The 55,968-nt window shown below is 70.0% G+C and carries 54 protein-coding genes and 2 pseudogenes (2 of these 56 only partly in view); 45 read left to right on the forward strand and 11 right to left on the reverse strand.

Annotated features, from left to right (window positions below; genetic code table 11):
* Together allB and ACFYWS_RS15175 are read left to right on the forward strand one after the other, a co-directional pair.
* On the forward strand, positions 1-378 hold the end of the coding sequence (gene allB, locus ACFYWS_RS15170) for an allantoinase AllB (RefSeq protein ID WP_389275205.1). It extends 975 nt beyond the left edge of the window; the window shows 378 of its 1,353 coding nt (coding positions 976-1,353); its start codon lies beyond the left edge, outside the window; the stop codon is at positions 376-378.
* A 195-nt stretch (positions 379-573) separates the two neighbouring features.
* Positions 574-1,002: a ribonuclease domain-containing protein gene (locus ACFYWS_RS15175; protein ID WP_389275208.1), complete on the forward strand. Its 429-nt coding sequence runs from the start codon at positions 574-576 to the stop codon at positions 1,000-1,002.
* A 15-nt stretch (positions 1,003-1,017) separates the two neighbouring features.
* Here ACFYWS_RS15175 and ACFYWS_RS15180 read toward each other — a convergent pair whose 3' ends face one another.
* Positions 1,018-1,239: a hypothetical protein gene (locus ACFYWS_RS15180; RefSeq protein ID WP_389275211.1), complete on the reverse strand. Its 222-nt coding sequence runs from the start codon at positions 1,237-1,239 to the stop codon at positions 1,018-1,020.
* 179 nt (positions 1,240-1,418) lie between these two features.
* Between ACFYWS_RS15180 and ACFYWS_RS15185 the strand changes: the two genes are divergently transcribed.
* The 7 genes and pseudogenes from ACFYWS_RS15185 to ACFYWS_RS15215 all read left to right on the forward strand — a co-directional run bounded on the left by ACFYWS_RS15185 (position 1,419) and on the right by ACFYWS_RS15215 (position 8,476).
* A complete protein-coding gene (locus ACFYWS_RS15185; protein ID WP_389275213.1) occupies positions 1,419-2,690 on the forward strand; it encodes a histidine kinase in 1,272 nt (423 codons plus the stop codon).
* Positions 2,691-2,763: 73 nt separating this feature from the next.
* Entirely contained in the window at positions 2,764-3,432 is a 669-nt protein-coding gene (locus tag ACFYWS_RS15190) for a response regulator (protein ID WP_389275216.1), read from the forward strand.
* 63 nt (positions 3,433-3,495) lie between these two features.
* Positions 3,496-4,033, forward strand: a pseudogene (locus tag ACFYWS_RS15195) (ROK family protein).
* A 73-nt stretch (positions 4,034-4,106) separates the two neighbouring features.
* Positions 4,107-5,297, forward strand: coding sequence for a cytochrome P450 (locus ACFYWS_RS15200; RefSeq protein WP_389275219.1), 1,191 nt, complete (start codon positions 4,107-4,109; stop codon positions 5,295-5,297).
* A 67-nt stretch (positions 5,298-5,364) separates the two neighbouring features.
* A pseudogene (locus ACFYWS_RS15205) lies at positions 5,365-6,000 on the forward strand (OPT/YSL family transporter); the annotation flags it as partial.
* A 63-nt stretch (positions 6,001-6,063) separates the two neighbouring features.
* On the forward strand, positions 6,064-7,131 hold the full coding sequence (locus ACFYWS_RS15210; protein ID WP_389275222.1) for a hypothetical protein: 1,068 nt from the start codon (positions 6,064-6,066) through the stop codon (positions 7,129-7,131).
* Between the two features lie 79 nt (positions 7,132-7,210).
* Positions 7,211-8,476: an alpha/beta fold hydrolase gene (locus ACFYWS_RS15215; protein ID WP_389275225.1), complete on the forward strand. Its 1,266-nt coding sequence runs from the start codon at positions 7,211-7,213 to the stop codon at positions 8,474-8,476.
* A 17-nt stretch (positions 8,477-8,493) separates the two neighbouring features.
* Here ACFYWS_RS15215 and ACFYWS_RS15220 read toward each other — a convergent pair whose 3' ends face one another.
* Positions 8,494-9,498, reverse strand: coding sequence for a Gfo/Idh/MocA family oxidoreductase (locus ACFYWS_RS15220; protein ID WP_389275228.1), 1,005 nt, complete (start codon positions 9,496-9,498; stop codon positions 8,494-8,496).
* Positions 9,499-9,693: 195 nt separating this feature from the next.
* Between ACFYWS_RS15220 and ACFYWS_RS15225 the strand changes: the two genes are divergently transcribed.
* The 9 genes from ACFYWS_RS15225 to ACFYWS_RS15265 all read left to right on the forward strand — a co-directional run bounded on the left by ACFYWS_RS15225 (position 9,694) and on the right by ACFYWS_RS15265 (position 18,768).
* On the forward strand, positions 9,694-10,458 hold the full coding sequence (locus ACFYWS_RS15225; RefSeq protein WP_389275230.1) for a GntR family transcriptional regulator: 765 nt from the start codon (positions 9,694-9,696) through the stop codon (positions 10,456-10,458).
* A gap of 105 nt (positions 10,459-10,563) precedes the next feature.
* Complete coding sequence (locus ACFYWS_RS15230) at positions 10,564-11,574, forward strand: sugar ABC transporter substrate-binding protein (protein WP_389275233.1); 1,011 nt, start codon at positions 10,564-10,566, stop codon at positions 11,572-11,574.
* A gap of 137 nt (positions 11,575-11,711) precedes the next feature.
* Positions 11,712-12,716: a sugar ABC transporter substrate-binding protein gene (locus tag ACFYWS_RS15235; protein ID WP_389275236.1), complete on the forward strand. Its 1,005-nt coding sequence runs from the start codon at positions 11,712-11,714 to the stop codon at positions 12,714-12,716.
* Entirely contained in the window at positions 12,713-13,762 is a 1,050-nt protein-coding gene (locus tag ACFYWS_RS15240) for an ABC transporter permease (protein ID WP_389275239.1), read from the forward strand. The genes ACFYWS_RS15235 and ACFYWS_RS15240 overlap by 4 nt, the downstream gene beginning before the upstream one ends.
* Complete coding sequence (locus ACFYWS_RS15245; RefSeq protein ID WP_389275242.1) at positions 13,759-14,619, forward strand: ATP-binding cassette domain-containing protein; 861 nt, start codon at positions 13,759-13,761, stop codon at positions 14,617-14,619. Before ACFYWS_RS15240 ends, ACFYWS_RS15245 begins: the two co-directional genes overlap by 4 nt.
* Positions 14,620-14,872: 253 nt before the next feature.
* The gene (locus tag ACFYWS_RS15250; RefSeq protein ID WP_389275245.1) at positions 14,873-16,036 is read left to right on the forward strand and encodes an ROK family glucokinase; all 1,164 of its coding nucleotides are present in this window, start codon (positions 14,873-14,875) and stop codon (positions 16,034-16,036) included.
* A 39-nt stretch (positions 16,037-16,075) separates the two neighbouring features.
* Entirely contained in the window at positions 16,076-16,657 is a 582-nt protein-coding gene (locus ACFYWS_RS15255; protein WP_389275248.1) for a sugar kinase, read from the forward strand.
* A gap of 133 nt (positions 16,658-16,790) precedes the next feature.
* Complete coding sequence (gene pcaC, locus ACFYWS_RS15260; RefSeq protein ID WP_389275251.1) at positions 16,791-18,089, forward strand: 4-carboxymuconolactone decarboxylase; 1,299 nt, start codon at positions 16,791-16,793, stop codon at positions 18,087-18,089.
* Between the two features lie 43 nt (positions 18,090-18,132).
* The gene (locus ACFYWS_RS15265; protein WP_389275254.1) at positions 18,133-18,768 is read left to right on the forward strand and encodes an MBL fold metallo-hydrolase; all 636 of its coding nucleotides are present in this window, start codon (positions 18,133-18,135) and stop codon (positions 18,766-18,768) included.
* Positions 18,769-18,775: 7 nt separating this feature from the next.
* On the opposite strand, the gene ACFYWS_RS15270 is transcribed toward ACFYWS_RS15265, so the two are convergent.
* Complete coding sequence (locus ACFYWS_RS15270; protein ID WP_389275257.1) at positions 18,776-19,351, reverse strand: isochorismatase family protein; 576 nt, start codon at positions 19,349-19,351, stop codon at positions 18,776-18,778.
* A 97-nt stretch (positions 19,352-19,448) separates the two neighbouring features.
* Between ACFYWS_RS15270 and ACFYWS_RS15275 the strand changes: the two genes are divergently transcribed.
* Positions 19,449-20,228, forward strand: a complete 780-nt coding sequence (locus tag ACFYWS_RS15275) for an exodeoxyribonuclease III (RefSeq protein WP_389275259.1) — start codon at positions 19,449-19,451, stop codon at positions 20,226-20,228.
* 54 nt (positions 20,229-20,282) lie between these two features.
* Positions 20,283-20,954: a class I SAM-dependent methyltransferase gene (locus ACFYWS_RS15280; protein WP_389275262.1), complete on the forward strand. Its 672-nt coding sequence runs from the start codon at positions 20,283-20,285 to the stop codon at positions 20,952-20,954.
* On the opposite strand, the gene ACFYWS_RS15285 is transcribed toward ACFYWS_RS15280, so the two are convergent.
* Positions 20,944-22,758 carry an SGNH/GDSL hydrolase family protein gene (locus ACFYWS_RS15285; RefSeq protein ID WP_389275264.1) on the reverse strand — a complete coding sequence of 605 codons (1,815 nt, stop codon included), beginning with the start codon at positions 22,756-22,758 and terminating at the stop codon, positions 20,944-20,946. The genes ACFYWS_RS15280 and ACFYWS_RS15285 overlap by 11 nt on opposite strands.
* Before the next feature lie 144 nt (positions 22,759-22,902).
* On the opposite strand from ACFYWS_RS15285, the gene ACFYWS_RS15290 reads away from it, so the two are divergent.
* The 5 genes from ACFYWS_RS15290 to ACFYWS_RS15310 all read left to right on the forward strand — a co-directional run bounded on the left by ACFYWS_RS15290 (position 22,903) and on the right by ACFYWS_RS15310 (position 26,684).
* Positions 22,903-23,352, forward strand: a complete 450-nt coding sequence (locus tag ACFYWS_RS15290; RefSeq protein ID WP_326021675.1) for a DUF6278 family protein — start codon at positions 22,903-22,905, stop codon at positions 23,350-23,352.
* A gap of 134 nt (positions 23,353-23,486) precedes the next feature.
* Positions 23,487-24,230 (forward strand): amino acid ABC transporter ATP-binding protein, encoded by a 744-nt coding sequence (locus ACFYWS_RS15295; RefSeq protein WP_389275267.1) that lies wholly within the window; start codon positions 23,487-23,489, stop codon positions 24,228-24,230.
* A gap of 20 nt (positions 24,231-24,250) precedes the next feature.
* Positions 24,251-25,162, forward strand: coding sequence for a glutamate ABC transporter substrate-binding protein (locus tag ACFYWS_RS15300; RefSeq protein WP_389275270.1), 912 nt, complete (start codon positions 24,251-24,253; stop codon positions 25,160-25,162).
* A gap of 11 nt (positions 25,163-25,173) precedes the next feature.
* The gene (locus ACFYWS_RS15305) at positions 25,174-25,818 is read left to right on the forward strand and encodes an amino acid ABC transporter permease (protein WP_389275273.1); all 645 of its coding nucleotides are present in this window, start codon (positions 25,174-25,176) and stop codon (positions 25,816-25,818) included.
* The gene (locus tag ACFYWS_RS15310) at positions 25,815-26,684 is read left to right on the forward strand and encodes an amino acid ABC transporter permease (protein WP_389275276.1); all 870 of its coding nucleotides are present in this window, start codon (positions 25,815-25,817) and stop codon (positions 26,682-26,684) included. Before ACFYWS_RS15305 ends, ACFYWS_RS15310 begins: the two co-directional genes overlap by 4 nt.
* A gap of 194 nt (positions 26,685-26,878) precedes the next feature.
* Here ACFYWS_RS15310 and ACFYWS_RS15315 read toward each other — a convergent pair whose 3' ends face one another.
* Entirely contained in the window at positions 26,879-27,646 is a 768-nt protein-coding gene (locus ACFYWS_RS15315) for a hypothetical protein (RefSeq protein ID WP_389275279.1), read from the reverse strand.
* 103 nt (positions 27,647-27,749) lie between these two features.
* Between ACFYWS_RS15315 and ggt the strand changes: the two genes are divergently transcribed.
* Positions 27,750-29,561: a gamma-glutamyltransferase gene (gene ggt / locus ACFYWS_RS15320; protein WP_389275282.1), complete on the forward strand. Its 1,812-nt coding sequence runs from the start codon at positions 27,750-27,752 to the stop codon at positions 29,559-29,561.
* A 472-nt stretch (positions 29,562-30,033) separates the two neighbouring features.
* Here the strand turns inward: ggt and map are convergent, their stop codons facing one another.
* Positions 30,034-30,801, reverse strand: coding sequence for a type I methionyl aminopeptidase (map, locus tag ACFYWS_RS15325; protein ID WP_389275285.1), 768 nt, complete (start codon positions 30,799-30,801; stop codon positions 30,034-30,036).
* A gap of 63 nt (positions 30,802-30,864) precedes the next feature.
* Between map and ACFYWS_RS15330 the strand changes: the two genes are divergently transcribed.
* From ACFYWS_RS15330 to hydA, 5 genes are all read left to right on the forward strand, one after another.
* The gene (locus ACFYWS_RS15330; RefSeq protein ID WP_389275288.1) at positions 30,865-31,116 is read left to right on the forward strand and encodes a helix-turn-helix domain-containing protein; all 252 of its coding nucleotides are present in this window, start codon (positions 30,865-30,867) and stop codon (positions 31,114-31,116) included.
* A gap of 190 nt (positions 31,117-31,306) precedes the next feature.
* Positions 31,307-32,590: an aspartate aminotransferase family protein gene (locus tag ACFYWS_RS15335; RefSeq protein WP_389275291.1), complete on the forward strand. Its 1,284-nt coding sequence runs from the start codon at positions 31,307-31,309 to the stop codon at positions 32,588-32,590.
* Between the two features lie 83 nt (positions 32,591-32,673).
* Positions 32,674-34,218 (forward strand): PucR family transcriptional regulator, encoded by a 1,545-nt coding sequence (locus tag ACFYWS_RS15340; RefSeq protein WP_389275294.1) that lies wholly within the window; start codon positions 32,674-32,676, stop codon positions 34,216-34,218.
* Between the two features lie 109 nt (positions 34,219-34,327).
* Positions 34,328-35,170 (forward strand): nitrilase-related carbon-nitrogen hydrolase, encoded by an 843-nt coding sequence (locus ACFYWS_RS15345; RefSeq protein WP_389275297.1) that lies wholly within the window; start codon positions 34,328-34,330, stop codon positions 35,168-35,170.
* Positions 35,171-35,194: 24 nt separating this feature from the next.
* Complete coding sequence (gene hydA, locus ACFYWS_RS15350) at positions 35,195-36,601, forward strand: dihydropyrimidinase (protein WP_389275300.1); 1,407 nt, start codon at positions 35,195-35,197, stop codon at positions 36,599-36,601.
* A 19-nt stretch (positions 36,602-36,620) separates the two neighbouring features.
* Here hydA and ACFYWS_RS15355 read toward each other — a convergent pair whose 3' ends face one another.
* Entirely contained in the window at positions 36,621-37,685 is a 1,065-nt protein-coding gene (locus ACFYWS_RS15355) for a sensor histidine kinase (protein ID WP_389275304.1), read from the reverse strand.
* Positions 37,678-38,373, reverse strand: coding sequence for a response regulator transcription factor (locus ACFYWS_RS15360; protein WP_389275308.1), 696 nt, complete (start codon positions 38,371-38,373; stop codon positions 37,678-37,680). The genes ACFYWS_RS15355 and ACFYWS_RS15360 overlap by 8 nt, the downstream gene beginning before the upstream one ends.
* Before the next feature lie 87 nt (positions 38,374-38,460).
* Here ACFYWS_RS15360 and ACFYWS_RS15365 point away from each other — a divergent pair, with 87 nt between their 5' ends.
* The 5 genes from ACFYWS_RS15365 (at position 38,461) to vanX (ending at position 42,875) form a co-directional block, all read left to right on the forward strand.
* A complete protein-coding gene (locus ACFYWS_RS15365) occupies positions 38,461-39,621 on the forward strand; it encodes a lipid II:glycine glycyltransferase FemX (RefSeq protein WP_389275311.1) in 1,161 nt (386 codons plus the stop codon).
* Entirely contained in the window at positions 39,618-40,073 is a 456-nt protein-coding gene (locus ACFYWS_RS15370; RefSeq protein ID WP_389275315.1) for a GNAT family N-acetyltransferase, read from the forward strand. The genes ACFYWS_RS15365 and ACFYWS_RS15370 overlap by 4 nt, the downstream gene beginning before the upstream one ends.
* 153 nt (positions 40,074-40,226) lie before the next feature.
* A complete protein-coding gene (locus ACFYWS_RS15375) occupies positions 40,227-41,219 on the forward strand; it encodes a D-isomer specific 2-hydroxyacid dehydrogenase family protein (protein ID WP_389275318.1) in 993 nt (330 codons plus the stop codon).
* The gene (gene vanA-Sc / locus ACFYWS_RS15380) at positions 41,212-42,252 is read left to right on the forward strand and encodes a D-alanine--(R)-lactate ligase VanA-Sc (protein WP_389275321.1); all 1,041 of its coding nucleotides are present in this window, start codon (positions 41,212-41,214) and stop codon (positions 42,250-42,252) included. The genes ACFYWS_RS15375 and vanA-Sc overlap by 8 nt, the downstream gene beginning before the upstream one ends.
* Positions 42,253-42,266: 14 nt before the next feature.
* Positions 42,267-42,875, forward strand: coding sequence for a D-Ala-D-Ala dipeptidase VanX (gene vanX, locus ACFYWS_RS15385; RefSeq protein ID WP_389275710.1), 609 nt, complete (start codon positions 42,267-42,269; stop codon positions 42,873-42,875).
* Between the two features lie 10 nt (positions 42,876-42,885).
* Here vanX and ACFYWS_RS15390 read toward each other — a convergent pair whose 3' ends face one another.
* On the reverse strand, positions 42,886-44,109 hold the full coding sequence (locus ACFYWS_RS15390) for an MFS transporter (protein ID WP_389275324.1): 1,224 nt from the start codon (positions 44,107-44,109) through the stop codon (positions 42,886-42,888).
* 263 nt (positions 44,110-44,372) lie between these two features.
* Here ACFYWS_RS15390 and ACFYWS_RS15395 point away from each other — a divergent pair, with 263 nt between their 5' ends.
* The 5 genes from ACFYWS_RS15395 (at position 44,373) to ACFYWS_RS15415 (ending at position 50,528) form a co-directional block, all read left to right on the forward strand.
* The gene (locus ACFYWS_RS15395) at positions 44,373-45,260 is read left to right on the forward strand and encodes an oxygenase MpaB family protein (protein WP_389275327.1); all 888 of its coding nucleotides are present in this window, start codon (positions 44,373-44,375) and stop codon (positions 45,258-45,260) included.
* Between the two features lie 114 nt (positions 45,261-45,374).
* The gene (locus ACFYWS_RS15400; RefSeq protein ID WP_389275330.1) at positions 45,375-46,397 is read left to right on the forward strand and encodes a TIGR03842 family LLM class F420-dependent oxidoreductase; all 1,023 of its coding nucleotides are present in this window, start codon (positions 45,375-45,377) and stop codon (positions 46,395-46,397) included.
* A 92-nt stretch (positions 46,398-46,489) separates the two neighbouring features.
* Entirely contained in the window at positions 46,490-48,001 is a 1,512-nt protein-coding gene (locus ACFYWS_RS15405) for an NCS1 family nucleobase:cation symporter-1 (protein WP_389275333.1), read from the forward strand.
* Between the two features lie 254 nt (positions 48,002-48,255).
* Positions 48,256-49,746: an NCS1 family nucleobase:cation symporter-1 gene (locus ACFYWS_RS15410; protein ID WP_389275336.1), complete on the forward strand. Its 1,491-nt coding sequence runs from the start codon at positions 48,256-48,258 to the stop codon at positions 49,744-49,746.
* Positions 49,747-49,802: 56 nt separating this feature from the next.
* Positions 49,803-50,528, forward strand: a complete 726-nt coding sequence (locus tag ACFYWS_RS15415; RefSeq protein ID WP_389275339.1) for an aspartate/glutamate racemase family protein — start codon at positions 49,803-49,805, stop codon at positions 50,526-50,528.
* Position 50,529: 1 nt separating this feature from the next.
* On the opposite strand, the gene ACFYWS_RS15420 is transcribed toward ACFYWS_RS15415, so the two are convergent.
* Positions 50,530-51,189, reverse strand: a complete 660-nt coding sequence (locus tag ACFYWS_RS15420; protein WP_389275342.1) for a hypothetical protein — start codon at positions 51,187-51,189, stop codon at positions 50,530-50,532.
* Positions 51,190-51,395: 206 nt separating this feature from the next.
* Between ACFYWS_RS15420 and ACFYWS_RS15425 the strand changes: the two genes are divergently transcribed.
* A complete protein-coding gene (locus ACFYWS_RS15425) occupies positions 51,396-51,797 on the forward strand; it encodes a cold-shock protein (RefSeq protein WP_389275345.1) in 402 nt (133 codons plus the stop codon).
* Here ACFYWS_RS15425 and ACFYWS_RS15430 read toward each other — a convergent pair whose 3' ends face one another.
* Complete coding sequence (locus ACFYWS_RS15430; protein WP_389275348.1) at positions 51,798-52,439, reverse strand: TetR/AcrR family transcriptional regulator; 642 nt, start codon at positions 52,437-52,439, stop codon at positions 51,798-51,800. It abuts the gene before it with no gap.
* A 55-nt stretch (positions 52,440-52,494) separates the two neighbouring features.
* Between ACFYWS_RS15430 and ACFYWS_RS15435 the strand changes: the two genes are divergently transcribed.
* From ACFYWS_RS15435 to ACFYWS_RS15445, 3 genes are all read left to right on the forward strand, one after another.
* On the forward strand, positions 52,495-53,967 hold the full coding sequence (locus ACFYWS_RS15435) for an MFS transporter (RefSeq protein WP_389275351.1): 1,473 nt from the start codon (positions 52,495-52,497) through the stop codon (positions 53,965-53,967).
* A gap of 1 nt (position 53,968) precedes the next feature.
* Positions 53,969-55,462 (forward strand): sulfatase-like hydrolase/transferase, encoded by a 1,494-nt coding sequence (locus ACFYWS_RS15440; protein WP_389275354.1) that lies wholly within the window; start codon positions 53,969-53,971, stop codon positions 55,460-55,462.
* Between the two features lie 305 nt (positions 55,463-55,767).
* Positions 55,768-55,968, forward strand: partial view of an ABC transporter substrate-binding protein gene (locus ACFYWS_RS15445; RefSeq protein ID WP_389275357.1) — the start only. 1,305 nt of this gene lie beyond the right edge of the window; only the first 201 of its 1,506 coding nucleotides appear in the window; its start codon is at positions 55,768-55,770; the stop codon falls past the right edge of the window.

Consider the following 55,968-nt stretch of genomic DNA (forward strand, 5'->3'; position numbering starts at 1 on the left):
GACGACTTCGCGACCGCCTGGGGCGGCATCTCCGGCCTCCAGCTGAGCCTCTCCGCCATCTGGACGGCGGCCCGCGACCGGGGCTACTCCCTTGAGGACGTGGTCCGTTGGATGTCCGAGCGTACGTCGAAGCTCGTGGGCCTCGACGGCCGCAAGGGCGCCATCGCGGCCGGCCACGACGCCGACTTCGCCGTCCTCGCCCCCGAGGACACCTTCAACGTCGACCCGGCCGCCCTCCAGCACCGCAACCGCGTCACCGCGTACGCGGGCAAGACGCTGCACGGTGTCGTGAAGTCGACCTGGCTGCGCGGCGAACGCATCGTCTCCGACGGCGAGTTCACCGCCCCGCAGGGCCGGCTGCTCGAACGCGACAAGTAGCCCGTACTCTGCTCGGCTTGCGGGGCACACCGGCCTGACAGCACCGGTGTGCCCCGCATTCCCCTTCACGGAGTTACGCGACCGCCGACACCGGCTCGTCCGCGGGCCCCCGGCATGTGACACGAGTGAACCAACGGAAAACATCCGCGAGTTGGTGTTGACATGCCCACCTCTACGCGCGTCACACTGTGGGGCATGAAGACTCCCCCACGCTTCTTCAGTGCCGTCGCCGTCGCAGCCGCTCTCCTCCTGGGCGGCGTGGGCGGCTCCACCGCGATCGCCGCCCCGGCCGCGCAGGCCCCGGCCGCCGTCGCCCCCCACACCGTCTCGGCCGCCGACGTCGGCGACATCTGCGCCTCCGCGCTGCCCGCCGAGGCGCACGACACCCTGGACCTCATCGAGCAGGGCGGACCGTACCCGTACGAGCAGGACGGCACGGTCTTCCAGAACCGGGAGGGCATCCTCCCCGGCCAGTCGTCCGGCTACTACCACGAGTACACGGTGATCACGCCGGGCTCTGACGACCGCGGCGCCCGCCGCATCGTCACCGGAGACTCCGACAAGGAGGACTACTACACGGCGGACCACTACGCGTCCTTCGACCTGGTCGACCACACCTGCTGACCCACCCACCCAGCCTCAGCTCTTGCGCTGAGCCTCGACGGCCGCGAACACGGCGAACGCGCACACGATCAGCGCGATGCTGCCGTACACCTCGTGGCCGTCGAGGAAGCCGATGTGCCCGATCAGCCCCCAACCGCCGGGCAGGCCGGTGAACTCGTTCAGGATGCCGATCGCCCCCTGGAGCAGCGCGATTCCGCCGACGACCTCGATGACCCGCAACCACTGATTCTTGTTCATGCACAGGACTCTCGCCTCGCGGACCCCCCACCCACATCGGCCGCGGGGCGAGCCCCGTACGACTCCGGTAGCGGAGCGCGGGGGCCGTCCGCGACCAAAGTCGACGGGGGTACGACTTTGGTCGCGGAAGCGGCGCTCGGGTCGGTGCGGGGCGCCCACGGTGCGTAGATTTGTCGACCATGGAAGCAGCGCGGCAGACCGGGATCCCGCAGGCGTCGGACACGCCCGCCGAGCGATGGCGCCGACGGCTGACGCCCTCGGCCGTCGCCGACGAGCTCGACCTGGACCCCGAGGGACGGCCGGGCCGCAGGCGGCGCACCGCCCGTGACTGGATCGTCGACTTCAGCTGCTTCGGGATCGCCGCCTTCCTCGGCCTGGTCTTCGCCGAGCAGGTCTGGGACGACCCGAACACGCCGTCCTTCCTCGCCCTGGTCGACCAGGTGCTCGGCGCCGCCGCCTGCGCCGGGATCTGGCTGCGCAGGCGCTGGCCGCTGGGCCTCGCCCTGGCGATGAGCCCGGTCGGCTTCCTGTCCAACACCGCGGGCGGCGCGTCGATGATCGCGGTGTTCACGCTCGCCGTGCACCGCCCGTTCCGCTACGTCGGCTGGGTGGCGGGCATCTCCATCGCGCTCATCCCGCTGTTCTTCTGGCTGCGGCCCGACCCCGAGTCCTCGTACCTGCTGTCGGTCTCGTTCACCGTCATCATCACCATCACGGTCGTCGGCTGGGGCATGTTCGTCCGCTCCCGGCGCCAGCTCCTGATGTCCCTGCGAGACCGGGCGCGCCGCGCCGAGACCGAGGCCGTGCTCCGCGCCGAGCGGGCGCAGCGGCTCGCCCGCGAGGACATCGCGCGCGAGATGCACGACGTGCTCGCCCACCGCCTCACGCTGCTCAGCGTGCACGCGGGCGCACTGGAGTTCCGCCCCGACGCACCCCAGGACGAGATCGCCCGCGCCGCGGGCGTCATCCGGGAGAGCGCCCACGAGGCGCTACAGGACCTGCGCGAGATCATCGGCGTGCTGCGCGCGGCGGACCACGGAGAGGAGTCCGGGCGGCCGCAGCCCACCCTCGCCGCGCTCGGCACCTTGGTCGCCGAGTCCCGCGATGCCGGCATGAAGGTCGACCTCGACAACCGGGTCCCCGACGCAGGGTCCGTGCCCGCCTCCACCGGCCGCACCGCCTACCGCATCGCCCAGGAAGGCCTGACCAACGCCCGTAAGCACGCCCCTGGCGCCGAGGTCGCGGTCACGGTCGAGGGCGGCGCGGGGGACGGCCTCACGGTCACCGTGCGCAACCCGCCGCCGCCCGGCGAGGTGCCGCACGTCCCCGGCTCCGGGCAGGGCCTGATCGGCCTCACCGAACGCGCCACGCTCGCGGGCGGCAGGCTCGCCCACGGGGCCGAACCGGACGGCGGTTTCGCGGTGCGGGCGTGGCTTCCGTGGCCGCAGTGAGGGCCGCAGTGAGGATCGCAGGGAAGCGGCCGGTGCGGACACAGCGGTGATCGCGCCTCGCTACGGTGGCCCCATGACCGCGATCCGCCTGCTCATCGTCGACGACGACCCCCTCGTGCGCGCCGGGCTCACCTTCATGTTCGGCGCCGCCGAGGACATCGAGATCGTCGGCGAGGCCGCCGACGGCAGCGAGGTGGACGCGCAGGTGGCCCGACTGCACCCGGACGTCGTCCTCATGGACCTGCGCATGCCGACCCTGGACGGCCTGTCCGCCACGGAGGCGCTGCGGGCCCGCGAGGGCGCTCCCGAGGTGATCGTCCTGACCACGTTCCACGCGGACGAGCAGGTACTGCGGGCGCTGCGCGCGGGAGCCGCGGGGTTCGTCCTCAAGGACACCCCGCCGGGCGAGATCGTCGACTCGGTACGCCGGGTGGCGGCCGGCGCCCCGGTCCTCTCGCCGACCGTGACCCGGCAGCTCATCACCAAGGTCTCGGGCGACGACCCCGCCCTGGACCGGCGGGCACGCGCGCGTACGCGCATGGCCGAACTCGCCGAGCGCGAGCGGGAGGTGGCCGTGCAGGTGGGTCGCGGCAGGTCGAACGCGGAGATCGCCGCGACGCTCTACATGAGCGTCCCCACGGTCAAGACCCACGTCTCCCGCATCATGGCCCGGCTCGGCCTCAACAACCGCGTACAGATCGCACTGCTCGCCCACGACGCCGGTCTGCTCGACGACGCCTGAGGAGTGTCAACGCCTCGGGGTAGGTTCAACCGTTCGACGATGCGAGCGGTCGAAGGAGCGGGGATGGCGGCACCACGCCGACGGACGGTGCGCGATCTGCGGCGCGGCAACCGCGCCGTCGTCCTGAGCAAGCTGTACTTCGACGGGCCGCTCAGCAGGCAGGAGTTGGGGCCGCTGACGGCGCTCAGCTCGGGCTCCATCAGCAACGTGATGGCGGAACTCGTCGCCGACGGTCTCCTGGAGGAAGCCGGCTCGGTCGACTCCGACGGCGGCCGCCCGCGCACTCCTCGAAGACCCCGCCACGGCGGACCTGTTGGACGAGACGGCCGAGTACCTGGGCGCGGGCATCGCGAACCTGGTCAACCTGTTCAACCCGGAACGGATCGTCGTCGGCGGCTGGGCGGGCCTCCTGCTCGGCCCGCGCCTGCTCGCCCCGGTACGCCGCGCGGTCGCTTCGTACGCCCTGCGCCACCCCTTCGCCCAAACCACGGTGGAACTGGGCCACTTGGGCCCGGACGCGGTCACGATGGGCGCGGCGACGCTGCCGCTCGCGAGATTCCTGGAGACGGGCGGGGCAAAGCCAAGCCCCTGCGGCGATTGAGCCCCGGGAACCCACGGGAAGTGGCGAGAGTTGAACACGATGGAAGCCAGTACCGGGTGACGGGAGGCACGGCATGACCGAGAACGGTGAGATCGTCGACCTGGGAGAACTCGCCGGGGGCGCACCCCAGTTCCACGCCGACCCCTACCCGGTCTACGAACACCTCCGCACCCAGGGCCCGGTCCACCACGTCCGCACACCGGGCCCCGGCCCCACCGAGGACCTCTACCTGATCGTCGGCCACGAGGCCGCCCGCGCCGCGTTCACCGACCCCCGCCTGGTCAAGACCCCACCGTGGGGCCACGAGGGCGACATGATGGGCCTGCACCTCCTCTTCGCGGACCCGCCGGAGCACGGCCGCCTGCGCTCCCTGGTCACAAGGGAGTTCACCCCGCGCCGCGTCGCGGCACTCGCCCCGCGCATCCAGAAGCTCACGGACGAGCTGCTCGACGACATGGTGCCGCGTGGCGACGCCGACCTGATCGGCTCCCTCGCCTTCCCGCTGCCCTTCGCGGTGATCTGCGAACTGCTCGGCGTCCCCGACATCGACCGCGAGCGGTTCCGCCGCATGTCGACGCAGGTGGTGGCGCCGACCAGTGAGGAGGAGTCGTACGCGTCGCACGTCGAACTGGTCGGGTTCCTGGACGAGTTGATAGCGGCCAAGCGCGGCGCGGCCCCCGCCGACGACCTGCTGAGCGCGCTGATCCGGACCACGGCGGAGGACGGCGACCGCCTCTCGCCCAGCGAACTGCGCGGCATGGCCTTCCTCCTGCTCGTCGCCGGCCACGAGACCACCGTCAACCTCATCGGCAACGGCGTCCGTGCCCTGCTCCAGCACCCGGACCAACTCGCCGCCCTGCGCGCCGACATGAGCCTCCTGGACGGCGCGGTGGAGGAGATGCTGCGCTACGACGGCCCGGTCGAGACGGCCACGCACCGCTTCGCGGCGGAACCGGTGGACATCGACGGCACGGTGATCCCGGCAGGCGCGCCGGTGCTCATCGGCATCGCCACGGCGAGCCACGACCCGCACCGCTTCCCGGAGCCCGACCGCTTCGACATCCGCCGCGACGCCCGCGGCCATGTCGCCTTCGGCCACGGCATCCACTTCTGCCTGGGCGCTCCGCTGGCTCGCCTGGAAGGTCGTATCGCGATCCGTAGCCTCCTGGAGCGCTGCCCGGATCTGACCCTCGCCGAGGATCCGGACGGGTGGATGCCCGGGATGCTCATCCGGGGGACGCGGAGGCTGGCGGTCCGCTGGTGAACGCCTCGGGGCTCCGCCCCGGACCCCGCGCCTCAAACGCCGGCGGGGCTTGAACGCGCTTGATCCCGCGATGCAGTCCGGCTGGTTCCCCTCCTTCGCCGTCACCCTGATCTTCCTGGTCTTCGGGCTGCTCATCGGCATCCCGTCCATCCCGCTCGCCCTCCTCGTCGGCTACGTGTCCGCCACCGGGCCCGCCTTCGCGGACATGGGCTACGACCTCAAGGCCGGCTGGCTGCTGCGCCGCGACCACGAGCCCTGGGACCCGTTCGAGCGCGAGGGCCGCCGTGAGCAGTTCCGTGCCGCGCTCATCGGCTTCGCCGCCGCTCTCGTCGTCGTGGCCGTGCTCTGGCAGTCGTACTTCAAGCAGGGCCTGATCCCGCCCGTCGCCAAGGTCTACGCGGACACCCTGAAGAACGGCCTCGGCGAGCCCGGCGTGCTGCGCACCCTGCTGATCTGGGCGATCCCCGGCGCCCTCATCCAGCTCATCGGCGGCACCAAGCGGCAGATGGGCGTGATGCTCGCGACCGGACTGCTGATCCTCACCCCGCACGCCTGCTGGCTGGTCCTCGCCGCCCTCGCGGTCCGCGTCGGCTACCGCAAGTGCCGCGGACCGCGCGCCGACGAGGAACTGAACCTGATCGGTGCAGGGCTCATCGCGGGCAGTTCCCTGGGCGACTCCGCCCAGATCATCAAGGCGAGCTGACCGCAGGCCTCCGCAGAAAAGCCACCTCTCTCACCCGCACCACCGCAAGGAGAAGGATCCACCATGGAGATGTTCAGCCGGCTCGAACCCCGCGCCGAGTACCTGAGCTTCGAACTCGCCCTCGCCGCCCGCAAGTTGGTAGAGCAGGTGATGCTCGTGAAGCCCGGCGAGCACGTCGTGCTGACCGGTGACACCAGCAGCGACCGCCGCGTCGTCGAAGCGACCGCGCAGGCCGTCGCCGCCGCGGGCGCGCACCCCGTCGTCGTCTGGTCCGAGACGATGCCCAGCGCCTCCATGGAGCCGCCGCGCCCCGTCGCCGGCGCCATCGCGGACGCCGACGTATGGATCGAGTTCGCCGTCTCCTACGTCATGCACTCCGACGCCTTCCGCCGCGCCATGGCCCATGGCTGCCGCTACACCAACCTCACCGCCATGGACGTGCACATGCTCGTCGCGACGGTCGGCCGCCCCGACTTCGACGGCGTCATCAAGCTCGGCAAGGCCCTGGTCCGCCTCCTGGAGCAGGCCGACGAGGTACGCATCACCTCCGCCAACGGCACCGACATCACGGGCCGCAACGGCGACCGTCCGATCAATCTGCGCGGCAAGCCCGCGGAGAAGCCCGGCGAGACCGTCATGCTCTCCGGCCAGATCTCCTGGAACCCGCTGGAGGAGACCCAGGACGGCGTCCTCGTCTTCGACGGCGCGCTGTGGCCGCCGGACCAGCTGGGCCTGCTGCGCAACCCGGTGCGCTGCGTCGTCGAGAAGGGCGTCGTCACGAAGATCGACGGCGAGGGCCAGGACGCGGAGATCTTCCGCCGCTGGATGGAGTCCTGGGACGACCCGAACATGTTCCGTGTCGCCCACTGGTCGCTCGGCTTCAACCCGGGCGTGCCCGCGCCGACGGGCCGCATCGTCGAGGACGAGCGGGTCTTCGGCTGCGTGGAGCTGGGGATCGGCACGAAGGGGGCGTGGATCGGCGGCGAGCCGTGGATCTCCGCGGCCCACACCGACGGCTCGATCCTCGGCCCGTCGATCTACCTCGACGGCGAGTGCATCGAGCGCGACGGCGTGTACGTGCACCCCGAACTGGTGGAGATCTGCCGCGAGTTGGGTGTGGCTGGGTACTGATCAGTTCCGCGGGGCGGTCGCCGACCGCCCCGCGGAACCGTCATCGCCCTCACCGGAGCCCCAGGAGTCGATTCCCACCATGACCACCTACCGCCACAGCGGCCTCGTCTGCACCGACCACACCCTCGACGTCCCTCTCGACCACACCGGGCCGGACGGCGTCCGCCTCTCCGTCTTCGCCCGCGAGGTCGTCGCGGAGGGCATGGAGGGGCGCGAACTGCCGCGTCTGCTCTGGCTCCAGGGTGGCCCCGGCGGCCGGGCCGAGCGCCCCAACGCGTCCGGCGCCTGGCTGCGCCGCGCTCTGGAGGAGTACCGCGTGGTCCTCCTCGACCAGCGCGGCACCGGCCGCTCCACCCCCGCCGACCGCACCACGCTCGCCGGGCACCCGGACCCGGCCGAGTACCTCACCCACTTCCGCGCCGACTCCATCGTGCGCGACGCGGAACTGCTCCGCCGCCAACTCCAGGGCGACCGCCCCTGGACGGTGCTCGGCCAGAGCTTCGGCGGCTTCAGCACCCTGACCTACCTGAGCCTCGCCCCCGAAGGCCTCGACCGGGCCCTGATCACGGGCGGCCTCCCCACACTGACCGGCCACGCCGACGACGTCTACCGGGCGGCCTACCGCCGCACGGTCGACACCAACTCCCGCTATTTCGCGCGCTATCCGCAGGACCGCGCCCTCGCCCGGCGGGTGGCGGACCACCTGGCGAAGCACGACGTACGCATGCCGTCGGGGGAGCGGTTTTCGGTGCCCCGCTTCCAGACCCTGGGCATCACCTTCGGCACGTCCTCCTCCTTCGACTCGCTGCACTACCTTCTGGAGTGCGCGTTCGTGGCGGGTCCGGACGGTCCCGCCCTGTCGGACCCGTTCCTGCGCGGAGTCGACGCGGTCGTCTCGCTCGCACCACGGCCCCTCTACGCGGTCCTGCACGAACCGGTCTACGCGCAGGGCGGCCGGGCCACCGACTGGTCGGCCCACCGCATCCGGGCGGAGTTCCCGGAGTTCGACGCGGAGGGCGCGGGTCCGCTGCACTTCACCGGCGAGATGATGTACCCGTGGATGTTCGACGAGGACCCGGCCCTCGTCCCGCTCAAGGCCACGGCCGAGGCCCTCGCCCGCCGCGCGGACTGGCCCGCGCTCTACGACCTCGACCGGCTCGCGGCCAACGAGGTGCCGGTGGCCGCCGCGATCTACCACGACGACATGTTCGTCGACCGTGAACAGTCCCTCCGGACCGCCTCGTTGGTGCGCGGCCTGCGCCCCTGGGTCTCCGAGCAGCATCTGCACGACGGCGTCAAGGCGGACCCGGCGGTCCTGGACCGCCTCCTCGCGATGACGTCATAGACCGACCGAGGGAGGGATCAGGCCCCCGCGATCTCCTCCATCCGCACCACCCGCCGCTCGGCCCGCGACAGCTCGCACGCCTCGGCGACCCGCAGCGCCCGCAGGGCCTCGCGGCCGTCGCAGGGGTTGGCGCGTTCGCCGCGGACGACGTCGACGAAGGCCTTCAGTTCGGCCTCGTACGCGGGGGCGAAGCGTTCCAGGAAGCCGGGCCACGGCTTCGGCGCCGCCCGTGGGCCCTCCGGTTCCGTGGAGGTGACAGGGGTGCGGTCGTCGAGGCCGACGACGACCGTGTCCCGGTCACCGGAGAGCTCCATGCGCACGTCGTAGCCGGCGCCGTTGCACCGTGTCGAGGTGGCGGTGGCCAGGGTCCCGTCGTCGAGGGTCAGGAGCGCCGCCGCCGTGTCCACGTCCCCCGCCTCCCGGAACATCGCGGGCCCGGCGTCGGACCCGGTCGCGTACACCTCGACGACCTCGCGCCCGGTCACCCAGCGCAGCATGTCGAAGTCGTGGATCAGGCAGTCCCGGTAGAGCCCGCCGGAGAGCGGGAGGTACGCGGCCGGTGGCGGCGCCGGGTCGGAGGTCATCGCGCGCACCGTGTGCACCCGGCCGAGTCTCCCCTCCTGTACGGCGGCCCGCGCCGTCGTGTACCCGGCGTCGAAGCGGCGCTGGAAGCCGAGTTGGAGCACCGTGCCCGCCGCCTCGACCTCCGCGAGCGCGGCCAGCGTGCCCGGCAGGTCGAGCGCGATCGGCTTCTCGCAGAAGACGGGGAGCCCGGCCCGCGCCGCCCGCCCGATCAGCTCGGCGTGCGCCGCGGTCGCCGCGGTGATCACGAGCGCGTCCACGCCCCACGTGAAGATCTCGTCGACGCTCGGCGCGGCCGTCGCCCCGATCCGGTCGGCGAGCGCGACCGCCCGCGCGGGCTCCGCGTCGGTGACGACCAGCGAGCCGACCTCCCGGTACCGCTCCAGTACGCCCGCGTGAAAAGTGCCGATGCGGCCCGTTCCGATGAGTCCGATGCGCATGGTGTCCCACGGTGCCGGGGTACGGGGTGGGTGTCAATTGTTTGTCCTGACAAAGCCCGTGCGTGTCACGTCGCGGGGCTCCGCCCAGGGCCCCGCTGCTCGATCGCCGCAGGGGCTTGTCGCTGCGGCTTCTTTGTCCGGACAACCTGACCTTCGGACTTCCCGTCAACATCTCACCCCCGCTACCCTCGCCCCGTGGCCAAACCCCTAGCTGACCCGACCGTCGACCTCGGCCTCAGTGTCGATCGCAGCAGCCCGGTACCGCTGTACTTCCAGCTGTCCCAGCAGCTGGAGGCGGCGATCGAGCGCGGCGCCCTGACCCCCGGCAGCCTGCTCGGCAACGAGATCGAGCTGGCGGGCCGCCTCGGCCTGTCCCGGCCCACCGTCCGTCAGGCCATCCAGTCCCTCGTCGACAAGGGGCTGCTCGTGCGCCGCCGCGGCGTCGGCACCCAGGTCGTGCACAGCCAGGTCAAGCGCCCCCTCGAACTGTCCAGCCTGTACGACGACCTGGAGGCGGCGGGCCAGCGCCCCGAGACCCGGGTCATCGCCAACACCCTCGTGCCCGCCCCCGCCGAGGTGGCCGCGGCGCTCGGCGTGGGCGAGGGCGAGGAGGTGCACCGCGTCGAGCGGCTGCGGCTCGCGCACGGCGAACCGGTCGCGTACCTCTGCAACCACCTGCCCACAGGACTGCTCGCGCTCGACGACGAGCGGCTCGTGGCGACCGGCCTGTACCGCCTGATGCGGGCCGCCGGCATCACCCTGCACAGCGCCCGCCAGTCCGTCGGCGCCCGCGCCGCCACCGCCGTGGAGGCCGAGCGGCTCGGCGAGAAGGAGGGCGCGCCGCTGCTGACCATGGAGCGCACGACGTACGACGACACGGGCCGCCCGGTCGAGTTCGGCTCGCACACGTACCGGGCCTCGCGCTACTCCTTCGAGTTCCAACTCCTCGTACGCTCCTGACCGTTGGGCGTCCGAATGTTCTGACAAAGTCATTGACGCTGCCGTGGGACCCCGCTACAAACACCTCCAGCCGCACCGGGCGGCCGGAGGAGAGGTGGCTCCACCATGCGCACGATCCGCACAGGCCGTACGGCCGCAGGCTGCCTAGCTGTCATCGCCACGATCGCGCTCGCCGCCGGTTGCAGTGGCTCGGGCGGCAAGGACTCCGAGGACAAGGACGGCGGCGGTGGAGGCGGCGGCAAGGCCGTCGACACACCCCGCATGAAGATCGCGCTGGTCTCGCACTCGGGCGAGGGTGACACCTTCTGGGACATCGTCCGCAAGGGCGCCCAGCAGGCCGCCGACAAGGACAACGTCCAGTTCCTCTACTCCAACGACAAGGAGGCCAAGGGGCAGGCCGAGCTGGTGCAGGCCGCGATCGACAAGAAGGTCGACGGGATCGTCGTCACGCTCGCCAAGCCGCAGGCCATGGAGCCGGTGCTCGCGAAGGCGAAGGCCGCGGGCATCCCGGTCGTCTCGATCAACTCCGGCTCCGACTTCTCGCAGAAGTTCGGCGCGCTCAGCCACATCGGCCAGGAGGAGGGCGTGGCCGGTGAGGCGGTCGGCAGCGAGCTGACGAAGCAGGGGAAGAAGAAGACCCTGTGCGTCATCCACGAGCAGGGCAACGTCTCCCTGGAGCAGCGCTGCGACGGCGTCCGCAAGGCCTTCAAGGGCAGCGTCGAGAACCTCAACGTAGAGGGCACGAACGCACCCTCCGCCCAGTCGTCCATCGAGGCGAAGCTCCAGGCGGACAAGGACATCGACGCGGTCGTCGCGCTCGGCGCCCCCATCGCGGCGCTCGCCGTGAAGGCCAAGGACGGCGCGGGCAGCGAGGCGGAGATCTCCACGTTCGACCTGAACGCCGAGGTCGTCCGCAGGCTGAAGGCGAAGGAGGTCACCTTCGCCGTCGACCAGCAGCCCTACTTGCAGGGCTATCTGGCGGTGGACGAACTGTGGCTCCACAAGACGAACGCGAACGTGCTCGGCGGCGGCAAGCCGGTCCTCACAGGCCCGGCGATCGTCACCGAGAAGGACGTGCCGCGCCTGGAGAAGTACACCGCGCGCGGTACCCGGTGAATGGATGCATGATCCCCGTGACCCATACTTGTGCGTTTGGGACCGGAATGGGGTCCTTATGGACCGGTGTACGGTCCGCCGGGGTCGGCCCGCCGATCCCGGTCGATGACGCAGCAGACCAAGAAGGGCACGGCCTCGTGGCACGGTTTCGGACCTGGGTGAGCATCGCGGTTGCGGGGGCTCTCGGCCTCTCGCTCGCAGGGTGCAGCAGCACCGGCGGCAAGCGGGCGGAGGACGCCAGGAAGTCCCAGGCCGCGCAGGGCAGGGCCGCGGTGGACACGCCCCGCTGGACCTTCGCGATGATCACCCATTCGGGCGATGGCGACACCTTCTGGGACATCGTCCAGAACGGTGCGAAGCAGGCGGCCACCAAGGACAACATCAACTTCCTCTACTCGCACAACGAGGAGGCGAACCAGCAGGCGCAGCTCGTCGACGCGGCCGTCGACAAGAAGGTCGACGGAATCATCGTCACGCTCGCCAAGCCGGACGCGATGAAGTCCGCCCTGGCCCGCGCCGAGAAGGCCGGCATCCCCGTCATCACCGTGAACTCGGGCTCCGAGATCTACAAGAAGTACGGCGCGATCACGCACATCGGCCAGGACGAGACCATCGCGGGCGAGGCCGTCGGCGAGGAGCTCAACAAGCGCGGCAAGAAGAAGGCGCTGTGTGTCCTGCACGAGCAGGGCAACGTCGGCCACGAGCAGCGCTGCGAGGGCGCGGAGAAGGCCTTCGACGGGAAGATGACGAACCTGTACGTCGAGGGCACCAACATGCCCGACGTGCAGTCGTCCATCGAGGCCAAGCTGCAGTCCGACACGTCCATCGACTCGGTCGTCACGCTGGGCGCCCCGTTCGCCGCCACCGCCGTGAAGGCGAAGGAGGACGCGGGCAGCAAGGCCGAGGTCGACACGTTCGACCTCAACGACAAGGTCGCGCAGGGCCTCAAGGACGGCGACCTCGGCTTCGCCGTCGACCAGCAGCCCTACCTCCAGGGCTACCAGGCCGTGGACCTGCTGTGGCTCTACCGGTACAACGCCAATGTGCTCGGCGGCGGCAAGCCGGTCCTGACCGGTCCCGAGGTCGTCACCAAGGACCAGGCCGACAAGCTTCAGGAGTACGCGAAGCGGGGGACGCGATGAGTACGACGGCTCCTCAGAGCACCGATAAGGTCGACGAACGGCTCGTCAGGGCCTCGCCCTGGAAGAAGCTCCTGGGCCGCCCCGAACTGGGCTCGGTCATCGGCGCCGTCGCCGTCTTCATCTTCTTCATGATCTTCGCGGACAGCTTCCTGCGGGCGACCAGCCTCGCGACGGTCCTGTACGCGTCCTCGACCCTCGGCATCATGGCCGTGCCGGTGGCGCTGCTGATGATCGGCGGCGAGTTCGACCTGTCGGCGGGCGTCATGGTGACGTCCTCGGCACTGATCTCGTCGATGTTCAGCTACCAGATGACGGCGAACACCTGGGTGGGCGTCGGCGTCTCGCTCCTGGTGACACTCGCCATCGGCGTCTTCAACGGCGTCATGCTGACCCGCACCAAACTCCCCAGTTTCATCATCACGCTCGGCACGTTCCTGATGCTGACGGGCATGAACCTGGGCTTCACCAAGCTGATCAGCGGGACCGTCTCCACGAAGTCGATCGCCGACATGGAGGGCTTCGACTCGGCCAAGTCCGTCTTCGCCTCCACGTTCAGCATCGGCGGCGTCGACTTCAAGATCACGATCGTCTGGTGGCTCGCCCTCGTCCTGGTCGCCACCTGGATCCTGCTCCGTACCCGCATCGGCAACTGGATCTTCGCGGTCGGCGGTGACCTCGACTCGGCCCGCGCGGTCGGCGTCCCGGTCAACAAGACGAAGATCGGCCTCTACATGGGCGTCGCGTTCGGCGCCTGGATCTCCGGCCAGCACCTGCTCTTCTCCTACGACGTCGTGCAGTCCGGCGAGGGCGTCGGCAACGAGCTGATCTACATCGTCGCGGCCGTCATCGGCGGCTGTCTGATCACCGGCGGCTACGGCTCGGCGGTCGGCGCGGCGATCGGCGCGCTGATCTTCGGCATGACCAGCAAGGGCATCGTGTTCGCCGAGTGGAACTCGGACTGGTTCAAGTTCTTCCTCGGGGCGATGCTGCTCCTCGCGACCCTGCTCAACGCGTGGGTCCGCAAGCGCGCGGAGGCGAGCAAATGACGACTGGCGAGCAGAAGACGACCAAGGACACGGCGCCCGCACCGCTCGTCGAGCTGGACGGCGTCAGCAAGTTCTACGGCAACATCCGCGCCCTCGACGACGTCTCGCTCGTCGTCCACGCGGGCGAGATCTCCTGCGTCCTCGGCGACAACGGTGCCGGCAAGTCGACCCTCATCAAGATCATCGCGGGGCTGCACCAGCACGACGGCGGCCGGTTCGCGATCGAGGGCGAGGAAACGCGCCTCAGCAACCCGCGCGACGCCCTCAACCGGGGCATCGCCACGGTCTACCAGGACCTCGCCGTGGTCCCGCTCATGCCGGTGTGGCGCAACTTCTTCCTCGGCTCGGAGCCCACGAAGGGGTCGGGCCCCTTCAAGCGCCTGGACGTCGAGCTGATGCGGCGCACGACGCACGAGGAACTGGCCCGCATGGGCATCGACCTGCGCGACGTCGACCAGCCGATCGGCACGCTGTCCGGCGGCGAGCGCCAGTGCGTGGCCATCGCCCGCGCCGTCTACTTCGGCGCGAAGGTCCTCGTCCTCGACGAGCCGACAGCGGCGCTCGGCGTGAAGCAGTCCGGAGTGGTGCTCAAGTACGTGGCGGCGGCGCGTGACGCGGGCCTCGGCGTGGTGCTCATCACGCACAACCCGCACCACGCGTACCTGGTGGGGGACCGGTTCGTGCTGCTCAAGCGCGGCGCGATGTTCGGCAGCCACGTGCGCGACGACATCACGCTCGACGAGCTGACCCGTCAGATGGCGGGCGGCAGCGAGCTGGACGACCTCCGCCATGAGTTGGAGCGGGCGCCGGTGCCTACGCATTTGGGCGGGCATACGGCTGACGGGGCCGAGAAGTAGGGGCCTCGGCGACGCGCCTGCGTGTGCGCGTTTCCGGGTTTCCCGGGCGGCTGCGCGTTGCGCCGTTGGTCACCTTTGCGCAGTTCCCCGCGCCCCTTCAGGGGCGCGGGGAACTGCGCGAGCCTGCGCCGTGCGGCCGCAAGACGCCGCTCCGCGACCCCCGGTTGCCGGCCGCGCCGGGGTGTCGGCCCACCCCGACGCGGCGTAAAACCCGGTATGCGGCGGAGCCGATGCGTGAGGCAGAATCGCCGCAATGAGCACCTACCGCGACCTCGCACACCGTGGCAGCGCACGGGCCACCGTCCTGCGGACGGTCGGCACCCGCGAGCGCCGCTCGCACACGATGGCCCCGCGCGTACCCACCGTCGGCATCGACATCGGCGGCACGAAGGTGATGGCCGGCGTGGTCGACGCGGACGGCATCATCCTGGAGACGCTCCGCACGGAGACCCCGGACAAGTCCAAGAGCCCCAAGGTCGTCGAGGACACGATCACGGAGCTGGTGCTCGACCTCTCCGACCGGCACGACGTGCACGCCGTCGGCATCGGCGCGGCCGGCTGGGTGGACGCGGACCGCAACCGCGTCCTGTTCGCCCCCCACCTGTCGTGGCGCAACGAACCCCTCCGCGACCGGCTCGCGGGCCGCCTCGCGGTCCCCGTACTCGTCGACAACGACGCCAACACCGCCGCCTGGGCGGAGTGGCGCTTCGGCGCGGGCCGCGGCGAGGACCATCTGGTGATGATCACGCTCGGGACGGGGATCGGCGGCGCGATCCTGGAGGACGGGCAGGTCAAGCGCGGGAAGTTCGGTGTCGCGGGCGAGTTCGGCCATATGCAGGTCGTCCCCGGAGGGCACCGCTGCCCGTGCGGAAACCGCGGCTGCTGGGAGCAGTACAGCTCGGGCAACGCCCTGGTCCGCGAGGCCCGCGAACTCGCCGCCGCCGACTCCCCGGTCGCGTACAACATCATCGAGCGGGTCCAGGGGCACATCCCCGACATCACCGGGCCGCTCATCACGCAGCTGGCCCGCGAGGGCGACGCCATGTGCGTCGAGCTGCTGCAGGACATCGGCCAGTGGCTGGGCATCGGCATCGCGAACCTCGCCGCGGCCCTCGACCCCTCGTGCTTCGTCATCGGCGGCGGTGTGTCGGCCGCCGACGACCTGCTGATCGCGCCCGCCCGCGACGCCTTCAAGCGCCAGCTCACCGGCCGCGGCTACCGCCCCGAGGCCCGCATCGCCCGCGCCCAGCTCGGCCCCGAGGCCGGCATGGTCGGCGCCGCGGACCTGGCCCGCCTCGTCGCCCGCCGCTTCCGCCGCGCCAAGCGCCGCCGCGTGGAGCGCCACGAGCGGTACGAGCGCTACGCCCGCACCCGCAGCACGACCGGCCCGTCCGCCGACGGCACGGACCAGGCGTAACCGGTGCCAGGGCCCAAGACAGTGACAGGGAATCAATCCATGACCGTGCCCCGCCAGCCCCCGACCGCGGACGAAGCGCCGCGACCGGCCGAGGACCGCGGCCATGTGATCCGACGCCGCGTCCTCACGCTCCTGACCATCGTGCTGCTCATCGGCATCCCCGCCGGCTACCTGGTGATCTCCGCGGGCCAGAGCCGGGACAGCGGCAAGGACAAGGAGGCGAAGTACTCGGTGACCGGCCTCACGGTCGGCTGGCCGTCCAAGGTGCAGCGCCGCCTGTACCAGATCCCGGTCCCGGCGCACTCGCGCAACGTCGCCTACTACGAGACGAACAACTACAAGGTGAGCCGCCTGTACGCGCAGTTCCTCACCAGCAACAAGGGCCTCGACGACTTCCTGGAGAACGTCGACGCCGGCTACACGGTCGGTGACCTGGCGACCGACGACATCGCGATCAGCGAACGCGACCGGAAGATCGCGGGCTGGGACTTCACGGGCCCTGGCCCCTGGTACGGCCTCACCCACAGCCAGGAGGACCCGTCGCCGACCCAGACCATCGTGGTGAACCGCTCCAACCCGGACCACCCCATGGTCTACGTGGTGTCGATGACGCACCCGTGACCGGCGCCCGGGGCACCCGCTCTTCACGCCGCCCCCACTCCTGGTCCACACCGGGAACCCGGAGTGAACACCTCACGTCCATTCTGGGGACCCGCCACCAGATCGCTCAGGCGCACTGGCTAGCGTGGCGGGTGTGAGTGACACGAAGACCCCGCGCCTGCAGTACCGATTCGACGGCCGTGACGACGACTCCGCCCCGGTGCTCATCCTCGGCCCGTCGCTCGGCACGACGTGGCACATGTGGGACCGCCAGGTGCCCGAGCTGGCCCAGCACTGGCGGGTGTTCCGCTTCGACCTGCCCGGACACGGCGGTTCCCCCGCGCACCCGGCGGGCTCCGTCGAGGCGCTCGCGGACCGGCTGCTCGCCACGCTCGACGAGCTGGGTATCCAGCGCTTCGGCTACGCGGGCTGCTCGCTGGGCGGCGCGGTCGGCGCGGAGCTCGCGCTGCGCCATCCGGAGCGCGTCGCGTCGCTCGCCCTGATCGCGGCCTCGCCGCGGTTCGGCACCGCGGACGAGTTCCGCCAGCGCGGCGTCATCGTGCGCAGCAACGGCCTGGACCCCATAGCCCGTACGGCCCCCGAGCGCTGGTTCACGCACGGCTTCGCCACGGCGCAGCCCGCGATCACGGACTGGGCGGTGCAGATGGTCCGCACGACGGACCCGGGCTGCTACATCGCGTCGTGCGAGGCGCTCGCGGCCTTCGACGTCCGCGAGGAGCTGGGCGACATCGGTGTGCCGACGCTCGTCCTCGTCGGCTCGGAGGACCAGGTGACAGGCCCCGCAGAGGCCCGCACCCTGGTCGCCGGCATACCGGACGCCCGGCTCGCCGTGGTGCCCGGCGCCTCCCACCTGGCCCCGGTCGAACAGCCGGCCGCCGTCACCGACCTCCTCGTACGGCACTTCACCTCGGCCTGGCCCGCCGCGCACGAGAAGACCGTGCAGACCGCCATCCAGGCCGCCCCGGTCAAGCCGGTCATCGCGCCGCCGCCCCCGTCCGCCCCGCCGCGCGCGGAGATCGCGGCCGCGCAGCAGCCGGAGGCCGCGACCCGGCCCGACCCGCACGACGCGGGCCTCAAGACGCGCCGCGAGGTCCTCGGCGACGCCCACGTGGACCGGGCCCTGTCCACGGCCGACGACTTCTCCGGCGACTTCCAGGAGTTCCTCACCCGCTACGCGTGGGGCGAGATCTGGTCCCGCCCGGGGCTCGACCGCCGTACGCGCTCCTCGGTGACCCTGGCGACCCTGGTCGCGGGCGGCCACCTCGACGAGCTGGTGTTCCACACGCGCGCGGCCCTGCGCAACGGCCTCACGGCCGCGGAGATCAAGGAAATCCTGCTCCAGACCGCCGTCTACTGCGGCGTACCGGCCGCGAACGCGGCGTTCAAGGTGGCCCAGCAGGTGATCCGCGAGGAGACCACGCCCCAGGAGTGAGCCGGGGCTGAAACGGAGCGTGGGCGGGCGCAGGATGGGACGTATGAAGCTGACGAAGAAGACCCACGCCTGCGTCCGGCTCCAGAAGGACGGGCAGACGCTCGTCATCGACCCGGGCGGATTCTCCGAGGAGGACGCGGCGGTCGGCGCCGACGCGATCCTCGTGACGCACGAGCACCCCGACCACTTCAACGAGGGCCGGCTGCGCGCCGCCATGGAAGCCAACCCCGGGGCGCGCGTCTGGACGCTGAAGTCGGTCGCGGAGCAGCTCTCGGCGGCGTTCCCCGGCCGCGTCCACACGGTGGGCCACGGCGACACGTTCACGGCCGCCGGGTTCGACATCCAGGCGCACGGCGAGCTGCACGCGGTGATCCACCCGGACATCCCGCGCATCACGAACGTCGGCTATCTCGTCGACGACGGCACGGTCTTCCACCCCGGCGACGCCCTCACCGTCCCCGACCACCCGGTCGAGACGCTGATGCTGCCCGTCATGGCGCCCTGGAACAAGATCGCCGAAGTGATCGACTACGTACGGGAGGTCAAGCCGCGCCGCGCGTACGACATCCACGACGCGCTGCTCACCGACCTCGCCCGGCCGATCTACGACAGCCAGATCGGCGCGCTCGGCGGCACCGAGCACCTGCGCCTCACCCCTGGTGGCTCGGCGCAGGTCTGAACTGCCGCTACTTTCCGAGCAGTTCGATGACCTCGGCCGTGGAGCCGATCTCCGCGATGCGCGGGAAGATCTTGCCGAAGCTGTGCTCGTGGGACGCGGCGTCCGTGTCGGTCGTCGCGTCGTCGACCAGTACGAGGTGGTAGCTCAGCTCCCACGCGGCGCGGGCGGAGGACTCGACGCCGATGGACGTCGAGATGCCGCACAGCACGATCTGCGTGACGCCGCGGCGGCGCAGCTGGAGGTCCAGCTCGGTGCCGGTGAAGGCGCCCCAGTGCCGCTTGGTGATGACGATGTCGTCGCCGAGCGGGCCGAGCTCGTCGGGGAACTCGGAGAACGCGGGCGGCGGGGCCTGCGTCATGGCGCCCGCGGCGGCGCGGCCCGTGGGGAGGTCGCCGCCGTCCTGCGACCAGGCGACCTTCACGCGTACGACCGGCAGGCCCTTGGCGCGGAAGGCCTCGGCGAGCTCGGCCCCGTTCCTGAGGACATCGGCGGAGGGGTGCACGGTCGGCAGGCCGAGGATGCCGTTCTGGAGGTCGATGAGGACGAGGGCGGGACGCTCGTCGAGAGGGGTGTTGATCGTCATGTTCGGCAGGCTAACTGTCTAACAGGAAAACTTGCAAGATTGCCTGTCGACCGCGGGTGTGGCGCCACTGTCAGACCCGCCCGGTAGGTTGTGGGACATGCGCATTGCTACCTGGAACGTGAACTCGATCACCGCACGCCTTCCGCGCCTCCTGGCCTGGCTGGAGAGCAGCGGCACGGACGTGCTGTGCATCCAGGAGACCAAGTGCTCGGCGGAGCAGTTCCCCGCCGACGAGCTGCGGGAGCTGGGCTACGAGTCGGCGGTGAACGCGAACGGCAGGTGGAACGGGGTGGCGCTGCTCTCCCGCGTGGGCCTGGAGGACGTGGTCCTCGGTCTGCCGGGCGACCCCGGCTACGACGGCGTGGAGGAGCCCCGCGCGGTCTCCGCGACCTGCGGCGGCGTCCGCGCCTGGTCGGTGTACGTGCCGAACGGGCGGGAGGTGGACCACGCGCACTACGCGTACAAGATCCAGTGGTTCGAGGCCCTGAAGGCGGCGGTCGCGGGTGACGCGGCGGCCTCGCGCCCCTTCGCGGTGATGGGCGACTACAACGTGGCGCCGACGGACGACGACGTGTGGGACATCTCCCTCTTCGACGGCGCGACGCATGTGACCCCCGCCGAGCGGGCGGCGCTCACGGCGCTGCGCGAGACGGGCCTGACCGACGTCATGCCGCGCCCCCTCAAGTACGACCGCCCCTTCACGTACTGGGACTACCGCGCCCTCGGCTTCCCGAAGAACAAGGGCATGCGCATCGACCTGGTCTACGGGAACGCCGCGTTCGCCGGCGCGGTGAAGGACGCCTACGTGGACCGCGAGGAGCGCAAGGGCAAGGGCGCGTCGGACCACGCACCCGTCGTGGTGGATCTCGACGTCTGAGGGAGCGGCCGAGACCGGCTCGATTGTCAGTGGCGGGCGCTAGCGTCGGCGCCCATGACGGATGTGAATACGTACCTGACATCGACCCAACTGGCCTACGACACCGCCGCCGGTGCCTACGCCGAGATCGTGCCCCCGCTCTTCCCGCAGGACCTGTACGCACACGCGGTGTTCGGCGTCTTCGCCGAGCGCGTCAGGCGGGCGGACGCCGGGCCCGTGGCCGACCTCGGCTGCGGGCCCGGACATGTGACGGCCCATCTGGACTCCCTGGGGCTTTCCGCGTTCGGCATCGACCTGTCGCCGAAGACGGTCGCCGAGGCCCGTCGTGCCCACCCCGGCCTGCGGTTCGAGGAGGGCACCATGACCGCCCTCGACCTGGCCGACGGCTCGCTGGGCGGCGTCGTCGCCTGGTACTCGACGGTGCACACGCCGCCCGAGCTGCTGCCGACGGTGTTCGCCGAGTTCCACCGCGTCCTCGCCCCCGGCGGCTACCTGCTGCTCGGCTTCAAGGCCGGCGACCTGCTGCGCCACCTGGACCACGCCTACGGCCACGACCTCTCGCTGGACGTCTACTGGCTGGACCCGGAGCACGTCGCCGGGCTCGTGGACCAGGCAGGCCTCCCGGTGGAGGCCCAGCTGATCCGCGAGCCCGAGGACTACGAGCGGGCGACCCAGGGCCGGCAGGCCGTCCTGATCGCCCGCAAGCCGGACGACGCTACGGCCTGAGCACGTCCAGGTCGATCGAGTCGGCCAGCGCCTTCAGACCCGGGTCGCCGGGGTGCAGATGGTCCCCGCTGTCGTACGCGGGGAGCATCCGCGCCGGGCGGGCCGGGTCGCGGAGCACGGCGTCGAAGTCGAGGTAGCCGTCGAAGCCCGAACCGGGGCTGCGCACAAAGGAGTTGACGGCCTCCCGCTGCTCGTTGGCGGCCGCCGTGCACAGGGCCTCGCCCTCGCACGGCGTGATGGTCGCCCCGATCACCTTGAGGCCCCGCGCGTGCGCCCGCGCCACGATCTCCCGCAGGCCCGCCTCGACCTGTTCGGCGCTCGCGCCCCAGCGCACGTCGTTCACGCCCTGGAACACGACGACCGTCTTCGCCGAGGTCTGCGCGAACACGTCGCGGTCGAGCCGGTGCAGCGCGCTCACGCCGCCCGTGTCGGTGGAGAGTCCGTCGCCCGGGTAGCGGTCGGCGACGACCCGGTTCGCGGAGATGCCCTCGTTGAGGACGCCGTAGTGCGGCACCTTCGACTGCGCGAGGAGCCGCGTCGCGAGCACGTTCGGCCAGCGGTGGTTCGCGTCCAGTGTCGACTTCACGCCATCCGTGATGGAGTCGCCGAGCAGCACGACGGAGCCGGGACCACCGCCCACGTCGACGCCGGTGAGCAGCGGCCAGTACGAGATCGTCGAGCTGTACGAGGAGCCGTCCGCCTCCGTGGCGTGATCGCCCGTCGTGCTCACGTAGCTGCGCTGGATGGCCTGGCTGTGGACGGGCGCCGCGGTGACGGGCTCGGGCAGATGGAAGCTGACGAGAAGATTGGTGTTCTCCGGTACGTCGAAGTCCACCGGGTCACTGAACGCCTGCCCACCGGCGGGGAGTTGAGTGCCGGAGGAGCCCCGGAACGTCAGCGGCACCGGCTTCCCGAGCGTCGATGCCCCCGCCCCCTGCACCGCCACCGACGCGCTCCCGACCCGTACCGGGGTCGCGGCGAAGGTGTTCTCCAGGCGGATGCGGACCTTCGGCCCGCCCGTGCTCGTGTGCACGACGAGCCGGATGGTGCGGTCGGCCCACGGCCCCACCGCGGTGTATCCGGCGGGCGAGGCCGACCAGCTGCCGGTCCACCCGGACGTCGCCGCGCGCACGGACATGCCGAAGACGTGCAGCGCCCCGCCGCTCGGCCTCGGCAGGTCGACGGAGGAGATCTGGCGGCCCTTGCGCACCGGCACGGTCACCGCGTACAGCCGTGTCTTCTCGGCGACTTGGCCGTACGGCGTGTTCCGGTGCGGCAGCGCCACCGACTTCGTGGCGAGCGGCCCGGTACGCCAGTCCGGCGCGCTGAGCCGGTACGTCGAGCGGGAGCCGTCCGCGTACCGCACGACGCCGGTCCCTGCCGCGTCGCCGCCGGTCCCGGCGACCAGGAAGGCGAGCGCGTCCCCGCGCCCGCTCACCCGCACGGACTGCCCGTTCGCCCGTACGTTGTCGGGCCCGGACCCCGCCGTCCGTGGCCAGGTGAGCCGGGACCTGTCGATCTCCATGGTGCGGCCGGGTGTCCAGCCGGCCGCGGTGAGGTCCTGCGCGGACAGGGAGCCGCCCGCGCCGTCGAAGTCCGCTTCGCCGGGCCGTGTGTCGTCGCTGACGGCCCGGTTGTCGAAGAGCCGCTCCAGAGGGAGCGGCTTGGGTCTGGCGGGCGCGGCGTGAGCCGTGGCGACAGGGGTGACCCCCGCGCAGACGGCCAGGATGAACGCGGCTCCCCAAATGCGTCGGCGCAAGACCGACTCCCTCCGCTTGTGTGTCCGCCGTGGTGGTTGCGCCATGAAGCTAAGGACGGGGTGATGGCCCGTCAATGTGTCGCGAGGTAAACGGGGGAGAAAGGCAGGTGTCCGGTTCCTGAACTCCGCGCGGAGCCACCCCCGCGCGCCTGTGGTGCGGGCAGGTGCTCGGATGCCAATCTGGGCGATATGAAGATCCCTTTCGCGGCTCACTGGCGCAAGAAGGACGGTCCGGCCCACGGTGTCGCCGTGTTCCCGACCGGCGACGACGGCGACGAGAGCGAGAGCGGTCTCGTCGAACTCCTCTCCGAGTGCGAGCTGTTGCGTTCCCAGGCCGATGACGCGGGGGTCGAACTCGACGAGTCGGTACGGTCGTTGGAGGCTCTCGACCAACTCGTGCCGCGCTGGCGGGAGGACGAGGACACGCTGCACTGGCTGGGCAACGACGCGGGACTCTACCTCGGCTCGGTCATGGTGCGGCACGTGTCGGGCGCCACCTGGGTGATCTGGGACAACGGGCAGCCGGTGGTACGGCTCGAATCGGGCCGCGACATCGACGTCGTGGAGGCCGGGCACGAGTGGGCGGCGAGCGGAGCGCCCGAGCTTTCCCAGTTCTACGCGGAGGCCGCCGAGTCGTAGGCCGGGGTCGTGGCGCCGCGTAGTTGAGCCTCAAATACGGTTAATGCCCATAAGTGCGTGTCGTCTGTTAAGTCCCATGTAAGCGTGGATAGTTTGCGCGGACCGACACCGCTGAAAGTGGGCAGGGACTGCCGATGGCCGTCGATCCGTTGATCGAACTGCGAGACGTGAACAAGTACTACGGGGAGCTGCATGTCCTCCAGGACATCGACCTCACCGTCGGCAAGGGGGAGGTGGTGGTGGTCATCGGCCCCTCGGGGTCGGGCAAATCGACACTCTGCCGGGCGATCAACCGTCTGGAGACCATCGAGTCCGGAGTGATCCGCCTCGACGGACAGCCGCTCCCCGAGGAGGGGAAGGCGCTCGCACAACTGCGCGCCGAAGTGGGCATGGTCTTCCAGTCGTTCAACCTCTTCGCACACAAGACGGTGCTCCAGAACGTCTCACTGGCCCAGCTGAAGGTCAGAAAGCGCAAGAAGGACGAGGCCGACAAGCGCTCGCGTGAACTCCTCGACCGGGTCGGCCTCGCCGCCCACGCCGACAAGTTCCCCGCGCAGATGTCCGGCGGACAGCAGCAGCGCGTGGCCATCGCCCGCGCACTCGCCATGGACCCCAAGGCCCTCCTCTTCGACGAGCCGACCTCGGCACTCGACCCGGAGATGATCAACGAGGTCCTCGAAGTCATGCAGCAGCTCGCGCACGACGGCATGACGATGGTCGTCGTCACCCACGAGATGGGCTTCGCGCGCACCGCGGCCGACCGCGTCGTCTTCATGGCGGACGGAAAGATCGTGGAGGACCGCAAACCCGAGGAGTTCTTCACCCATCCGGAGAGCGAGCGCGCCCGTGACTTCCTCTCCAAGATCCTGAAGCACTGACCGGGGGAGCGCACCAGCACATGATCGCCAAGTCGCTACGGCTGCTCGCCGCCCTGGCGGTGACGGCCCTGGCCGCCACCGCCTGCGGCAAGGAGGGCAGCCCACCCGTCAAGGGACCATCGGCCGCCGAGCTCCCCCAGTACAAGGTCGCCCAGGGCTTCTCGCTGCCCGACTCCCCGACGTGGAAGAAGGCGCAGAAGCGCGGCCACTTCATCGTCGGCGCCAAGGAGGACCAGCCCTACCTCGGAGAGAAGAACCCCGCGGACGGCACGTACTCGGGCTTCGACATCGAGATCGCCAAGATGGTCTCGGCCTCCCTCGGCCTCGACCCGAAGAAGATCCGCTTCAAGACCATCGCGTCGGCGAACCGCGAGACGGCCCTGCAGAACGCGCAGATCGACTTCTACGTCGGCACCTACACCATCAACGATCTCCGCAAGAAGATCGTCGGCTTCGCGGGCCCGTACTACATGGCAGGCCAGTCGCTGCTCGTGCGCACCGACGAGAAGGACATCAAGGGCCCCGACGACCTCGCCGGCAAGCGCGTCTGCTCCGCGGCCGGCTCCACCCCGTACCAGCGCATCAAGGCCGACTACCCGAAGGCCGAGCTCGTCGCGTACGACACGTACTCGATCTGCGTCGACAACCTGCTGACCTACCAGGTCGACGCGGTCACCACCGACGACGCGATCCTGCTCGGCTACGCGGCCAAGGTGCCGGAGGAGATGAAGCTCGTCGGCAAGCCGTTCTCCGAGGAGCCGTACGGCATCGGCGTCCCGAAGAAGGACAACGCGCTGCGGTTCGCCATCAACGACGCGCTCGAGGCCCGCCAGAAGGACGGCGACTGGAAGAAGGCGTACGAGGCGACGCTCGGCCTGTCCGGAGAGCCGGCCCCGAAACCGCCCGCCATCGACCGCTATCCGGCGAACTGAGGAGGCGTCCCATGAATGTCCTGACCGACAACATCGAGCTGTACTGGAAAGGCTTCCTCGGCACCGTCGAGCTCACCGTCTTCGCGTCGATCCTGGCGCTGGTGCTCGGCTTCCTCATGGCATCCTTCCGGGTCGCACCCGTCGGATCCTTCCGGGCCTTCGGCACCGCGTGGGTCGCCGTGCTGCGCAACACCCCGCTGACGCTGCTGTTCTTCGCGGTGCTGCTCGGCCTCCCGCGATTCGGGCTCGTACTGCCCTTCACCGTCTTCGCGATCCTCGCGCTCGGCTGCTACACCTCGGCGTTCATCTGCGAAGCGGTGCGCTCCGGCATCAACACGGTGCCCAAGGGGCAGGGCGAGGCGGCCCGCAGCCTCGGCATGACGTTCGGCCAGACCCTGACCCATGTGATCCTGCCGCAGGCCTTCCGGTCCGTGATCCCGCCGATCGGCTCCACGCTCATCGCGCTCGCCAAGAACTCCGCGATCGCGGGCGCCTTCAGCGTCGTCGAGCTGCTCGGCACCTACAAGACGCTCAGCGAGCTCGGCTACAACATCATCTGGACCTTCGTCTGGATCGCGATCGGATACCTGATCATCACGCTCGCCATCAGCGCCCTGTTCAACTTCCTCGAGAAGCGCTGGGGGTTCGCCCGATGAAGGCCCTGCGGCACGACGCCACCGCCCTCTACGACATCCCGGGCCCGAAGACCGAACGCCGGCACAAGATGTACGGCGCCCTGTCGACGCTCATCGTGCTCGTCCTGGTCGGCTGGATCCTGTACCTCCTCTTCGACACCGACCAGTTCACGTACACGAAGTGGATGCCCTTCGAATACACGGGCATCCAGGAGCTGCTCCTTCGCGGGCTTGGCAACACGCTCAAGGCCTTCGCCATGGCGGCCGTCCTGTCGCTCGTGCTCGGCACACTCCTGGCCGTGGGGCGGCTCTCCGACCACAAGCCGGTGCGCTGGATCGCGACGCTGCTCGTCGAGTTCTTCCGCGCCATGCCGGTCCTGGTGATGATCTTCTTCATCTACGTGGCCCTGAAAATGGAGCCGCTGGCCGCGCTCGTCGCGGGCCTGACGCTCTACAACGGCTCCGTGCTCGCCGAGGTGTTCCGTTCGGGCATCAACTCGGTGGAGCGCGGGCAGCGCGAGGCGGCGTACGCGCTGGGCATGCGCAAGACGCAGGTCATGACGCATGTGCTCGTCCCTCAGGCAGTGCGGGCCATGCTGCCCGCCATCATCAGCCAGTTGGTGGTGGCGCTGAAGGACACGTCGCTCGGGTATCTCATCACCTACGAGGAGTTCCTCCACGCCGGAAAACTGATCGCTTCCAACCTCGACTACGATTTGCCCTTCATCCCGGTGGTGATGGTGATCTCGCCGATCTACATCGGGATGTGCATGGTGCTGTCCTGGTTCGCCCAGTGGGTGGCCAAGCGTCAGCGGCGCAACCCCAAGACGGAGGCGGCTGACGTCGCCCCGGCCGAGCCAGGGACGCTGCTGCCAGGTACGCAGTAGCCGAAACGAAAGCATCGGCCCGTCCCCGCCCAGCGGTAGCCGGAGATCACTGCTCGCGTAGCTGAGGTTCGCCAAGTTCGTGAGAAGAAGGTCAGCTGCCGCGTGCCGGTCGGGACGTGCCTGCTTGCCGAGGATGAGCGGGCCCTTGTCGCATTCGTACGCGGCGGGGGTACCGCTCTCCTTGGTTTCGCGGCCTATTTGGCGCGGTGCGCGGCCCGGCTGCCAGTGGCGGGCGCGGCGGGCAGCGGGGTCTCCGCCGCCTTCGTGACATCGGCGACCACCTCGACGACGTCCGGCCCGTACGCCCCGGAGTTCACGACCTTCAAAAGCAGGACGAAGGAGTTGTTGCCGTGCTTGCGGGCGAGCCGCTCGTGGTGGCGGGCGAGATAGCGCGTGGCGGCCTGGTTCGTGATCGGCAACTGCCCGCAGAACAAGAAGACCGGTCTCGCCTCAGGAGTGGCGGGACCGGCGGTCAGGCGGGCCAGGAGTACGTACTCGGTTCTGCTCGGCTCCAGACGGTAGCGCTCGGAGCCGATCTGGAAGGCGCCGCGGTCCGGGCCCGGCTCGGGGTCCGTGTTGACCCGGATGCCGGGCAGCAGGCTGACCATGTGCGCGGCCATGCGGCGATTGGAGGCTGGTCCTCCGACACAGAACTCAGTGCGCTCCCCGAAGCCCTGCTGCGCGGTGTCGTGGGCGACGACCTGGGCGTGCGCGTTGCAGTCCTTGATGAGCGCGGAGAGTTCCAGGAGGGCGAAGACGTCGTGGCGCTTCACCGTCAGCTCGGGGCCGCCCGCGTCGCGGTTCACGACGAGCAGCGACTCGGAGTTGTCGGGCAGCCCGAAGAAGGCCTGCTTGCGGCGGAGCTTGCGCCGCCACAGGTAGGTGCGGGCCAGCCAGCCCAGCGAGGCGCTGATGCCCGCCGCGATCAGGCCGAGGACGATGTTGCGCACGTCTTCAGTCATGGGGGCGCACTCTAGCGGGATGTTCGACCGGGGTTCGAGGGGGTCCTGACGGCGCGGACCGATCAAGTTACGCTGCGCTGACGCCTGTTGACCGGAGGTACTGATGAGACGTTCAGTTGTGCGGAATCTGTCGGTCTTCGCCGCACTTGGCAGCATGGTGGCCGTAGGCGCCGCGGCTCCGCCTTCGTCCGGTTCGCCCACGCCCGCTTCGACTGTGAAGGAACCGGTCGCGGTCGGCTCCGGTGGCGCCGTGGCGAGCGTCGACAAGGACGCCTCAGCGGCCGGTATCGAGGTACTGAAGCGCGGGGGCAACGCGGTGGACGCCGCCGTCGCCACCGCGGCAGCCCTCGGAGTGACCGAGCCGTACTCGGCCGGGGTCGGTGGCGGCGGCTACTTCGTCTACTACGACGCCAAGTCCCGCAAGGTGCACACGATCGACGGCCGCGAGACGGCGCCGCTGACGGCCGGCTCCGACCTCTTCCTGGAGAACGGCAAACCGCTCGCCTTCAACGACGCGGTCACCAGCGGCCTGAGCGTGGGAACGCCCGGCACGCCGGCGACCTGGCAGTCCGCACTCGACGCGTGGGGGAGTCGCTCCCTCGGCTCGGCCCTGAAGCCCGCGACGAGGCTGGCGAACGACGGGTTCACCGTCGACGACACGTTCCGCTCGCAGACCGCGTCGAACGAGACCCGGTTCCGCAACTTCCCCGACACCGCGAAGCTCTTCCTTCCGGGCGGGAAGCTCCCGGCGGTCGGCTCGACGTTCAAGAACCCGGACCTGGCACGCACATACCAGCAACTGGGCCGGGACGGGGTCGGGGCGCTGTACCGCGGCGACATCGGCAAGGACGTCGTGAAGACAGTCAACAAGCCACCGGTGGACCCGGGTTCGGGCTACAACGCGCGCCCCGGAAAGCTGTCGGCGAAGGACCTCGCGGCCTACGGCACCAAGCTCCAGGCGCCGACCCGGACCTCGTACCGCGGCCTCGGCGTCTACTCCATGGCGCCGTCCTCGTCCGGTGGCACGAGTGTCGGCGAGGCGCTCAACATCCTTGAGAACACCGACCTGTCGAAGGCGTCCGACGTCCGGTACCTGCACCGCTTCATCGAGGCGAGCCGCGTGGCCTTCGCCGACCGGGGGCGCTGGGTGGGCGACCCGGCATTCGAGGACGTACCGACGAAGGGGCTGCTGTCGCAGCGGTTCGCCGACTCCCGCGAGTGCCTCATCAAGGACGACGCGGTGCTCAAGAGCCCGCTCGCGCCCGGAGATCCGCGGCACCCCGGCACGTGCGGCAAGGCCGGGGACAAGGCGGCGCCCACGACGTACGAGGGTGAGAACACCACGCACCTCACCGCGGCCGACAAGTGGGGCAACGTCGTCTCCTACACCCTCACCATCGAGACGACCGGCGGCAGCGGTATCACCGTGCCGGGGCGCGGCTTCCTGCTCAACAACGAGCTGACGGACTTCTCGTTCGCGCCCGCGAGCGCCGAGGTGCACGACCCGAACCTGCCGGGTCCCGGCAAGCGCCCGCGCTCGTCGATCTCGCCGACGATCGTGCTCGACAAGGCGGGCAAGCCGGTGGTGGCGCTCGGTTCACCCGGCGGCGCCACCATCATCACCACGGTGTTGCAGACGTTGACGGGTTTCCTCGACCGTGACCTGCCGCTGGTCGACGCGATCGCGGCGCCGAGGGCGAGTCAGCGCAACGCGGCGCAGACGGAGCTGGAACCGGGCCTGTACGGCAGCGGTTTGCGGGAGGACCTGGAGGCCATCGGCCACTCCTTCAAGGAGAACCCGGAGATCGGAGCGGCGACGGCCGTCCAGCGGTTGCCGGGCGGGAAGTGGCTTGCGGCGGCGGAGAGGGTTCGGCGGGGTGGGGGTTCGGCGATGGTGGTTTCCTCCGGCAAGTAGCCGACGGTCGTCCGGCCCTACGCCTCGGGGCTCCGCCCCGGCCCCCGCGCCTCAATCGCCGGCGGGGCTGGAAGGATCGGGCTTCTGCCCCGTGCGCCGTGTCTCGAACGTCGGCGGGGCTGGAAGGGTCGGGGTTCTGCCTCGTGCGCCGTGTCTCAATCGTCGGCGGGGCTGGAAGGGTCGGGGCTCCGCCCGGTGCGCCGTGTCTCGAACGTCGGCGGGGCTGGAAGGATCGGGGTTCTGCCTCGTGCGCCGTGTCTCAATCGTCGGCGGGGCTGGAAAGGTCGGCGCTCCGCCCCGTGCGCCGTGCCTCGAACGTCGGCGGGGCTGGAAGGATCGGGGGTCCGCCCCGCGCCCTGCGCCTCAATCGCCGGCGGGGCTTGATGTGGTGCTGCCCGATCAAGCCCCTGCGGCGATTGAGCAGCGGGGTCCGGGGCGGAGCCCCGAGGGTGCAACCCCGTTTCGGCGGGGCCTAGCGGGCCGTCAAGACACGCGGGCCGGCCTCCGTGATCGCCACGGAGTGCTCCGCGTGGGCGGCCCGGGAGCCGTCGTTCGTGCGGAGGGTCCAGCCGTCGGGCGCCTCGTGGTAGCCGTCCCCACCGCCGCCGATGACCATGGGCTCGATGGCCAGCGCCATGCCGTGGCGCAACCGCATCCCCCTGCCCGGCCGCCCCTCGTTCGGCACGGACGGGTCCTCGTGCATGCGGCGCCCGATGCCGTGCCCGCCGAAGCCCTCCGGGATCCCATACCCGGCCTCCCGGCACACCGTCCCGATCGCGTGCGCGATGTCCCCGATCCGGTTGCCGACGACCGCCGCCCCGATCCCCGCGGCGAGCGCCCGCTCGGCCGTCTCGACCAGCCGTACGTCCTCCGGCCGCGCCCTGCCGACCGTAAAGCTGATCGCGGAGTCCCCGGCCCAGCCGCCCAGCTCCGCCCCGGTGTCGATCGACACCAGGTCCCCGTCCCGCAGCCGGTACGTGGTCGGGATGCCGTGCACGATCGCGTCGTTCACGGACGCGCAGATGACCGCGGGGAAGGGCGCGGGGGCGAAGCTCGGCCGGTAGCCGAGGAAGGGGGACGTCGCCCCCGCCTCGCGCAGCACCTCACGCGCCACCTCGTCGAGCTCCAGCAGGCTCACGCCCACGGCCGCGTGCTCCCGTACCGCGCTGAGCGCGTCGCCCACGACCCGCCCCGCTTCCCGCATCGCTTCGATCGATGTGTCCGTCTTGAGTTCCACCATGCCAATTACTATACCGGTATTTAAATCCGGTACAGAAATTGGGGCCTCGGGTAGCATGGGGACATGGTCCGAACCCCCTTGACCCCCGAAGAGCGCGAGCGCGGCGAACACCTCGGCCGGCTGCTGCGCGAGGCGCGGTGCGGTCGCAGCATGACGGAGGTGGCCGCGGGCGCGGGCCTCTCCGTCGAGACGCTGCGCAAGATCGAGACGGGCCGGGCGCCCACCCCGGCCTTCTTCACGGTCGCCGCGCTCGCCCGGGAGCTGGGGCTTTCCTTGGACGAGCTGATGACGCACTGCGCACCGGTGCCCGCCTGACACGTCGGACCATCACCCGCACGGGTGCCGGGGCCGCCCCGATCCAGCGGGTTGCCGACGATGGTCTTGGCAAGCCCTCCTGTGAGGCTTACGTTCGTCCCTCTACGGCTGCTCTACGTGCGTAGAGGCCGCTAGGCAGGGACGTGCCTGCGTAGAGACGTAGAGACGTAAGGAAGAAGGAGTGCTGCCGATGACCACCCCTCCCCGAGCCTCTCTGCACGACCGGCACCGCGATGTCCTGCCGGACTGGCTGGCCCTGTACTACGACGACCCGATCGAGCTCACGCACGGCGAGGGCCGGTACGTCTGGGACGCCGAGGGCAACAAGTACCTCGACTTCTTCGGCGGCATCCTCACCACGATGACCGCGCACGCCCTGCCCGAGGTCACGAAGGCGATCAGCGAGCAGGCCTCCCGCATCGTCCACTCGTCGACGCTCTATCTGAACCGGCCGATGGTCGAACTCGCCGAGCGCGTCGCCCAGTTGTCGGGCATCCCGGACGCCCGCGTCTTCTTCACCACGTCGGGCACCGAGGCCAACGACACGGCGCTGCTGCTCGCCACCACGTACCGCCGCTCGAACCAGATCCTGGCGATGCGCAACAGCTACCACGGCCGCTCGTTCTCCACCGTCGGCATCACCGGCAACAAGGGCTGGTCGCCGACGAGCCTGTCCCCGCTGCAGACGCTGTACGTGCACGGAGGCGTGCGCGGCCGAGGCCCCTACGCCCATCTGTCCGACGCCGAGTTCATCGACGCCTGCGTCGCGGACCTGCGGGACATGCTCGGCCAGACCCGCGGCAACGTCGCGGCGCTCATCGCCGAACCCATCCAGGGCGTCGGCGGCTTCACCTCCCCGCCCGACGGCCTGTACGCCGCCTTCCGCGACGTCCTGCGCGAGCACGGCATCCTGTGGATCTCGGACGAGGTGCAGACCGGCTGGGGCCGCACCGGCGAGCACTTCTGGGGCTGGCAGGCACACGCGCGATCAGGCCCGCCGGACATCCTGACCTTCGCCAAGGGCATCGGCAACGGCATGTCGATCGGCGGCGTCGTCGCCGGCGCCGACGTCATGAACTGCCTTGACGCCAACTCCATTTCGACCTTCGGCGGCTCCCCGATCACCATGTCGGCGGGCCTCGCCAACCTCACGTACCTCCTGGAACACGACCTCCCGGGCAACGCACGGCGGGTCGGCGGACTCCTCATCGAGCGCCTGCGCGCGATCGCCGCGTGTGCGCCCGGTGTGCGCGAGGTGCGGGGGCGTGGCCTGATGATCGGCGTCGAACTGGAGGGGCCGGGTCCCGACGCGGCGCAGGTCATCGAGTCCTGCCGCGCGCAAGGGCTGTTGATCGGCAAGGGGGGTGGGCACGATTCGAGTGTGCTGCGGATCGCTCCGCCGATGACCTTGACGGTGGCGGAGGCGGAGGAGGGGGCCGGGATTCTGGAACGGGCGTTGCATGGTGCGGCCTAGGAGTGGTTTCGGTCGCGGGGCTCCGCCCCGGACCCCGCGCCTCAATCGCCGGCGGGGCTTGAACTGAACGGAGGCCTCCGCACATGACCGCGCACACCCTCTCCGTCCGCCAGATACTCGCCCTCGACCGCATCGCCGCCGGCCAACCGGAGGTGGTCGCCGCGGCCGGTCACCTCGACCGCCCCGTCCGCTGGGTGCACGTGGCCGAGGCCGCGGACGTAGGGGTGATGCTGAGCGGCGGCGAGATGATCCTCACCACGGGAGTCCTGCTCGCGGACGACGAGCGGCTGCAGGCCGAGTACATCAACTCCCTGCACCGCGCGGAGGCCGCCGCCCTCGTGCTGGGCCTCGGCCGCGCCTTCCCGTCCTCCCCGGAGGGGATGCGCCGCGCCGCCGAACGGCACGGGCTGCCCATGGTGGTGATGCACCGCCCGTTCCCCTTCGCCGAGTTGACGGAGGAGGTCCAATCCCGGCTCGTACGAAGGAAGTTCGCCGCCGTCAGCCTCTCCGAGGGAATCCGTACCGCGCTCACAGGACTCATCACGGCGGGCGCCCCGCTCCAGGGGCTGCTCGACGAGATCGCCGCGCACAGCGGCTGCCCGGTCGTCCTCACCAACCTCGCCCACCGCGTCCTCGCCACCGCGGGCGAACACCCCGCAGTCGAGGACGTGTTGCGCGACTGGGACCGCATCGCCCGGCAGCCCGGCGGTGTCGACGGGGAGGGCTGGATCCGCGCGGAGCTCGGTGGCCGGGGTGAACGCTGGGGCTCCGTCGTACTGTGCGGGCACCGCGGCGACGGCGCGTCCGGGCGGCTGCTCGCGGACCGTGCGGCGGAGGCCCTGGTGCTGCACCACCTGCTGGCGGGCTCCGGGCCGAGCTGGGAGGAGCAGTCGGCCCGCTGTCTGCTCTCCGACCTGCTCGCGGGTGGCGCACCGGCCCGCGGCCTGCTGCCCCGCGCACGCGCGGCGGGCCTCCCGGTGAACCGCCGCACCTTCGTCCCCCTCGTCGTACGTGACACGTCCCCGGCCCAACTCGACCGTCTCCTACGCCTGTTGGGGCTCACAGGACTGGTGGCGGAACTCGCCGAACGCTCCACCGCCGTCCTCCTCAGCCTCGCCCGCGACCAGTCGCCCGACGCCCTCGCCGCGCACTTCGCCGACCGGCTGCGCGCGGAGAGCGGCGACGCGCGGGCCGTCGTCGCGGCGGGCCCCGCACGCACCGACTGGGAGGACGTACCGGAGGCACTGCGCGAGGCGCTGCACGTCGCCGACGCCGCCACCGGCGCGCCGCCCGGCCTCCCGCCGGTGGTCCGCATCGGCGACGTACGACTGCGCGGCCTCGTACGGCAGTTGCGCGACGACCCCCGCGTACAGGCCTTCTCCGAAAGGGAGTTGGACGCCATCCTGGCCTCCGACGACGCCGCGGAACTCCTCCCCGTCCTGCGCGGCTACCTCACCACCGGTCGCAACAAGTCCCGCACCGCCCACCTCACCCACATGAGCCGACCCGCCCTCTACCGCCGCCTGCAGTCCATAGAGACGCTGCTCGGAGTCGACCTCGACGACTTCGAGCAGGCCGCGTCCGTCCATCTGGCCCTGCTCGCGCACGACGCGCAGTCGGGGCCGTGACACCGTGCAACGCCCGCGCCGTCACGCGTGACACGCTGCGACTCGGCGGCGGCGCCCCCGCTCCCTATCGTCGACACCACACAGTGCAACCCCCTCTCAGGGAGGTCCGATGAGCCCCGTGATCCGCGCCGCCATCTTCCAGACCGCATGGACCGGCGACAAAGAGTCCATGATCAAGGTGCACGAGCAGGCGGTCCGCGACGCCGCCGCCCAGGGCGCCCAAGTCCTCTGCTTCCAGGAGCTGTTCTACGGCCCGTACTTCTGCCAGGTGCAGGACGCGAAGTTCTACGAGTACGCGGAGTCGGTGCCGGACGGGCCGGTCGTCCAGCGCTTCCAGGCCCTCGCCCGCGAGCACGGCATCGTCCTCGTCCTCCCCGTCTACGAGGAGGAGCAGCCGGGCGTCCTCTACAACACGGCCGCCGTGATCGACGCCGACGGCAGCTACCTCGGCAAGTACCGCAAGACGCACATCCCGCAGGTCAAGGGCTTCTGGGAGAAGTTCTACTTCCGCCCCGGCAACAGCGGCTGGCCGGTCTTCGACACGGCCGTCGGCAAGATCGGCGTCTACATCTGCTACGACCGGCACTTCCCGGAGGGCTGGCGCGCACTCGGCCTGGAGGGCGCCCAGATCGTCTTCAACCCGTCGGCCACCTCGCGCGGCCTCTCCGGCTACCTCTGGCAACTGGAACAGCCGGCGGCAGCGGTCGCCAACGAGTACTTCGTCGGCGCCATCAACCGCGTCGGCGTCGAGGAGTACGGCGACAACGACTTCTACGGCACGTCGTACTTCGTCGACCCCGAGGGCCGGTTCGTCGGCGAGGTCGCCGACGACAAGGCGCCCGAACTCGTCGTCCGCGAGCTCGACATGGCGAAGCTGCGCGAGGTCCGCGACCGCTGGCAGTTCTACCGCGACCGCAACCCGCAGGCGTACGAGCCCCTGACCCGCCCGTAAGTCCCCGTACCTCTGGAGGAGCACATGAGCGCCGTCCGTACGGTCATCCGCGGCGGACTCGTCGTCACCGCCGCCGACGAGTTGCACGCCGACGTCCTCATCGAGGACGGCCGCGTCGTGGCCCTCGCGGCCACCGGGAGCGACACCGCCGCGTCCTGGACGGACGCGCGCACCATCGACGCGTCGCGGAAGTACGTCATCCCTGGCGGCGTCGACGGGCACACCCACATGGAGATGCCGTTCGGCGGCACCTACGCGGCCGACACCTTCGAGACCGGCACGCGGGCGGCGGCCTGGGGCGGCACCACGACCATCGTGGACTTCGCCATCCAGACGGTCGGCCGTTCGCTGCGCGAGGGCCTCGACGCCTGGTACGCCAAGGCGGACGGCCAGTGCGCCATCGACTACGGCTTCCACATGATCGTCTCCGATGTGCACGAGGACACGCTGAAGGAGATGGATCTGCTGGTGGGAGAGGGGGTGACGTCCTTCAAACAGTTCATGGCCTACCCGGGCGTCTTCTACTCCGACGACGGGCAGATCCTGCGGGCGATGCAGCGGGCCGGTGAGAACGGCGGCCTGATCATGATGCACGCGGAGAACGGCATCGCGATCGACGTCCTGGTCGAGCAGGCGCTGGCCCGCGGCGAGACCGACCCGCGCTACCACGGCGAGGTCCGCAAGTCCCTGCTCGAATCGGAGGCGACGCACCGCGCGATCAAGCTGGCGCAGGTGGCGGGCGCGCCGCTGTACGTGGTGCACGTGTCGGCGCAGGAGGCGGTGGAGGAGATCGCGAAGGCGCGGCACGAGGGCCTGCCGGTCTTCGGTGAGACGTGTCCGCAGTATCTGTTCCTGTCGACGGACAACCTGGCGGAGCCGGAGTTCGAGGGCGCCAAGTACGTGTGCAGCACCCCGCTGCGGCCGAAGGAGCATCAGGCGGCGCTCTGGCGCGGCCTGCGCACGAACGAGCTCCAGGTCGTCTCCACCGACCACTGCCCGTTCTGTTTCAGCGGGCAGAAGGAGCTGGGCCGCGGCGACTTCTCGAAGATCCCGAACGGGATGCCGGGCGTCGAGAACCGGATGGACCTGCTGCATCAGGCGGTGGTGGACGGTCACATCTCGCGTCGGCGGTGGATCGAGATCGCCTGCGCCAGCCCGGCGCGGATGTTCGGGCTGTACCCGAAGAAGGGGACCATCGCGCCGGGCGCGGACGCCGACATCGTGATCTACGACCCGCACGCCGAGCAGACGATCTCGGCGGAGACCCATCACATGAACGTCGACTACTCGGCGTACGAGGGGAAGCGGCTGACCGGGCGGGTCGAGACCGTGCTGTCCCGCGGTGAACTCGTCGTGACGGAGCGGGAGTTCACGGGGCGGGCCGGGCACGGGGTGTACATGCCGCGGGGGACGTGTCAGTACCTGGGGTAGGCCCTGTCCTTCGGCCCACTCACAGTGGCCACTCGCCCGCGGGCAAGTCCACGGTGACGCGGAGCCCGCCGGCAGGGCGTGGGGTGAGCGTGAGCGTTCCGTCGTGTGCCTCGGTGATGGTCTTGACGATGGCCAGGCCCAGGCCGACGCCCGCCTGGTCGGTGTGGATGCGCTCGGTACCGCGTTGGAAGGGTTCCGTGAGGGTCGCGACCAGCCGTGGGGTGAGCTGCTCGCCGGTGTTCTCGACGGTGAGTACCACGGTCTTCGGGCGGACGCGGGTGTGGACCCAGACGGTGCCCCGTTCCGGCACGTTGTGGACGATCGCGTTCTGTACGAGGTTCGTGGTGAGCTGCAGCAGGAGCGCGGGCGAACCGGCCGTGAGGGCGATGTCGCCGCTGGTGTCGAGGGAGACACCGTGCTTTTGCGCGAGCGGATGGAGCGTTTCGGCTGTTTCCTCCGCGACGAGGGACAGGTCGACGTACTCTCGGGCGAACGACCGCTGGTTGGCGCGGCTGAGAACCAGCAGCGCCTCGGTGAGGTCGATGGCCCGGGTGTTGACGGCGTGGAGGCGGTCGACGAGTTCACCGGTGTCGTGGTTCGGATCGGCGCGGGCGACGTCGATGAGTGTCTTCGAGATCGCCAGCGGGGTACGCAGCTCGTGCGAGGCGTTGGCGGCGAATCTCCGCTGTTCCGCGACGTGTGTCTCGAGCTGCGCGAGCATCATGTCGAAGGCGTCGGCGAGTTCACGGAACTCGTCCTTGCGGCCCGGCAGACGGATCCGGTGCGACAGCGCTCCGGCCGCGGCCGTGCGGGTGGCATGGGTGATGCGGTCCAGGGGGGCGAGCATGCGTCCGGCGAGGATCCATCCTCCCAGAAGACCGAATACCAGCAGGAATACCAGTACGGCGGCTACCGCCGGGCCGAAGCCCCGCAGGAGAACGGAGCGGATCAGCATCCCCGACGGGTAGGAGCGCAGCAGGAACACCCACACCGCCGCGAGCAGCAGGACGCCGGCCAGCATGAGGAATCCGGCGTAGCTGAGGGTGAGTTTGAGGCGCACGCTCCATCCGGGCCGCCTATCCACGGTCGCCACCCCCGTGCTCGGTGCCGCGCGTCGTGTCGATGCGGTAGCCGACGCCCGGGACGGTGGCGATGAGCCAGGGTTCCCCGAGGCGTTTGCGCAGGGCGGAGACTGTGATGCGTACGGCGTTGGTGAACGGGTCGGCGTTCTCGTCCCATGCGCGCTCCAGGAGCTCTTCGGCGCTGACGACACCGCCTTCGGCGGCGACGAGGACCTCAAGGACCGCGAACTGTTTGCGGGTGAGCGCGATGTAGCGGTCGTCGCGGTAGACCTCGCGACGGAAAGGATCGAGACGCAGGCCCGCGATCTCTCGCACCGGCGGACGGTTGTGGGCGCGCCTGCGATCGAGGGCTCTGAGCCTGAGCACGAGCTCCAACAGTTCGAACGGTTTCGTGAGGTAGTCGTCGGCGCCGAGTTCGAACCCCGATGCCTTGTCGTCGAGCCGGTCGGCCGCGGTGAGCATGAGGACGGGCATGCCGCTGCCGGAGGCGACGATGCGTTTGGCGATCTCGTCGCCGGTCGGGCCGGGGATGTCGCGGTCCAGGACGGCGATGTCGTAGGTGTTGATGTTCAGCAGGTCCAGAGCGGTATCGCCGTCACCGGCGATGTCGGCCGCGATCGCTTCCAGTCGCAGGCCATCGCGGATGGCCTGCGCCATGTAGGGCTCGTCCTCGACGATCAAGACACGCATGGTCTTGAGGCTACGAGGCGGCACATATCGTCGGCGTATCGAGAACCGCATACGCCAGGGCAACATCTCGCTGCCTTGGCTGGCGGCATGTCCTACAGCGCACCAGTACGAGCAGCAGCCAGGAATCTTGTCGTCAGGCCGATCAGCACCGCCGAGCATGTGGCGTTCGTGCGGGCCCAGCGGTCGGTCAGCTTTCTGCAGACTCCGGCGTGGGGCCACGTCAAGACCGAGTGGCGCAGCGAGTGCCTCGGCTGGTTCGACGGCCGGGGCCTGGTCGGTGCGGGGCTCGTCCTGCATCGCCCGGTGCCGCGGCTCGACCGCTTCACGCTGGCGTATCTGCCCGAGGGCCCGGTCATCGACTGGAGCGGCGAGATCGGTGCCTGGCTCGATCCCCTGGCGGCGTATCTCAAGGAGCACGGCGCGTTCGCGATCCGGCTCGGCCCGCCGGTGGTAACGGACACCTGGAGCGCTGCCCAGGTCAAGGAGGGAATCGCCGCCCCGGACATCCGGCGGCTGACCGACCTGCCACGACAGTGGGGCGACCCGGTCGGCGCCCAGGTGGCCGGTCGACTCGGTGACGCCGGCTGGCTTCCGCAGAATCCCGAGGACGGCTTCGGCGTCGGGCACCCGCAGTTCAAGTACGAGATTTCGCTGAGGGGCAGGACCGAGGACGACGTACTGAGGGGCATGAACCAGCAGTGGCGCCGCAACATCAAGAAGGCGGCGAAGGCGGGGGTCGAGGTCACGGTCGGCGAGGCGACGCTCGGCGAGGACTTGAAGGCGTTCCACGACCTCTACGTCCACACCGCCGAGCGCGACCGCTTCACGCCCCGGCCGCTGCGCTACTTCGAGACCATGTTCGCGCAGATGCGGGCCGAGGATCCCGAGCGGATCAAGCTCTACCTGGCCCGCCACCAGGGCGACTTGACCGCTGCTGCTGTCCTGATCCGCGTCGGCGGCCACGCGTGGTACTCCTACGGGGCCTCCGCCACCGAGAAGCGCGAGGTGCGCGGCTCCAACGCCTGCCAGTGGGCGATGATCCGCGACTCGCTCGCCGCCGGCTGCGACGTCTATGACCTGCGCGGCATCACCCCCACCCTCGATGCGGACGACCCGCACGTCGGGCTGGTCCAGTTCAAGGTCGGCACCGGCGGTCAGGCGGTGCGGTGCGTCGGCGAGTGGGACCTGCCGCTGCGGCCGATGATCTACCGGGCCTTCGACCTCTACATGAGGCGGCGCGCGCGATGAGCATGAGGATCCGACCGGCACACCCCGCCGACGCCTCAGCCGTCAACGAACTGCTGCATCAACTGGGCTATCCACAAGAAGGCCGGGCCGCGACGGCGAACCGGATCCGGACCTGGGCCGAGAACCCGTCCAGCGCGGCCCATGTGGCCGAGGACGGCGACGACCTCCTCGGGGCGATCGCCGTTCACGTCTGCCCGTTCTTCGAACGGGACGGCTCCTGGGGCCGGATCGTGGCCCTGGTGGTCTCCGGCCGAGCACGGGGCCGCGGCGTCGGCTCTCAACTCGTCGCCGCCGCGGAGTCCTTCGCCGCCACCCGCGGCTGCGTCCGCATGGAGGTCACCAGCGGGGATCGTCGGCAGGAGGCGCACGCGTTCTACCGGCGCCGCCGATACATCGACCAAGCGGGGGAGTCGTTGCGATTCCTGCGAGACCTGCCGACAGGCGGCTCCTGACCACGTCGTCGAGCGTCCGCTCCTGTTCCTGGTTCCTGGACGTCATGCCTGCTGTTCTGCCGGTCATGCGGCCAGTCAAGACGGTGAGACGTATCGCGGGCATATCGAAAACCGCATACGTTCCGGCAACAGCACGCCGCCTTGACTGGAGGCATGACCCACAGCGAAACGACCCGCATCACCATGTACGGGTGCGGCCGGGACGAAGCCGTTCTGTTCCACGAGTTGGCGGCCGGCCTCGGTGTACGGCCGGCCATCACCGACGCACCCGTCTCCGAAGCCAACGCCGAACTGGCCTCCGGCAGCCGGTGCGTCAGCGTCGGCCACAAGGTGCCCATCACCCACGCCACGCTGCGCGCGCTCGGCCGAGTCGGCGTGGGCTACATCTCCACGCGGAGCATCGGCTACAACCACATCGACGTGGAATACGCGGACAGCATCGGCATCTTCGTCGAGAACGTCTCCTACTCCCCGGACAGTGTGGCCGACTACACGCTGATGCTCATGTTGATGGCGGTACGGGATGCGAAATCCATTGTCCGTCGCACCGATATGCACGATTACCGACTGAGTGATGCGCGCGGGAAAGAACTGCGAGATCTGACGGTCGGAGTGATCGGGACGGGCCGCATCGGAGCGGCGGTCATGGACCGGCTGCGGGGGTTCGGCTGCCGCATCCTGGCCCACGACAATCGCCCGGTGGTAAGCCCCGGCGCCGCCGATGTCGAGCACGTTTCGCGCGATGAACTGCTGCGACAAAGCGACCTCGTCACGCTGCATGCACCGCTCACCGCTGCCACACACCATCTGCTGAATCGACAGCGCCTTGCACTGATGAAGAACGGTGCGCTGATCGTCAACACCGGACGTGGCGCACTCATCGACACCGAAGCTCTGGTGCAGGAATTGGAGAGCGGCAGGCTGGGTGGCGTGGCCCTGGACGTCGTCGAAGGTGAGGAGGGCATCTTCTACGCCGACTGCCGCCGCAAACACATCGAAAGCAAAGCGCTGTTGCGGCTCCAGGAGCTGCCCAACGCGCTGATCAGTCCGCACACCGCCTATTACACGGATCACGCCCTGCGCGACACCGTGGAGAACTCTCTCACCAACTGTCTGACATTCGAAAGCAGGAATCAGCATGTCTAGGCTGAAGCTCGGCATCGTATTCGGTGGCCGTTCCGAGGAGCACCTCGTCTCCGTCAAGTCCGCGCGAGAGGTGGCCCGAAACCTCGATCTCGAGAAGTACGAACCCTTCTACATCGGGATCACGAAGAGCGGTGCCTGGAAGCTCTGTGACGGGCCCGGCGCAGAGTGGGAGAGCGGCCACTGCCGTCCCGTCGCGCTGTCGCCGGACAGTGACGTGCACGGACTGCTGATTCTTGAGCAGGGACGCTACGGAACGATCCGTCTGGACGTCGTACTGCCCGTGCTGCACGGCACGCTCGGCGAGGACGGCGCCATACAGGGGCTGCTGGAACTCTCCGGAATTCCCTACATCGGCTGCGACATCCAGAGCTCCGCCCTGTGCATGGACAAATCCCTTGCCTATGTCGTCGCCCGAAGCGCGGGAATCGCCACGCCGAACTTCTGGACCGTGACGGCGGACGAAACCATGGACCCCGCCCTGCTCACCTATCCGGTGTTCGTGAAGCCGGCCCGTTCGGGATCGTCCTTCGGCGTCACCAAGGTGTCGCGAGAAGAGGAACTGCCCGGCGCGGTCGAAACGGCACGGCAGTACGACTCGAAGGTGCTGATCGAAGAGGCCGTCGTCGGCAGTGAGATCGGCTGCGCCATCCTCGGGAACGGGTCGGATCTGACCGCCGGCGAGGTCGACCGGATCGCCCTCTCGCAGGGATTCTTCAGGATCCACCAGGAGGACGCCCCCGAGACCGGTTCCGAGAACTCCGTCGCGATCGTTCCCGCCGACATTCCGGAGGCGTCACAGCTCGTCGTGCAGGAGACGGCCAAGGCCGTGTACCGCGCCCTTGGGTGCGGTGGACTTTCGCGGGTGGACATGTTCCTCAAGGAGGACGGAGAAGTCGTCCTCAACGAGGTCAACACGTTCCCCGGCATGACCTCGTACAGCCGCTATCCGCGGATGATGGCGGCCGCGGGGCTGCCGCTTTCCGAAGTGATCGAACGGACGGTGTCCCTCGCCTTGACGGGGAAAAGCCGATGAAGCCGACGGATTCGATGAAGGCTGACTTCGTCTTCGTGGACGAGCTGGCGCCCGGAATACGCTGGGACGCCAAGTACGCCACGTGGGACAACTTCACCGGCAAACCGGTGGACGGATATCTGGCCAATCGGGTCGTCGGGACGAGGGCTCTTGGCGCGGCCCTGGAGCGGGCCGGAGAGAAGGCCCGAACACGGGGGTTCGGCCTGCTGCTCTGGGACGGCTATCGCCCGCAGCACGCCGTCGACTGTTTTCTGCGCTGGTCGCAGCAGCCGGAGGACGGCCGGACCAAGGCGCGGCACTATCCCCGTATCGGCAGGGCCGACATGTTCGAGCAGGGATATGTGGCCGCCAGGTCCGGCCACAGCCGGGGCAGCACGGTCGACCTCACGCTGTATGACGTGGCCACCGGTGAGCTCGTGCCCATGGGCGGCGACCATGACCTGATGGATTCCATCTCGCATCACGGTGCGCAAGGGATCACGCCCACCGAGGCACGAAACCGTCAGCATCTGCGGTCCCTCATGGAGGCTTGCGGATTCAGTGCGTACGAGTGCGAGTGGTGGCATTACACACTCGACGACGAGCCGTATCCGGACACCTATTTCGATTTCCCGATCACGTAGGACGCCGGGCTCACGGCTTCGTCAGCGTGACCTGGTCGGCCTGCGGCGACGGCTCGGGGCCGGAGGACGACGCGACCACGTCGGAGTGGCGGCCGCCGCGGTCGATGAAGCCGCCCGCGAAGGCCAGGGCGAGGCCGGCGACGGCGAGGGCCGCGCCCACCAGGACGGGGGAGGTCCAGCCCCAGCCCGCGGAGATGGCGAGGCCGCCGAGCCAGGCGCCGCCCGCGTTGGCGAGGTTGAAGGCGGAGTGGTTGGAGGCCGCCGCCATGGTGGGGGCGTGCTCCGCCTTGGCCATCAGCAGCATCTGGACGGGCGTCGTGATGAGGGAGCCCAACGCTCCGATGGCGGCGATCGTGATCAGCGCGGGCACCGTGCTGTGGACCGCGAAATAGAACGCCACCAGGGCCACCGCGAGCAGCGCGAGCCCCGCGTACAGGGTGGGTCGCAGGGCGCGGTCCGTGAGCGGGCCCGCGATCAGGGTGCCCAGCGTCATGCCGACGCCGTAGAGCGCGAGGACCAGGGTGGTCGAGGAGTCCGAGATGCCGGTGACGTTCGTCAGCATAGGCACCAAGTAGCTGTAGACGGCGAAGAAGCCGCCGAAGCCGACCACGGCCGTGGCCAGACCGATCACGACCTGCCGGTTGCCCATCGCCCGCAGCTCGTGCCGGATCCCGGTCTGTCCGCCGCGCGGCTGGTGCGGGACGAAGAGGGCGAGCGCCGCGAGGGCGACGCCGCCGATGACGGCGACCGCCCAGTAGGCGGAGCGCCAGCCCAGGTGCTGGCCGAGGGCCGTGCTCGCCGGGACGCCGACGATGTTGGCGACGGTGAGGCCGAGGAACATCTTCGAGACGGCGCGGGCGGCCCGGTCGGGTGTGACGAGCCGGGACGCGACGACGGCGCCCACGCCGAACAGCGCGCCGTGCGGCAGACCCGCGAGGAAGCGCGCGGCGAAGAGCAGGCCGAAGTTCGGGGCGAGCGCGGACGCGACGTTGCCGATCACGAAGAGGCCGGACAGGAGCAGCAGCAGCCGCTTGTGGGGGATGCGCGCGCCGATGCCCGTCAGGACGGGGGCGCCGACGACGACACCGAGCGCGTACGCGGAGACGAGGTTGCCGGCGTGCGGCACCGACACGTCGATGCCGTCGGCGATCTGGGGCAGCAGCCCCATCGTGGCGAACTCGGTGGTGCCGATGCCGAACGCGACAACAGCCAGGGCCAGGAGGGCCAGCGGCATGGTGCAGGAAGCCTTTCGAAGAACGGGGAGGCCGGTCCCTGGGACAGAGATCGGCCGACAACCGTGCAGCAGCGGGACGGACCCGCGCATTCCGCGTTCGCCCCGCGCGCCCTCGTGACCTCCGTCACCCCGTACCCCGTGTCCGTACGCCGTCGGTCTTGATCCTTGAAGGTGGTCGTACGAAGGTGGCCGGTACGAAGGTGGGGCCGCGGGCACGTCGGGGACACGGCCCCGTCGTGCGCCAAGGCCCGGGGAGGATCAGCGTGCGGCGCGACCACTGGATCCGACGGATCCGCCGGCTCGACCCCGACATCGACTACCACGAGATCTACGGCATCAGCTCGTCGTACGAGTTCCCCTGGGACACCATGCAGGCCCTGGGGTTCGCCCTCTACCGGACGTACGCGGTGCCGAGCATCGGCCAACTCCTCGTCCGCACCGGCGAGTTCACCGAGCGCGCGCAGAAGCGGTACGACGACACGGTGCTCATCCTCGACGCGGTCGGCGAGCACGGCCCCGACGTGGGGGAGGGCCGCGAGGCCGTGCGCCGGATGAACCGGATGCACGGCGCGTACGACATCTCCAACGACGACTACCGCTACGTCCTGTCGACCTTCGTCGTCGTGCCCAAACGCTGGATGGACGCGTACGCGTGGCGGCCGTACTCGCCGCACGAGGTGCGCGCGGCGACCAACTACTACCGGGACCTCGGCCGGCGCATGAACATCAAGGACATCCCGGAGACGTACGAGGAGTTCGAGCGCCTCATGGACGACTACGAGCGCGAGCACTTCGCGTACGACCCGGGCGGGCACGCGGTGTCCGAGGCGACGCTCGACCTGATGGCGTCCTGGTATCCGGGACCGCTCGGGGCGGCCGTGCGCCGGGCCTCCGTCTGTCTGATGGATCCTCCGCTGCGCGCCGCGTTCGGGTACAAGGACCCGAAGCCGGCCGTCGAGCGGGTGGTGCGGGGCGGGCTCAGGATGCGCGGCCGGTTCGTCGGGCTGCTTCCGGCGCGCGGTACGCCGCAGCACGGCCGGGAAAGCAGCACCGTGCGCGGCTATCCGAACGGGTACCGGATCGCCGACCTCGGCACGTTCCCCGGCCGCGGGACGGCCGAGGACGCCCGTCCCGATGCTGGACGCGCGTAGAACTCATCCGGTGGACCTCTTGCCAAGCCTCTCGGGGAAGTCCACGATTGTGCCTTTCAATGGCGGCTCGGCACTCGGTATTCGGCATTCGATACTCGACACGAGGGGCTCCCCATGGACTTCGGACTCGTCCTGCAGACCGACCCGCCCGCGTCCGCGGTCGTGGACCTCATGAAACGCGCGGAGCGCTCCGGCTTCACATACGGGTGGACGTTCGACTCGGCTGTGCTGTGGCAGGAGCCGTTCGTCATCTACAGCCGGATCCTCGCGGAGACCGAGCGGCTGACCGTCGGCCCGATGGTCACCAACCCGGGCACGCGCACGTGGGAGGTCACCGCCTCGACCTTCGCGACGCTCAACGACATGTACGGCAACCGCACCGTGTGCGGCATCGGGCGCGGCGACTCCGCGATGCGGGTGGCCGGGCGCAAGCCGAACACGCTCGCCCGGATCAGCGACGCGATGAAGGTGATCCGCGCGCTGGCGCGGGGTGATGAGGCCGACCTCGGCGGCGGCTCCCTCGTCAGGTTCCCCTGGGTGCGCGAGGGCGCCGAACTCCCCGTCTGGATGGCGGCGTACGGGCCCAAGGCGCTCAAGATGGCCGGCGAGGAGGCCGACGGGTTCATCCTCCAGCTCGCCGACCCGTTCCTCACCGAGTGGATGATCAAGGCGGTGCGGGGCGCGGCGGAGGCGGCGGGCCGCGATCCCGCCGCGGTGAAGATCTGCGTCGCCGCGCCCGCGTACGTCACCGAGGTAGACACACCGGCCGCGCTCGACCACGCGCGCGAGCAGTGCCGCTGGTTCGGCGGCATGGTCGGCAACCACGTGGCCGACCTGGTGGCCAAGTACGGCGCGCACTCCGGCATGGTCCCGGACGCCCTGACGGAGTACATCAAGGCGCGTGAGGGCTACGACTACGCGCACCACGGCCGCTCCGGGAACCCGGACACGGCGTTCGTGCCCGACGAGATCGTGGACCGTTTCTGTCTGCTCGGCCCGCCCGCGGCGCACCTCGAAAGGCTGGAGGCGCTGCGGGAGTTGGGCGTCGACCAGTTCGCGGTGTACGCGATGCACGACGCGAAGGAGTCGGTGATCGAGGCGTACGGCAGGGATGTGATCCCCGCGCTGCGCGGCTGACAGGCGTCAAGCTCCGTACCAGGCAAGGCAGTTGACGGCACCGCACCCCGCACGGCCGCTGTTCCCGTCTCCCTGAGCAGAACGGACTGCCCATGACCGACACCGCCCCGAGAGCACCCCGGCCCGCGGTGGAGCTCGCCGCCGACGCCTATCCGGCCGGCAGCCGCTACGCCAATGAGGACCTGCGCCCCGTCCCGCTCGCCGACCGCCGCTGGACCACGTACAACTTCGTGGCCCTGTGGATCGGGATGGCGCACTGCATCCCGTCGTGGACGCTCGCGTCCGGGCTCGTCGCCCTGGGCATGGACTGGAAGCAGGCGGTCCTCACCATCGCCCTCGCGAACGTCATCGTCCTGGCCCCCATGCTGCTGACCGGGCACGCGGGGCCCAAGTACGGCATCCCCTTCCCGGTCCTGGCGCGGGCGGGTTTCGGTATCCGCGGCGCCAATCTGCCCGCGCTGGTGCGGGCGGCGGTGGCCTGCTGCTGGTTCGGCATCCAGACGTGGATCGGCGGCCAGGGCATCTTCCTGCTCCTCGGGAAGATCTTCGGAGGGTGGACGGGGGCGGCCGAGGTCGGCGGCTATCCGTGGACGCTCTGGCTCTGCTTCTTCCTCTTCTGGGTCCTCGAACTCGCCATCATCTACCGGGGTATGGAGACGCTGCGCCGCTTCGAGAACTGGGCGGCGCCGTTCGTGCTCGTCGGCGCGGTGGTGCTGCTGGTGTGGATCGCGAACAAGGCGGGCGGCTTCGGTCCGCTGCTGCACGAGCCGTCGAAGGTCGGCTGGGGCCCGGACTTCTGGAAGGTCTTCTTCCCCGGCCTGATGGGCATGATCGGCTTCTGGTCCACGCTGTCGTTGAACATCCCGGACTTCACACGCTTCGGGAAGGGGCAGCGGGCGCAGGTCTGGGGGCAGACGCTCGGCCTACCGACGACCATGACCCTGTTCGCGCTGATGTCGGTCCTGGTGACGGCGGGCTCGGAGAAGGTCTACGGGGCGCCGATATGGGACCCGGTGGCGCTGGCCGCCAAGACGGACAACGTGTTCGGGCTGCTGTTCGCGCTGATCACGGTGTTCGTGGCGACGATCAGCGTCAATATCGCGGCCAATGTGGTCTCGCCCGCGTACGACCTGGCGAACCTCGCCCCGAAGCTCATCAGCTTCCGCACGGGCGCGGTCATCACGGGCGTCGTGGGCGTCCTCGTCATGCCGTGGAAGCTCACGTCGACGCCCGAGCTGTACATCTTCACCTGGCTCGGTGTGGTCGGCGGGCTGCTCGGCACGGTCGCGGGCATCCTGATCGCCGACTACTGGATCGTGCGGCGGACGGTGCTGCACCTCGCCGATCTGTATGTACGGGACGGGCGTTACTGGTACCGCGGCGGCTGGAACTGGCGCGCCGTCCTCGCCTTCGCGATCGGCGGCGTGCTGGCCGTCGGCGGCTCGTACTCGACGGTGAACGCGAAGGGCGAGAAGGCGGGACCGTTCCCGCTGGACGGTCTGATCCCCTTCCTCAAGCCGCTGGCCGACTACGGCTGGGCCGTGGGTCTCGCGGCGTCGCTCGTGCTGTACACGGCGTTGATGGCGGGGCAGCGGCGGGACTGACCGACCCCGAATTCTGTGACCTGGCTCTCCTTGACGGACCCGCACTTCATCAGGTTTGGTATACCAAACCGGAGTGCGGGTCCGACGTGCGTGGCTCGCCAAATGTCCGAAACGGGCGGCCAGTTCACCCGTGAGGAATCGGTGTTTTCTTCGCGTACACCTCTTGATTACCGCAAAACCGGCCCGTAGCGTCTTCCCGCCAAGAGGAAAAGAGATTCCTCATCGCGGAAAATGTGGACTTCCAGGAGCGCGTCATGGCTGCCGTGCACGAACAGACCCCCACCGCCGGTGTCGACGGGCCCGCCCGCACCAGTCCGGGTCTCTACAGTCCCGATCTGGCCCCCACCAAGAAGGAGGGCCGCCGCTGGGGCGCGTACAACGTCTTCACGCTGTGGGGCAACGACGTGCACAGCCTGGGCAACTACGCCTTCGCCGTGGGCCTGTTCGCGCTCGGGCTCAGCGTCTGGCAGATCCTGATCGCCTTCGTCGTCGCCTCCGTCCTGCTCTTCGCGCTCCTCACGCTCTCCGGCTACATGGGCCAGAAGACCGGCGTGCCGTTCCCCGTGATGAGCCGGATCGCCTTCGGCATCCGCGGCGCGCAGATCCCCGCCGCCGTGCGCGGGGCCGTCGCCATCGCCTGGTTCGGCATCCAGACGTATCTCGCCGCCGTCGTGCTCGGAGCCGTCGTCAAGAAGCTGGCGCCCGGCGCCGCCTCGCTCGACCACAACTCGATCCTGGGCCTGTCCACCCTCGGCTGGATCACCTTCCTGGCCCTCTGGGTCGTCCAAGTCGTGATCGTCAGCTACGGCATGGAACTCATCCGCAAATACATGGCGTTCGCCGCGCCCACCATCCTCATCACGATGTGCGCGCTCGCCGCCTGGATCTTCGTCAAGGCGGACATGTCCATCGCGGTCTCCACCGGCTCCGCGCCCACCGGGCTCGACGCCTGGCGGCAGATCCTCGAATCCGCCGCGCTGTGGGTCGTCATCTACGGCACCTTCGTCCTGAACTTCTGCGACTTCACCCGCTCCGCGAAGAGCCGCCGCGCCATCGTCGCGGGCAACCTGGTCGGCATCCCGCTCAACATGCTCTTCTTCGCCGGCATCGTCGTCGTGCTCTCCGGCGGCCAGTTCAAGATCAACGGTGCGGTCATCGCAGGACCCGAGGACATCGTCGCGACCATCCCGAGCACCCCGCTGATGGTCCTCGCCTCCTTGGCCTTCATCGTCCTGACCATCGCGGTGAACCTGCTCGCGAACTTCGTCGCGCCCGTCTACACGCTGGTCAACCTGTTCCCACGCAGGCTGAACTTCCGCAAGGCCGGCATCGTCAGCGCCGTCATCGGGCTCGTCATCCTGCCCTGGAACCTCTACAACAGCCCGACCGTCGTGAACTACTTCCTCGGCGGACTCGGCGCCCTGCTCGGCCCCGCCTTCGGCGTCGTCATGGCCGACTACTGGCTCGTCCGCAAGACGCGGGTCAACGTCCCCGACCTCTACACCGACGCCCCGGACGGCGACTACCACTACCGGTCCGGGTTCCACCTGCGGGCCGTCGGCGCGTTCGCCCCGTCCGCCGCCGTCGCGGTCGTGATCGCCCTCGTCCCCGCGTTCACATCGCTCTCCGGGTTCTCCTGGTTCATCGGCGCCGGCCTCGCCGCGCTGCTCTACGTCGCCCTCGCGGACCGCAGTCGCACCGCGAACGACGTCGACGGCGAGGAGATCGCCGTACCCGCCGCCTGATCCGCCTCACCGCCTGACCCGCTTCACCGAAAACAAGAAGAAAGCTGTAGCTCGCCATGCGCATTCTCGTCTGCAACGTCAACACCACCGAGGGCATGACCGAGAGCATCGGTGCGCAGGCCAGGGCCGTGGCCGCGCCCGGCACCGAGATCGTGCCGCTCACCCCGGCGTTCGGCCCGGACTCCTGCGAGGGCAACTACGAGAGCTACCTGGCCGCGATCGCCGTCATGGAGACGGTCCGCGCCTACCCGGAGCCCTTCGACGCCGTTGTGCAGGCGGGCTACGGCGAGCACGGCCGCGAGGGGCTCCAGGAGCTCCTCGACGTCCCGGTCGTCGACATCACGGAGGCCGCCGCGAGCACGGCGATGTACCTCGGCCACAAGTACTCCGTGGTCACGACGCTCGACCGGGCCGTGCCGCTCATCGAGGACCGCCTCAAGCTGGCCGGGCTCACCGACCGCCTCGCCTCCGTACGCGCCAGTGGCCTCGCCGTGCTCGACCTCGAACGCGATCCGGACGCCGCCGTCAAGGCCATCGTCGAGCAGTCAGCGCGGGCCGTGGAGGACGACAGGGCCGAGGTCGTCTGCCTGGGCTGCGGCGGCATGGCGGGCCTCGCGGACGAGGTCAAGGCGCGTACGGGCGTGCCCGTCGTCGACGGTGTCGCCGCGGCCGTGACCGTGGCGGAGTCGCTGGTCCGGATGGGCCTGAGCACGTCGAAGGTGCGCACGTACGCGCCGCCGCGCCCGAAGCGGTTCAAGAACTGGCCGCCGAGCCAGGGCTGATTCAGGAGCCCTTGCCGGAGTCGAGCGAGGCCGCCGCGTCCCCGGCGGCCTTGCGGGCGCCTCTGATCACGGTGTCGTTCGACGGTGCGCCCTTCGACTCGAAGTCGCTGCCGTTGTAGGTGACGGTCAGCAGCATGTTCCCCGTGCGGACCGTCACGACGGACTCGCGGGTGTCCTGCTTGTCCTTCGTCGTGAGCGAGCTCGTCACACGCGCCTCGTCCCCGAGGCCCTTGAGCGGGCTGGTCCGCTTCTCGCCGTCCCCGGCCGCGAACGCCTTCTTCGCCAGGTCGTCGGAGTCCTTCACCTCGAAGGAGACGTCCAGCCAGCGGTAGTCGTACCCCTTCAGGGCGCTCCACGAGCAGCCGCGGCGGACCGACTCGTCGGTGGCCGACAGCTCCTTGCCGGCCGTCTTCCCGTCCGGCACGAGGGACTTGACCGTCGAGGTGGGCACCGCGTCACAGGGGGCCGGCGGCTTGGCGAAGGTCTTCGAGGCCACGGCCGCACCCGGCTTGTCGGGCGCGGAGGACGACTGCGGCGCCGACTCGGAGCGGTCCTTGGACTGCTCCGCCATGGGACCCGAATAGGCCCAGCCCGCGCAGGCGAGCACGGCGACGGGCAGCAGGCGTGCGGTCAGGGTGACCGGGAGCGGGAGAGAACCCACGGCGTACGTCCCTTACGTCAGGGCGGGCGGGGGACGCCAGTCTCACATGAGTTGCTGTGTGCGGAAACCGCCACTTCCGTCACTGTGACATCACGCTGGGGCGTCGCCACAGTGGGTCCACGGGATCGCGGGGGCGGACGGGTAGGATCCGCTCACGTTGTTGGAGGCCGCGGGCACTGGGTCCGCCGAGGTGGTTGGGGGTTGGCGTGGCAGCTGGTCGTGTGGTGCGCTTCGACGGAGCGCGTGGATATGGGTTCATCGCGCCGGACGACGGCGGCGAGGACGTCTTCCTGCATGTGAACGACCTCCTGATCCCCGAGTCGTACATCCGGACGGGCCTCAAGGTCTCCTTCGACATCGAGGAGGGCGACCGTGGGCCCAAGGCCTCGTCGGTGCAGCTCGCCGAGGGGGCCTCGGCTCCCACGCCAGGACGGCACGCGGCCGACGGCGACGACGTGCTCTGCGATGTGCTGCGCGTCGACGAGTTCACGAACGAGGTCACGGAGCTGCTGCTGCGCTCGGCGCCGTCCCTGACGGGTGAGCAGATCCTGGCGATCCGCCGGGAGTTGGTGCAGAGCGGCCGCAAGCACGGCTGGGTGGACAGCTGATCACCACGGGGTGTCCGACACCTCGGCGGTGAGCACCGCCACCCCCGCGTCGACGAGGTCGGCCGCGAGCAGGTGCGGCTCGCCGGGGTCGGCTCCGGCCTGAAGTACCCGCTCCCGCTGGGCGAGCGTGTGCAGCAGCAGGCCGATGAAGAACTCCCACCGGTTCTCCCGTACGCGGTCCGGGAGTTCGGGCATGCAGCGCGTGATCCTGGAGTGCAGCTGTAGCAGGCCGCGCGTCCACGGGTGGGCCCTGAGGTCGCTCGGCGCGATGCCCTCGACGTACATGGCGTTGACGACGAACCGCAGGAACCAGCTGGGCCGCTCGGGATCCGCCAGGCGCTCGGCCATCGGACGCACCAACACCCCGGCCAGCGCCCGCAGTTCCTTGCCCCGGCCCTGCGCGTCGATCGCCTCCAGCAACTCCAGCTGGCGCGCCGTGGTGGCGGTGAGCCGGTCCTCGTAGATCGCGTCGATCAGCCCCCGTTTCGTGCCGAAGTGATAGGCGACCGCGGACGTGTTGCGCTGGTCCGCGGCCGCGGCGATCTCCCGAAGTGACGTGGCATGTATGCCCTGTTCGGCGAAGAGGCGTTCCGCCACGTCGATGAGGCGGCGTCGTGTTGCGTTCGCGGGTGCGGGTGCCATGGCGAAGAGTGTCGGTTGTCTTGCTTGTTTAACGCAAGCGCGTTAAGACGTCAGCGTGACCCACACGTCCCGGCTCGAAGGCCTCAGCACCGCCGCGTACGTCCTGCGGCTCGTCCCGCTGATCCTGCTCACCGAGGTCGTCGCGCTCGAACTCGCCCTCGTCTACCCGGCGTTGCCGCACATGGCGACCGAGTTCCGCACCCCGTCGATCGGCTGGACGCTCACCGTCGTGAGCCTCGTCGGGGTGGTGGCGCAGCCGCTGCTCGGCAAGGTCGCCGACGGGCACGGCAAGAAGCGGGTGATCGTGTACGCGGCGGGCGCCTTCGCTGTCGGCTCGCTGATGTGCGCCCTCGCGCCGAACTTCCCCGTGTTCCTCGCGGGGCGGGCCGTCCAGGGCATCGCGATGGTGATCGCCCCGGCCGCGTACGGGCTGATCCGCGATGTGTTCCCGGTGCGCCTCGTGCCGGTGGCGATGGGCGCGATCACCACCGGCATCGGGCTCAGCGTCATCGTGGGCCCGGTCGTCGGCGGTGCGCTCACGCAGCTCTTCGGCTTCCGGGCGATCTTCTGGTTCTGCCTGCTGTACGCGGTGGTGCTCACGCCGCTCGTCGTCGCCACGTTCCCGGAGTCCGGGGTGCGGCTGCGGCGGCGGGTGGACGTGGCCGGGGGACTGCTGTTCGGCTGCGGCGCCGCGGGCGTGCTGCTCGCGGTGGGGCAGGGCGGCCGGTGGGGGTGGGGCTCGGGGCGGCTGATCGCGGTGGCCGCAGGCGCGTGTGTGCTGCTCGCCCTGTTCGTGGTGTGCGAGCTGCGCGCCGCGTATCCGCTGATCGACCTGCGGCTGCTCGCGGGGCCAGGGCTGCGCTGGACGCTGCTCGCCGCGTTCGGCGGTTCCGTGGCGATCGGCGGGCAGGCGCTCACGCTGCCACAGCTCGTGCAGACGCCGAAGGACACCGGTTTCGGGCTCGGCATGGCGCCGCTCGGTGTCGCCATCTTCCTTGTGCCGCAAGGGTTGTTGAGCGCGGCCGGCGGTCCGCTCGGCGGGCTGCTCGCGCGGCGGCACGCGCCGCGCACCGGCCTGCTGATCGCGCTCGGCTGCCTCGCCACGAGCGCGGCGCTCCTGTCGGCGCTGCACACCGAGGTGTGGCACATCCTGCTCGCGGCGCTGTTCGCGGGCGTCGGGTTCGGCTTCTTCTTCGTGTCCGTGTCGAACCTCGTCGTCGAGGCCGTGCCCGCGACGCACACCGGCGTCGGCGCCGGAATGATGGGCGTCGCCAACAACCTCGGCAACGCCACGGGCGTCACGGTGCTCGGCGCCGTACTCGCCCAGCACGTCCTCGACGGATCAGGGGCGGACGACACGATCCTCTACGCCGAGTCGGGCTACGTCTGCGCGTTCCTGGTGGCGGCGGGGGCCGCGGCGGTCGCGCTGCTCGTCGCCGCCTTCATGCGGCACGGGCGGACCCCGGCGACCGGCGGGGTGGGCGCCGTCCCGAGCGAGACCAACTCCCTTGCGAACAAGGAAGGTTGACATGCCCCAATCCGATCGGCCGAACATCCTCCTCGTCGTCTCCGACCAGGAGCGCCAGCGCGACTGGCTCCCGGCCACCGTCGAACTCCCCTGGCGCGAGCGGCTGCTCGCCGAAGGCATGGAGTTCACCAACTACTGGACGCACTCCTCGCCCTGCTCGCCCTCGCGGGCCACGATGATGACCGGCCAGTACGTCACCCAGCACCAGGTCGCCGAGAACGTCATCTTCCCCTGGCAGCCCGAGCTCGACCCGGCGCTCCCCACCATCGGCGGCGCGCTGCGGCGGGCCGGCTACCGGTCCTCGTACATCGGCAAATGGCACCTGTCCCGCTCGGCGCGGCCGGACATGGAGGCGTACGGCTACGGGGACTGGGACGGCAACGACCACCACTTCATGGGCCTCGCGGGCACCGGCGTGCACTTCGACCCGGTCATCGCGAACAACGCGGCGCACTGGCTGCGCCGCAACGCTCAGTCGGACGAGCCCTGGTTCCTCACCGTCGCGCTCGTCAACCCGCACGACGTGATGTGGTACCCGGTCGACCAGCCCGAATACCAGCGTGCGCACCCCCGGACGATGGAGTTCATCCGCCAGTTCCTCGACGGCGACTGGGGCGGCGGGCAGGCGATCCCGCCGTACGAGCAGCCCTACGACGAGGTGTTCAGCGAACTGCCCGGCAACTTCGACGACGATCTGCACACCAAGCCGGACACCCAGCGGCAGTGGCGCCACGACCAGCAGCACAGCCTCTACGGCCGCATCGACCCGGCCGACAAGGGCGCGTGGCTGCGCCAGCTCGACTACTACGCCCAGCTGCACCGCCTCGCCGACGAGTCCCTGGGCAAGGTCCTCGGCGCCCTGGAGGAGTCCGGTGGCTGGGACGACACGATCGTGATCTTCACGTCCGACCACGGCGACATGTGCGGCGGCCACGGCCTGCGCTCCAAGGGGCCCTTCGTCTACGACGAGATCATGCGCGTGCCCTGCTACGTGAAGGCGCCGGGGACGACCCGCCCCGGCACGGTCAGCGGCTCCCTCGCCTCGCACGTCGATCTCGCCTCGACGATCTGCGCGCTCGCGGGGGTGCCCGCGCCCGACTCGTTCCGCGGGGTGGACCTCACGCCCGTGTTCCGGGATCCGCGGGCGTCGGTGCGCGACTACGTGCTGTTCGCGCACGAGGCCACGCACACCCGCCGTATCCAGCGGACGCGGTACGCGGTGCGCGGCATGTTCGACGGCCGGTTCAAGTACGCCCGCTACTTCGGTGTCGGCGGCGGGCTCCCCGCCGACCTCGGGGAGAAGCCGGAGCCGTCGACGATGCTCTACGGTCCGGACGCCGACTTCGACGACAACGACCACGAGCTGTACGACCTCCAGGAGGATCCGCGCGAGTTGGTGAATCTCGCCATGGACCGGGCGCGGCGGGTCGAGCTCAGGGAGCGGTTCGGGAAGCTGCGCGAGGTGGAGGGGGAGGACTTCGCTCCGCTGAGCTGAGCTGAGCTGAGCCGAGTCGGGCAGGGGCGATCTGTGGGTGGGCGCCCCTTTTGCCGCTCGTGGTTATCCAATCTTCACCAAGGGTTGTCCGGATCCCGGACAACCCTCTTGTGTGCGGACTGTATGCGAAATACGTTCTGCCGTATTCCTTGATCGCACACCGATCGCCCACCCCTCATCCCTGGCGGAGGTATGCCCTCGTGCGCCGAACAGCGGTTGCCCTGACGGCAGTTGTCCTGGCGATGTCCACTTTGTCGGCTTGTGGCTCGTTGCAGTCCTCGGCCACGGAGGTGGGCGGGGAGCGGATGACCGACGACCGTCCGGTCCGTGACGGCGGAACGCTGACCGTGGCCCTCAACGCCGACCCCGACAAGCTCGACCCGACCCTCGCCCAGACCCTCGTGGGCCGCACCGTCTTCGCCGGCATGTGCGAGAAGCTCTACGACGTCAACGAGCAGGGCAAGGTCGTGCCGCAGCTCGCGACTCAACAGCCCGAGGTCTCCAAG

The sequence above is a fragment of the Streptomyces sp. NPDC002795 genome (assembly GCF_042888725.1).
In the GTDB taxonomy this organism is placed as follows: Bacteria; Actinomycetota; Actinomycetes; order Streptomycetales; family Streptomycetaceae; genus Streptomyces.

Coding starts and splice junctions, on each gene's coding strand:
- ACFYWS_RS15175 (WP_389275208.1), top strand. CDS start 574: ATGAAGACTCCCCCACGCTTCTTCAGTGCCGTCGCCGTCGCAGCCGCT.
- ACFYWS_RS15180 (WP_389275211.1), bottom strand. CDS start 1,239: ATGAACAAGAATCAGTGGTTGCGGGTCATCGAGGTCGTCGGCGGAATC.
- ACFYWS_RS15185 (WP_389275213.1), top strand. CDS start 1,419: ATGGAAGCAGCGCGGCAGACCGGGATCCCGCAGGCGTCGGACACGCCC.
- ACFYWS_RS15190 (WP_389275216.1), top strand. CDS start 2,764: ATGACCGCGATCCGCCTGCTCATCGTCGACGACGACCCCCTCGTGCGC.
- ACFYWS_RS15200 (WP_389275219.1), top strand. CDS start 4,107: ATGACCGAGAACGGTGAGATCGTCGACCTGGGAGAACTCGCCGGGGGC.
- ACFYWS_RS15210 (WP_389275222.1), top strand. CDS start 6,064: ATGGAGATGTTCAGCCGGCTCGAACCCCGCGCCGAGTACCTGAGCTTC.
- ACFYWS_RS15215 (WP_389275225.1), top strand. CDS start 7,211: ATGACCACCTACCGCCACAGCGGCCTCGTCTGCACCGACCACACCCTC.
- ACFYWS_RS15220 (WP_389275228.1), bottom strand. CDS start 9,498: ATGCGCATCGGACTCATCGGAACGGGCCGCATCGGCACTTTTCACGCG.
- ACFYWS_RS15230 (WP_389275233.1), top strand. CDS start 10,564: ATGCGCACGATCCGCACAGGCCGTACGGCCGCAGGCTGCCTAGCTGTC.
- ACFYWS_RS15240 (WP_389275239.1), top strand. CDS start 12,713: ATGAGTACGACGGCTCCTCAGAGCACCGATAAGGTCGACGAACGGCTC.
- ACFYWS_RS15245 (WP_389275242.1), top strand. CDS start 13,759: ATGACGACTGGCGAGCAGAAGACGACCAAGGACACGGCGCCCGCACCG.
- ACFYWS_RS15250 (WP_389275245.1), top strand. CDS start 14,873: ATGAGCACCTACCGCGACCTCGCACACCGTGGCAGCGCACGGGCCACC.
- ACFYWS_RS15255 (WP_389275248.1), top strand. CDS start 16,076: ATGACCGTGCCCCGCCAGCCCCCGACCGCGGACGAAGCGCCGCGACCG.
- ACFYWS_RS15265 (WP_389275254.1), top strand. CDS start 18,133: ATGAAGCTGACGAAGAAGACCCACGCCTGCGTCCGGCTCCAGAAGGAC.
- ACFYWS_RS15270 (WP_389275257.1), bottom strand. CDS start 19,351: ATGACGATCAACACCCCTCTCGACGAGCGTCCCGCCCTCGTCCTCATC.
- ACFYWS_RS15275 (WP_389275259.1), top strand. CDS start 19,449: ATGCGCATTGCTACCTGGAACGTGAACTCGATCACCGCACGCCTTCCG.
- ACFYWS_RS15280 (WP_389275262.1), top strand. CDS start 20,283: ATGACGGATGTGAATACGTACCTGACATCGACCCAACTGGCCTACGAC.
- ACFYWS_RS15285 (WP_389275264.1), bottom strand. CDS start 22,758: ATGGCGCAACCACCACGGCGGACACACAAGCGGAGGGAGTCGGTCTTG.
- ACFYWS_RS15290 (WP_326021675.1), top strand. CDS start 22,903: ATGAAGATCCCTTTCGCGGCTCACTGGCGCAAGAAGGACGGTCCGGCC.
- ACFYWS_RS15295 (WP_389275267.1), top strand. CDS start 23,487: ATGGCCGTCGATCCGTTGATCGAACTGCGAGACGTGAACAAGTACTAC.
- ACFYWS_RS15300 (WP_389275270.1), top strand. CDS start 24,251: ATGATCGCCAAGTCGCTACGGCTGCTCGCCGCCCTGGCGGTGACGGCC.
- ACFYWS_RS15305 (WP_389275273.1), top strand. CDS start 25,174: ATGAATGTCCTGACCGACAACATCGAGCTGTACTGGAAAGGCTTCCTC.
- ACFYWS_RS15310 (WP_389275276.1), top strand. CDS start 25,815: ATGAAGGCCCTGCGGCACGACGCCACCGCCCTCTACGACATCCCGGGC.
- ACFYWS_RS15315 (WP_389275279.1), bottom strand. CDS start 27,646: ATGACTGAAGACGTGCGCAACATCGTCCTCGGCCTGATCGCGGCGGGC.
- ggt (WP_389275282.1), top strand. CDS start 27,750: ATGAGACGTTCAGTTGTGCGGAATCTGTCGGTCTTCGCCGCACTTGGC.
- map (WP_389275285.1), bottom strand. CDS start 30,801: ATGGTGGAACTCAAGACGGACACATCGATCGAAGCGATGCGGGAAGCG.
- ACFYWS_RS15330 (WP_389275288.1), top strand. CDS start 30,865: ATGGTCCGAACCCCCTTGACCCCCGAAGAGCGCGAGCGCGGCGAACAC.
- ACFYWS_RS15335 (WP_389275291.1), top strand. CDS start 31,307: ATGACCACCCCTCCCCGAGCCTCTCTGCACGACCGGCACCGCGATGTC.
- ACFYWS_RS15340 (WP_389275294.1), top strand. CDS start 32,674: ATGACCGCGCACACCCTCTCCGTCCGCCAGATACTCGCCCTCGACCGC.
- ACFYWS_RS15345 (WP_389275297.1), top strand. CDS start 34,328: ATGAGCCCCGTGATCCGCGCCGCCATCTTCCAGACCGCATGGACCGGC.
- hydA (WP_389275300.1), top strand. CDS start 35,195: ATGAGCGCCGTCCGTACGGTCATCCGCGGCGGACTCGTCGTCACCGCC.
- ACFYWS_RS15360 (WP_389275308.1), bottom strand. CDS start 38,373: ATGCGTGTCTTGATCGTCGAGGACGAGCCCTACATGGCGCAGGCCATC.
- ACFYWS_RS15365 (WP_389275311.1), top strand. CDS start 38,461: ATGTCCTACAGCGCACCAGTACGAGCAGCAGCCAGGAATCTTGTCGTC.
- ACFYWS_RS15370 (WP_389275315.1), top strand. CDS start 39,618: ATGAGCATGAGGATCCGACCGGCACACCCCGCCGACGCCTCAGCCGTC.
- ACFYWS_RS15375 (WP_389275318.1), top strand. CDS start 40,227: ATGACCCACAGCGAAACGACCCGCATCACCATGTACGGGTGCGGCCGG.
- vanA-Sc (WP_389275321.1), top strand. CDS start 41,212: ATGTCTAGGCTGAAGCTCGGCATCGTATTCGGTGGCCGTTCCGAGGAG.
- vanX (WP_389275710.1), top strand. CDS start 42,267: ATGAAGGCTGACTTCGTCTTCGTGGACGAGCTGGCGCCCGGAATACGC.
- ACFYWS_RS15390 (WP_389275324.1), bottom strand. CDS start 44,109: ATGCCGCTGGCCCTCCTGGCCCTGGCTGTTGTCGCGTTCGGCATCGGC.
- ACFYWS_RS15400 (WP_389275330.1), top strand. CDS start 45,375: ATGGACTTCGGACTCGTCCTGCAGACCGACCCGCCCGCGTCCGCGGTC.
- ACFYWS_RS15405 (WP_389275333.1), top strand. CDS start 46,490: ATGACCGACACCGCCCCGAGAGCACCCCGGCCCGCGGTGGAGCTCGCC.
- ACFYWS_RS15410 (WP_389275336.1), top strand. CDS start 48,256: ATGGCTGCCGTGCACGAACAGACCCCCACCGCCGGTGTCGACGGGCCC.
- ACFYWS_RS15415 (WP_389275339.1), top strand. CDS start 49,803: ATGCGCATTCTCGTCTGCAACGTCAACACCACCGAGGGCATGACCGAG.
- ACFYWS_RS15430 (WP_389275348.1), bottom strand. CDS start 52,439: ATGGCACCCGCACCCGCGAACGCAACACGACGCCGCCTCATCGACGTG.
- ACFYWS_RS15440 (WP_389275354.1), top strand. CDS start 53,969: ATGCCCCAATCCGATCGGCCGAACATCCTCCTCGTCGTCTCCGACCAG.